The following is a 57,671-nucleotide window of genomic DNA, read 5'->3' as shown; positions in this document are numbered from 1 at the left end:
AACACAGTAGAAGACCTGCCAAAACTTCTAAAGTCAGATTGTATAATCCTCGCAATTGCGCCTCAATCGTTCAAAGCGCTTTCAAAAAAATATCGAAGCTTGAGAAAATTGACGGTGCAATAATATCAGTCATGGCCGGCATATCCACGCCCGAGCTCGCGGCCCAGCTCAATACAGTACAAGTCTGAAGAGCCATTCCGAACCTCCCATGCGCCATCAACCAAGGCTTGACCGCACTGACGTTCGCCCCTGAAGCAACAGAGAAAACCATCCGGATGGCCGAGGTGATTTTTTCAAGCCTAGGGAAAGTCATGATGATAAAGGACGAAGCACTCATTGACTCCGCGACGGCTTTGATTGGCGGAGGCCCTGCATATATTTCCTATTTTGCGGCGGCCCTTATTGAGTATGCTGTTTTTGCCGGATTCAATAAAGAACAAGGTACTTCCATGACAATTCAGTCACTGCGGGGAACTACATCTCTTCTTGAAGCCAATCAATCACCACCAATGACACTTTGTGAAAAAGTCACAACACCTGAAGGAACAACAATACAGGCGATAAATTTCTTTAACCATCAGAAACTTCGAGAAATTATTGTCTGCGGGTTAAAACAGGCTAGAGAGCGCTCAACAGCACTAGGCCGAGGAGACTGAAAATGCAAGGATTGATTGATCACGGAATAGCGAGCTACCACCTAACCCACGAACCCCCGAGCACATTGAAAAGCACATATAAATTATACTTCGGCCTAGGTCAAAGTTTGATACTGACTGATACCCCCGACGTTTTCAAAGTAAGTTTGGCAGGTGTCAGACTGGGCCATTACCTGGTGCAGTCATTGAGCTCTGGAGCACTCAATAGCAGTTTTTTGGATATGGGTACAGGGAGCGGTGTTCATGCGTTATTGGTACGCCAACTTGGCAATAAAGACATCACGGCCAGCGACATTTCCGCGAGATCAATTGAACAGGCAAAAATCAACGAACATTTAAACTTCAAGGACAGTAAAATATCTTTTTTTGCAAGCGACCTTTTCGCCAACCTCCCTGAAAGACAATACCAAACGATCGTATTCAACCCCCCCGGTTGGCGAACGCCCTCCCGCTCACTCGTTCAACGGTTGGAAACAAAAAATCAGACCGCACAATTGCCGATCCACGCGATGTTCTACGGTGACGCGGTCATCATGCGTTTCCTTGAAGATCTCCCGAGACATCTAGAGCCTACGGGAACAGCGATCGTCGGTCTCAACTCGCTGATGGGGATACGTGATGTATTAGAACGATACAACCGCAGACATAACAACAACCCGCCTCTACTGCACAAACTTGTTGAGCGCCACACACTCCCACTTAACCACTACTCGAATCAGTGGCAAACACTAAGTGAACACTTGAAAAAAGAATTCGAAAACTGGGAAAGGCAAAACAAGGCCGCGTATTCCATTGACAACAACGGAAATATCTTTTGGTCATATGAAATCATTCAATTTACTCATAACCCGAAACACCCATCATGAACTCGCCACAAGAAAACATTAATCGTCAAGTACTACCGATCACTCTATCGGTGCTCGCAAACCTCATCCTAGGATCATCATCACTTTACTGGCGAGCGCTTGGCGACGTAACCCCCACAACTTTAGTCGCTTACAGAATAATACTCTCCGCATTTATCCTCAGTATTTGTATTTTAGTTTTTCGCCCCCCTCACCCGCTAAAGATCTTGAGGCCAAGAACAGTTCTTCGACATTTCTTTGCGTCACTCTTCATTGCCGCAAACTGGGCCACATTTATCTGGTCATCTATCAATGGATATATTCTGGAAACGGGGCTTGGCTATTTACTGGCTCCTTTCATTTCAATCGCACTAGGCATCGTAATTTATCGAGAGCCGATCAGCATACAAAAAACAGCATCCCTCCTGACCACACTTGGCTGCATCGCACTGTTTATTTCACTAACAGAAAATATAAACCACTCGACCTACCTATTGATAGCCATAACATGGGGACTTTATACATACATAAAAAAATCCACCCCACTAACCGCTGCAAATGGATTATTTATTGAAACCGTGCTTTTAACACTCTGCTTACCGCCAGCTTTTTTACTTTTCAATCTTACTATTCCATACCCCCACGAACTCCCCCCACAGTCATCAAATATAATCTGGCTGGCTGGCGCTGTTTCCACAGTTCCCCTATTCATGTTTTCTTACGCCACTGGAAAAATACCACTTTCACTCACTGGCGCTCTGCAACTCACACTACCACTTACACTCATAACGATATCACTCACTTCCGAAAAACAAAACATGCCGACAACCTCCCTGATTACTCTAATCACGACAATAATTATTCTCGGGGCACTTATCACATACGACACAATAGCCTCCCGACAACCAAAAAAGAGGAGCCGCACGTGAAACACATGCTTGATTTAATCGTTGTGGGACTTGGAACAATGGGCGCAGCCACTCTGTGGAGAGCCGCGCCAAAATGCACTAGCGTTCTAGGCATTGACGCTTCTGGCCCCACACATCGTTACGGTTCCTCACAAGGGGGGTCAAGAATCTTCCGACGCGCTTACTGGGAGGGCGAAAAATACCTCCCGCTACTTAATCATGCCAACTTGCTTTGGCACGAACTAGAAAAGCAGATAGGGCACCAAATTCTATTTGATACAGGAGGAGTTTTCATTGGCCCGACCTCTAGCAGCGTCGTGGCCGGAAGTATAAAAACTGAAATTCAAGGAAATATTGAGCACGAGATTTGGACATCATCAACAGCTAGGGCGCGCTTACCTGCATTTGATTTTCAGAACAACATCCGCGTGGTATACGAACCGGGTGCGTATGCGATTTCAGCTAGCGACGCTAGACTGGGGATGTTGAACGAAGCCGTAAGACAGGGCGCGATGATTGAATTTGGTGACAGCGTCGTAAAAATCGAAAATCATGATGCCGGCATACGAGTAACAACAAAAAACGGACGCACACATCATGCAAAATCGATAGTTTTAACTACGGGACCATGGATCAACAACAACTTTCTGCCGGAGCTCAACAATCGCATTGAACCACGTCGAATTCCGGTTTATTGGTTCAAGCCAAACATGGGCTTTGAGAAGCTATTCTCTAAAGAACACTTCCCTGTCTTCCTCTATGAACGTAACGACGGAGCTATTCTCTACGGTGTCCCTTCTATCATCAGTAATGAGCCCGGTGTAAAAATCGGCTTTCACAATCGACAACAAGACCCAGCCATTCTTGACTGGAAGAATGTTCCAGTCCAGCAGCAGTATATAGCCGAGATCTCCGATGTTGTTAAAACCCTATTCCCGAAACTTGAGCATTTGCCAGCACAAGCAAAGAACTGCTTCTATACAATGAGCCAGGATGAGTCTTTTCTGATCGGAAACTCTAAAACACTGACGGCAACTTATTTCGCGTCTGCCTGCTCAGGACATGGATATAAATTCGCACCATCAATCGGCGATGCGTTGGCCAACATGGCTGTCGGCCAACAACCCTGTCTTTCTCTATCAGAGTTCTCATCCGATCGTTTCAACATCGCATAACTTTTGAACGCTGATTAAGGGGCTGCCCTTTTAGCATGGACTTGCCCACAACAGTTATGCGATAGGTTATCAGCCCTACATCCGCCCAAACCGACCCGAGTGGAAATCCTCAAACGCCTGATGAATTTCCTGCTCAGTATTCATCACAAACGGGCCATGCCCCACGATCGGTTCGTCAATCGGTTCTCCACTGAGCAGTAACACCTTGGCATCGTCATTGGCCTCCAGGCTGATTTGGCGGCCATCGCGCTCAAACAATACCAACTGCCCCTGGCGTGCGACGTTTTCGCCGTTGACCAGCACCGTACCGCGCAGGATCACCAGCGCGCTGTTACGCCCGACGTGCAGGTCCAGGGTCACTGGTTTACCTGCATTGAGGCGCAAGTCCCACACATCAATCGGCGTAAAGGTCCGCGCCGGGCCTTTGGCCCCGGCGAATTCCCCGGCGATCAAGCGCAGTTGCCCGGCGTCATCCGCCAATGGCAGTAGCGGAATATCCGTGTCGACGATGGTCTGGTAACCCGCGTCGGCCATTTTGTCCTTGGCGGGCAAGTTGACCCACAGTTGCACCATCTCCAGCGCGCCGCCTTTACGGGCGAAGGCTTCGGAGTGGAATTCTTCGTGGATGATGCCTTTGGCGGCCGTCATCCATTGCACATCGCCCGGGCCGATGATGCCGCCAGCGCCGGTGGAGTCGCGGTGTTCGACTTCGCCGTCGTAGACGATGGTCACGGTTTCGAAGCCGCGATGGGGGTGTTGGCCTACGCCGCGACGCTCAGTGGTCGGGGTGAAATCCGCCGGGCCAGCGTGGTCCAGCAACAGGAATGGGCTGATGTGTTTGCCCAGGTTGTCGTAGGAAAACAGCGTGCGCACCGGAAAACCGTCGCCGACCCAATGGCCGCGTGGACTGGTGTAGATGCCGATGAGTTTTTTCATGGTGTTCCTCCAAAGTGGATACACCTTAAATCCGGTAGCAATTGAGCGCTAGACGGCAAAAACAACCTTTACTGTCCTACTGGCGGAACGATAACCCCACTCTCACAGAGGACTGGACCAATTAATATTTCGAGCATAATATTTATCGAAATATTACGCCCGTAATTTACAGCGATAATCCCCCGGAGCCCGCCATGAACTCTCCTCCCCTGCGCCCTCTCACCGCCCTGGCCCTGCTGATCGTTCTCAGCGGCTGCAACAGCCAGGCCGACACTGCCGCCCAAGTTCCCCAGCCCCGTCCGGTGCTCGCGGCCCAAGTCGAAGCCGCCAGCACTCAGCAAAGCGCCTACACCGGCGTGGTCGCCGCGCGGACGGAAAGCGATCTGGGCTTCCGGGTCAGCGGCAAGGTCATCGAGCGCAAAGTCGATCCCGGCCAACACGTGTCCCGTGGCGACACCCTGCTGGTGCTGGACATCGGCGACTTCGAACTGGCCCTGCGCTCGGCCAGGAACCGCGTCAACGCCGCCCAGGCCCAACTGCGCCAACGCCGTGACGATGCCAACCGCTACCAGCGCCTGGCCACCACTGGCGCGGTGTCGCGGCAGATCTTCGACCAAGCGGCAACCAACCTGCGCGTCGCCGAAGCCGAGTTGGCGTCGGCCCAATCCGACGCCAGCCAGATCGAGAACCGCCGCACCTACTCCGTGCTCAAGGCCGATGGCGACGGCATCCTCACCGACGTGCGGGTCGACCGCGGCCAAGTGGTCGCCGAAGGTCAGATCGTCGCACGCCTGGCCCATGACGGCGCCCGTGAAGCCATCGTCAACCTGCCGGAAAACAGGCGTGACCAAGCCTCCCAGCACGCCCTGGCGTTCCCCTTCGGCGCGCCGGACCAGGCGGTCACCGCCACCCTGCGCGAGCTGTCCGCGAGTGCCGACCCGGCCACCCGCACCTACCGCGCCCGCTACGTGCTGCATGGCACCGTCGATCGTTTCGCCCTCGGCTCGACGATCACCCTGCGCCTGCAAGGCAACGACCAGGCCGTGCAAACCCGCGTGCCCATCGGCGCCTTGCACGACGCCGGGCAAGGCACCGGCGTGTGGCTGATCGGCGCGGACGACAGCGTCAGCTTCGCCCCGGTCAACGTTGTCAGTCTCGGCCAGGAAGACGCCCTGCTCGACAGTGGCGTGGCCCCCGGCCAACTCATCGTCGCCCTCGGCGCCCACCTGCTGCACAGCGGTGATGCGGTGCGCCTGCTACCCGCCCAGGCACTGGCCCTCAACCGCAAAAGGGACCACTGAGCATGCGCGGCATCAACCTCTCCGAACTGGCGGTCAAACACCGGGCCGTCACGCTGTTCCTGATCCTGGCGATTCTGGCCGCGGGGATCTTCTCGTTCGGCAAACTGGGTCGCGCCGAAGACCCATCGTTTACCGTCAAGGTCATGACCATCACCGCCGCCTGGCCGGGCGCCACTGCCGCGGAAATGCAGGAACAAGTCGCCGACCGCCTGGAAAAACGCCTGCAGGAACTCGACTACTACGACCGCGTCGAGACCATCGCCCAGCCGGGCTTTGTGTCAATGCGCATGACCTTCAAAGAGTCCACCCGCCCCGGCGAGATCCAGGACCTCTTCTACCAAACCCGCAAAAAGCTCAGCGACGAAGCCGCGAAGCTGCCCAAGGGCGTGATCGGCCCGTTGTTCAACGACGAATATTCCGACGTGTACTTCGCTTTGTACGCACTGGAAGCCGAACACCTGCCTCACCGGCAACAGGTGCAAATGGCTGAAGAACTGCGCCAGGGTTTGCTCAATCTGCCGGGGGTGAAGAAGGTCAATATTCTCGGCGAACAAGCGCAGCGGGTATTTGTCGAGTTTTCCTACGAGCGCCTGGCAACCCTGGGCATCAAACCGGATCAGATTTTTACCGCACTGGCCGCGCAAAACGCCGTGGCGCCGTCGGGGTTTGTCGAGACCGCCGGTGCGCGGGCCTACATCCGTATCGACGGCGCCTTCGACAGCCTGGCGCTGATCGAAAACGTGCCGCTGGAAGTCAACGGCCGCGTGCTGCGCATCGCCGATGTGGCCACCGTCAGCCGCGGCTACGAAGACCCGCCCAGCTACCGCATCCGCCACCAGGGCGACCCAGCGCTGATGCTCGGCGTGATCATGGAAAAACACTGGAACGGCCTGGAACTGGACAAGAGCCTCAAGGCCCAGGAAGCCAGAATCCAGGCAGACCTGCCCTTGGGCGTCAACTTCGCGAAAGTCTCCGACCAGGCAAAAAACATCAGCCTGGCGGTCAACGAATTCATGCTGAAATTCTTCGTCGCCCTGGCCGTGGTGATGCTGATCAGCCTGCTGGCGCTGGGCTTTCGCGTGGGTCTGGTGGTGGCCGCCGCGGTGCCGCTGACCCTGTCGGTGGTGTTTGTGATCATGCTGCTCACCGGCCGCGAATTTGATCGCATCACCCTTGGCGCGCTGATCATTTCCCTGGGCCTGCTGGTGGACGACGCGATCATCGCCATCGAAATGATGGTGGTGAAACTCGAAGAGGGCTTCGACCGGATCCACGCCGCAACCTTTGCCTGGAGCTCCACCGCCGCGCCGATGTTGACCGGTACATTGGTGACGATCATCGGCTTTCTGCCCGTGGGTTTTGCCCGCTCCGGCGCCGGGGAATACGCCGGCAACATCTTCTGGATCGTCGGTTTTGCATTGATTTCATCCTGGCTGGTGGCGGTGGTGTTCACCCCCTATCTGGGCGTGAAACTGCTGCCGAACATCACACCGGTACCCGGCGGGCACGACGCCATTTATGCCGGACGTTATTACCAGCGGCTGCGCGATTTGGTCGAGCGCTGCGTACGACATCGCTGGCTGGTCACTGGTCTGGTGGTGACGGCCTTTGTGTTGTGCGGGCTGGGCATGGGCGCGGTGAAAAAACAGTTCTTCCCCAACTCCGACCGCTCCGAACTGATCCTGGAGGTGTACATGCCGCCCGGCAGCGCATTCAAAAGCACCGAAGCGGTGGCCGCACAGCTGGAAAAAGCCCTGTTGCAAGAACCGCAAACCCGCCTGGTTGACACTTACGTGGGCGGCGGTGCGCCAAGGTTCTTTCTGTCACTGAACCCGGAATTGCCTGACGCGGCATTTGCCAAGTTGATCGTACAGACGGCGGATTCCCATGCGCGTGATGCTTTGAAGCTACGCATGCGCGAGCGAATTGCGGCGGGCGAATTCCCTTCCGCCCGCGTTCGCGTGACGCAATTGCTGTTTGGCCCGCCGGTGCCGTTCCCGGTGGTGTTTCGTGTTTCCGGTCCCAACGTGGAGGTACTGCGCAGCGTGTCCGAAGACGTGCGCAAAGTCGTCGCGACCAACAAACTGACTAAAGACGCCTTCCTCGATTGGGGCGAGCGCAGCAGTGGCTACCGCCTGGTGCTCGATCAAGACCGTCTGCGCCTGCTGGGTTTCACCCCGAACGAGGTCAAGTCCCAGCTCAACGCCCTGCTCAGCGGCAACCCGATCACCGAAGTGCGCGAAGGCAACCGCACCGTGTCCGTGGTTGCCCGCGCCCAAGGCAGCCAGCGCGAAAACCTTGGCAACCTCAGCAACATGACGCTCACCAACAGCGCCGGCACCGCCGTGCCGCTGGCCCAGGTCGGGCATTTCCAGGCGGTGATGGAAGAGCCGATCCTCAAACGCCGCAACCGCATCACCACTGTCGAAGTTCGCGCCGACATCATTGACGGCGTACAACCGCCCGACGTGGAAATGGCCGTTTACAAAGACCTGCAACCGTTGATCGCCCAACTGCCCGCCGGTTACCACATCGACATCGGTGGCCCGGTGGAAGAAAGCGCCAAGGCCAACGTCGCCCTGGCCGCACTGTTCCCGATCATGATCCTGCTGACCCTCACCGTGATCATGTTCCAGGTGCGCTCGTTCGGCGTGATGTTCATGGTCTTCGCCACCGCACCGCTGGGCTTGATTGGCGCGGTGCCGACCTTGTTGCTGTTCAACCAGCCGTTCGGGTTCAACGCGATTCTGGGGCTGATCGGGATTGGCGGGATCTTGATGCGTAACACGTTGATCTTCACCGACCAGATTCGCCAGAACCAGCAACACGGTATGGCGATCCGCGAGGCGATTGTCGAAGCCACGGTACGCCGTGCACGGCCGGTGATCCTCACCGCGCTGGCGGCGGCATTGGCGTTTATCCCGCTGACGTTGTCGGTGTTCTGGTCGTCCCTGGCCTACGTGCTGATCGGCGGGGTGCTGGTGGGTACCCTGTTGACGCTGTTGTTCCTGCCAGCGCTGTGCAGCCTGGTGCTGGGACGACAGAAGACGCCAGTTGTCGAAACGTCCCACGCTAGCGCCGGATAAGCTCTACTCCCCCGCCCTGAAATCCTCTGCAAAGTCCCTCGCCTGATTTCACAGTGCGAGGGATTGCAGATGGAGTTTCATGTTGTAAGGGCCGTTTCGTGAACCCGGCCATTGGCAGGCTGGCCCTGACCCCAATGGATGCGAAGACGGTCGATGTCGAGGCCGTCCTACACGATTTTCGCAAATGCCTGAACACCTTTGACGACTGGGCTGAAAGCTTCTGGAGCTTTTCGGCGCTGGAGGTCGAGCAGGTGTTCAAGGTCGGTGATGAAGTGGCGCTGGTTGCGCCGGCCAACCGCTCCATCATTCCCAGCAGCACCCTCGCCACATGCCAGGCCAACGGCACGTTGACCCTGGTGCACCTGTTCCAGAGCACACGGTTCGTGCCCATCGGCAATACGCCGGTGATGCTGCAACGCGTTGATCCCAATGGCGGCCCACTGGGCGAGCCGATTCACAAGACCATCGGCCCCAGCGGCATCCTCGAAATCACCGAGTGTGAGCGCAACCAGCAGTATCGGCTCAGTTTCTATCCCAATATTTCCAAGGATCACCTCAAGGCGCTGTATGCGTCCTACCAGGACGTGATCCACGACCTGGAAGCGCGCCTGCGCGAAGCGTGGACCAACACATTCGAAGCCCAGTGGAAGAACTACACGGATGCCAGCCCGCTTGCACGCCGCCGGCTGGAAGAAACGGCGTTTCTGACTGGCATGGGCAAGGCGCTTTACAACCTGTGGGACAACATCCCACAGCTGTACGAGCTATTGGCCGACCTCAAGCCCAACAGCGAAAAACTGCTGCAATACCTCTCCCAAACTGAACTCGACGACCTGCTGGCACTGGGCCAAGACCGCATTGCCAAGGGTTTGCTGGTGCTCAGCGATGAACCACTGCTGTTCATCTACCTGTCGGCGATGGTCAGTTGGATGCGCCTGCTGCCGCCGCAAGAGATGAGCGAACTGATGGGCGAAATCACCAGCGAGGTGCTCATCGCCCTGCTGCTGATCCGGGTCGCCGGTGTGATGGGCGTTGTGGTGCGCCTGGGTGTTCAGGTACTCGGGCATGTCAAGTCTGGCCGGGCGCGCCAGTGGCTGGAGTTTTTGGCCAAGCAATTGGCAGGATCGAAGCTGGATACGCATGTCGAGGCAGCCAAGCCGGTGTTGCTGGGCAGTCCTGCGACGCCGATTTCGGGGGTGCCGAGTGCGCAGTTGAAGGCCGGGACCGAGCTGGTCTCCAACCCGGTGACGGCGGTGCGGAGCAAGTCCAGGCAGCACACGACGTTGGTGCGACAGGAACCTGTCGATGATGTGCCCGCTGCGGGCAAGAACCCCAACGGCGATGCCGCTGCGGCTGCGGATAAAACCGCGACCCATGGCTGCCCGGTGTCGATGGTCACCGGCGAAGAGTTGCTGACCCTCACAGACGGTGTGCTGGACGGGGTGTTGTCGTTCGAGTGGACGCGGCTGTATCGCACCAGTGCCGTGGAAATGGACTGCGGGCTGGGGTTTGGCTGGAGTCATGCGCTGGCCCACCGGCTGGTGGTTTCCGGTGATTCGGTGGTGTGGACCGATCATGAAAACCGCTCGACGCTGTTGCCCTTGCCGACGGCCTCTCGGCCCGCGATCACCAATAGCCTGGCCGAAGCGGCCATTTATTTGGGTGATTTGCCCGGTGAATTGGTACTGGCCCAGGCCTCACGTTTCTACCACTTTCAAGACGGTTTGCTGACAGCCATCAGCGATGCGTATGACAACCGGCTGCGCATTTGCCGGGATGTGCTGGGGCGCATCGAGCGGCTGGACAACGGTGTCGGGCGTTCGCTGCTTTTGCGCTACGCCTCGCACCGCATTGTTGCGGTGGACTACCAGATTCAGCGCGCCGAGGGGGCTGGCCCCTACGTTTGGGTGACAGAGTACAGCGTTGTCTCCTACGCCTATGACGACATCGGCCGATTGGTTTCGGCGACCAACGCCGTAGGCGAAAGCGAGGCTTATCGCTACGACGACAACCACGTCATTCTTGAACGTGGCCTGGCCGGTGGGGCGAGTTTCTTCTGGGCGTGGGAACGTTCCGGCAAGGCGGCGCGCTGTGTCCGGCATTGGGCGAGCTTTTCCCAGATGGACACGCGCTATGCCTGGGACGACGACGGCCGCGTCACGCTGTTCAACGCCGATGGCAGCCAGGAGGTTTACGTCCACGACGGGCGTGCACGGCTGGTGCAGCGGGTCGATCCGGAGGGCGCAACGCACTACAAATCCTACGACGACAAGGGCCGCCTGACGGTCGAGCAGGACCCGCTCGGCGCGGTGACGGCCTATCAATATGACGACGCCGGACGCCTGGTCGCGGTGTTTCCCGGGGATGATCAACCGACTTCCTACGAGCATGACAACGGCTTCGTACGGGTAGTCCGGCGTGGCGAAGCGGTCTGGAAGTACGAGCGTAACGATCAGGGCGACGTCACCCGCCGGACTGATCCTGACGGCCATGTCACGGACTACAGCTACAACAAACATGGGCAACTGACGGGGGTTTGGTATCCCGATAACAGCTGCCATCGGCTGGTGTGGAACGAGCGTGGGCAGCGGGTTGAGGAACAGTTGCCGAACGGCGGCATCAAGCGCTATCGCTATGACGACGTAGGCCGCCTGGTCTCCCGCGAGGATGAACATGGCGCGCTGACCGGGTATCAGTGGGACAGCGTGGGTCGGATGATTCGCGTGGTACTGCCGGACGGCGCCACCCGCGAATACAGCTACAACGCCTACGGAAAAGTCACCGCCGAGTGCGATGAACTGGGGCACGTCACCCGCTATGAATATGCGGATGGCCTGCACCTGATCAGCCGGCGGATCAACGCCGATGGCAGCCAGGTCAAGTACCGCTACGACAACACCCGGTTGCTGCTGACCGCGATCGAAAACGAAGCCGGTGAAACCTATGGGTTGCAGTACTACCCCAACGGCCTGATCCAGCAGGAAATCGGCTTTGACGGCCAGCGCACGACGTATGCCTACGACCTCAACGGCAACCTGCAAGAAAAGACCGAACACGGCGATGACGGTAGTCAGCTGATCACCCGTTACGAGCGCGACTTCGCCGGACGCCTCGTACGAAAAACCCTGCCCGACGGCGGTGTTGTGGATTACGCCTACGACCCCCAAGGCAACCTGCTTAGCGTCGACGACGGGCACTGGGCGCTGGCCTACGAATACGACGCACAAAACCGACTCACTGCCGAACACCAAGGCTGGGGCACCTTGCGCTATGCCTACGATGCCTGCGGCCACTTGCACCACCTGCGCCTGCCGGACAACAACCGGGTGGTGTTCAACCGTGCCAAGGGGGGACACCTCGCCACCGTCGATTTGAATGGTGAAACGCTGACCTCACACCTGTTCAAATCCGGCCAGGAACGTCAACGCCAGCAAGGCCAACTGCTAAGTCACTACCACTACGACGACCAGCAACGGCTGCATGCCCACACCGTCACCCAACAGCAGAACCACCTCTACCGGCGGCAGTACGACTACGACAAATCCGGCAACCTGAACCGCGTTCTCGACACCCGCAAAGGCGAACACCACTACAGCTACGACCCACTCAATCGCCTCACCCGCGCCGACCATTCCCAGGACCACCAGGAACGTTTCGTACACGACCCGGCCGGCAACCTGCTCATGCAAAACCGCACCGGCCCGGACGTGGTGGCAGGCAATCGCTTGATGATCCAGGGGGATCGGCATTACGACTATGACGCGTTTGGCAATTTGATCCGTGAGCGTCGGGGCAAGGGGCAGCAGCTTGTCACCGAGTATCGCTACGACTGTCAGCATCGATTAATCAGCGTCACAGCCCCCAACGGGCAAAGCGCCAGTTACCGCTACGACCCGTTTGGCCGACGCATCAGCAAAACCGTTGAAGGCGTGACAACGGAGTTCTTCTGGCAAGGCGACAAACTGATCGCCGAACACCATGCGGAGCGGCATCGCAGCTACCTCTACGAACCGGACAGTTTTCGCCCGCTGGCCCTGCTGGAAGGTTTCGGTCCTACAAAAACCAAGCCTTACCACTACCAACTGGACCACCTTGGAACACCCCAAGAACTGACAAGCGCCGACGGCGAAATCGTCTGGTCTGCGCACTACCGTGCCTACGGGGAAATAGCCCGTCTCGATGTGGGAATAATCGATAATCCGCTGCGTTTCCAGGGCCAATATTTCGACGCGGAAAGCGGGCTGCACTACAACCGGCATCGCTACTACAATCCGGATATTGGGCGTTATCTGACGCCGGACCCGGTGAAGCTGGCAGGTGGGATCAATGGGTATCGGTATGTGCCCAATCCTACGGGGTGGGTGGATCCGTTAGGGTTGAGCACATGCCCTGGAGGAGATGGCTGCGAGCCAAGCACTACAACTCATCCCCCTACAGAAAGGGTCGATCACGGTGAACCTGCATTACCGCAATTGACACGGGAACAACGACAGGCACGAATAGAAGATCTAACAGAAGCTAACGCAAAACGTCGTGTGTTGGAGTTAGAAAAAAAATATGACATGCACACTGTCGCCAAACACGGTAAAGAGATACCGAGTGCATCAATGAAAAAACGGTCGATAGATGGAACGAACCCAGCCACTGGAAAAAAAGGGAAAATCAGTTCCAGCTCTCAGTTCAAGAGTTGGAAAATACAACTCCACACACTCAACAAAGCCATTAATAGAATGCAAGGTAGCAACCCTTCATATACAGGATATGACTCTTTCGGCAATCCGACGATAAGAATGGAAGTACCAGGCGCAGGACACGGATATAAGCCAAACAAGAAAGACAAATACAACCCCAAATACATCGAACACATGGATCACGTCGAAGTAAGATTTGATAAAGATGATATAACTCGCCCATTCACTGCTTTCCCATATTGAGTCTAACATGTTGAAATCGCCATTCAGAGATACACCTTTTACGCCAAAGCTCTCTTACATCCTGGCTGCACTATCAATATATGACCTTGAAGAAACCAAAGGTGAAGCACTATGGAAACATGACCCAAACAACACTGAAGACAGGGAAAAAATAATAACCGACTTTATTCTCAAGGAGCTTATGTACCTGTCGTACAGACACCGCTATGTATTAATTTCGATGTTAAAAAGCGCCTTAACCACTCAAGACTTCGACTTCGCCAAAGAGTTCGAAAGTGATCACGACAAGTACGAAACAATGGCCTGGGACGAAACCGAAATAGACGACCCCCGAGGCTTCTTCGCCGACATCTACCGAATCGCCAACGAAGTCTGGAAAGACGACCTCCAAAAAGCCAGCCAAGAAGACCCATCAACTTGGTAACACCACCAAACCTGTAGTGAGCGAGCTTGCTCGCGCCGGGCCGCGCAGCGGCCCCCACCCAGGCAACGCGTTTACTCAACCCGGTCCGGACTGTCCTTGTTGGGGCTGCTTCGCAGCCCAGCGTGAGCAAGCTCGCTCACTACCATTACTCGTTAGCCGGTCCCGAGTGGGTGTTCCTCAATGAGATATTTAGAAACAGAAACTGATGCAGCCTTAGAAACTTATCCATTGAGAAAAAAAGCTCAACACCAGTGAGTTGAAGGTGCTGACTTCCGCCCTTTGCTAAGTTTTCTTTGAGGCTGAAAACCGCTTCCTCTAAAAGGAACCTAGACTTCGCAAACATTGTATGCCGTTGAAGAGTAGAACTCCCGCGGCTCGAGCAATGTAGTAGCCCTCCCAGGCAAGACGGCTGTACTTGGTGTATCGCCATTGTCTGCCTGGGCCTACTGGAAACTACTTCAGGGCCAATACTACGACGCGGAAAGCGGGCTGCACTACAACCGGCATCGCTACTACAATCCGGATATTGGGCGTTATTTGACGCCGGACCCGGTGAAGCTGGCGGGTGGGATTAATGGGTATCGGTATGTGCCCAATCCTACGGGGTGGGTGGATCCGTTAGGGTTGAGCACGTGTCCGGGGGCTGACGACTGCAAGCCCACTACGAAAGAACAAGATTCTCTTCATGCCACAAAAGTTGATCTGGGTGAACCAGCAGTCCCACAACCCAGTGTTACACCACGACAAGCCCGAATTGAAGAATTAACCGAGGCAAATGCAAAGCGTAGAATATTGGAACACGAGAAAAAGTACGACATGCACATGGCAGGTAAACACGGTCCAGAAGTGAGTGAAGCTAAGCTGAGACAACGGTCAATAGACGGAGAAGACCCAATCACAGGTAGAGTTCCGATGAGAAGAGGGGGGGGGTCCGAGTTCGCAATTTAAAAGTTGGAAGCTTCAACTACAGGCATGGACGAAGGCAACATCAAGGGAAGAAAGAGGACTGCCTCGCTACACAGGCATTGACAACAACACAAACGATATTGTCCGCATAGAACTTCCGGGCGCCGGCCGCGGCTATAGGCCGAACAGAAGAGACGAAAGCAATCCACTTTTTGATCCATCAATGAATGGTGCAGAAATGAAGTTCCGAGAGGATGGCACGCCCTTCACCCTATTCCCAATTAAGGAGTAAAAAATGTTATTCCACCCACATTCCAAACACATTCCTTTCGATGCAAACTTATATTACTTCGTAGGAATATTTGACATTTACGACCGAGAAGAAACCAAGGGCGTAGAGCTGCACCAATATGATCCTAACGATAAAAAAGATAGAGAAACCCTCATCGTAAAATACTGCCTGGACCCCTACAACAAGCTTTCTTATCGGCACAGATATAAGCTAGTAGAAAATTTATCGTTAGCTCTAAACACCGACAATTTCGATTTCCATTCTTTCTTTGAAAATGACCCAGAAGAACATTCAACTATGGCCTGGGACGAAACCGAAATAGCCGACCCCCGAGGCTTCTTCGCCGACATCTACCGACTCGCCAACGAAGTCTGGAAAGACGACCTCCAAAAAGCCAGCCAAGAAGACCCATCAACCTGGTAACACCACCAAACCCTGTAGTGAGCGAGCTTGCTCGCGCCGGGCCGCGCAGCGGCCCCACCCCAGGCAACGCGTTTATTCAACCCGGTCCGGACTGTCCTTGTTGGGGCTGCTTCGCAGCCCAGTGCGAGCAAGCTCGCTCACTACCATTACCCGTTAGCCGGTCCCGAGTGGGTGTTCCTCAATGAGATATTTAGAAACAGAAACTGATGCAGCCTTAGAAAACTTATCCATTGAGAAAAAAGCTCAACACCAGTGAGTTGAAGGTGCTGACTTCCGCCCTTTGCTAAGTTTTCTTTGAGGCTGAAAACTGCTTCCTCTAAAGGGAACCTAAACTTCGCAAACATTGTATGCAGTTGAAGAGTAGAACTCCCGCGGATCGAGCAATGTAGTAGCCCTCCCAGGCGAGACGGCTGTACTTGGTGTATCGCCATTGTCTGCCTGGGCCTACTGGAAACTACGACGACCAGCAGCGGCTGCGTGCCCACACCGTCACCCAACTGCAAAACCACCTCTATCAGCGCCAATACGATTACGACAAATCCGGCAACCTGAACCGCGTCCTCGACACCCGCAAAGGCGAACACTACTACAGCTACGACCCACTCAATCGCCCACCCGAGCCGACCATTCCCAGGACCGCCAGGAACGTTTCGTACACGAGCCGGCCGGCAACCTGATCCGTGAGCGTCGCGGCAAGGGTCAGCAGCTTGTCACCGAGTACCGCTACGACTGTCAGCATCGGTTAATCAGCGTCATCACCGCCAACGGGCCAAGCGCCAGCTGCCGCTATGACCCGTTTGGCCGACGCATCAGCAAAACCGTTGAAGGCGTGACAACGGAGTTCTTCTGGCAAGGCGACAAACTGATCGCCGAGCACCAGGCGGAGCGCCATCGCAGCTACCTCTACGAGCCGGACAGTTTTCGCCCGCTGGCCCTGCTGGAAGGCTTCGGTCCTACAAAAACCAAGTCCTACCACTACCAACTGGACCACCTCGGCACACCCCAGGAACTGACAAACCCCGACGGTGGAATCGTCTGGTCCGCGCACTACCGCGCCTACGGCGAAATCACCCGTCTCGATGTGGGAATAATCGACAACCCGCTGCATTTTTAAGGCAAATATTTCGACGCGGAAAGCGGGATGCACTACAACCGGCATCGCTACTACAATCCGGATATTGGGCGTTATCTGACGCCGGACCCGGTGAAGCTGGCGGGTGGGATCAATGGGTATCGGTATGTGCCCAATCCTATGGGGTGGGTGGATCCGTTAGGGTTGAGCTGTAAAAGCACAAACTGCCCTGAGGGCCCTTACAGCGCAATAGTTCCAGGTGGAGGTCTAGCAGCACACGAGGCAGCGGGAGGGCACCTGATGAAAAAGCACGTTGGAAGAACTGACCAACAACTTGAGGATCGTTTGAAGCATGAACCAAATGTACCCACAGCCTCGACCTTTTCAGATCGAGCAACAGCAGAGTCCGCAATATCAAAAGTACTCGACAATAACCAATCCAAAATAAATAGCTTCCTTAAGAGCAAAGATAACCAAGTAGTGATTATTGAAAAGACCGCAGAACCGATAGGGACCAGTTGGAAACGAGGAGCGAGTTCAACAGTTCCTGGTACAGAAATTTATCTTATTATCCGAAGAGACAAAAAAATGCCTACCAGTTACAGAATTCATACTGGATACCCGAACCCATGAATCAAGACTACCCCGAATTGCAGCAGCTCCTGGCCGGTTACTTTAACCAAGACTGGGTTGAAGAGCACAAAAATGCTGACGACGTGATTTATTTTTTTATTTCTGAAGTATCGACAGCAACGCTCACAAAGGTACAGTTAGAACTCACCAAACTCATATTGACCGTCCAAACAGAACAAGAACTCCAAAATCTGCTATTTACAAAGATAGGGTGCGGATACTATTACCCTAATGAATGGAGCAACGGGAAAAAATGGCTGAGGCATTTATCTTCAATACTAAAAAAATCAATAACCAATCAAAACCATATTTAAGGTAAGTCGGCATCGTTTGTTGTGGGGCTGCTACGCAGCCTATCCGAGTCCCACAGGTCGAACTGCCTAAGCAGAACAATCCCAGGGAGCCAAAACTCACCACTACAATCCGGATATTGAGCGTTATTTGACGCCGGACCCGGTGAAGTTGGCGGGTGGGATCAATGGGTATCGGTATGTGCCCAATCCTACGGGGTGGGTGGATCCGTTAGGGTTGAGCACGTGTCCGGGCGGCGATGGATGCAAACCAAAAGATCACGTCGAGGCTCCGGAGCAAAACGCTAGGATTAATGAGGGTGATGTAGCGCCGCCTAAAGGCTCTGACACCACACTGTCAAGAAACGGGGCGTTTAGAAGAGCGAAAGAGATTGGAGGCATACCGCAAAACACTCAGCCGATAAAAGTGTATCGGGAGCCAATTCGTGATCAGGATCGTCATATCATGGGCCGGGTATACGTGTTCAGCTTGAAAAAAATCACTTCACCAAAATTTATGAGCATTCACTAGGTCACGCACAGGGTAATCATGGGCCACATTTCAACACTAAAAACACAGCTGATGAAATCAAGGTACCTTTGAAAACTGGTGACGACTCACACACATACTTCAAGAGATAGAAAATGAGCACCGTATATATAAACGAAATCGGAGTAAGACCTTGGGAAAGCATACAGCCAACCCAAGACACCCGATTCACCACTACGACATTAATAGACCATGACTTTCAAAGCGTCTGGACGTCATGGTGCAACATAATGGAAAACCTTTCATCAGAATGGCCCATCAAAAGAGAGTGGCGTTCATCAACGACTGCCACCTTCAACTCAAGAACCGAAGAATATCTATTCATAAAAAACGCAACAAAAACACTTCAAGCCGGAGACCTGTGCAAGAAAAACGAAAAAACCAACATTTATTCCACAATCAAAAACCGACCAAGCAACCCAAGAGAGATAGAAAACCTAGCATTTGAAGGTTCCCACGACGTACTTCTGCTAATTCAAAAAAACACTCATGAAATACATGAACTCTGGTCTCAAATGACAATATTTGAAAGTCACATCACACCCGACAACATAAGCACATTCCTAGCGTCGTCGACTGACAACTTGCTATGTAGATTTTACGATTCAGAAACACATGCCGCCGCCCAGTTCATATACCAGGCAACGAAAAAAAATATAGTTATACTAGACACAATAGAAAGCTTATTTAAAAAAATAAACATCAAAGACGTTCACCACTACATAAACAGAACCCAAAAAATATAAATACTGTAAATACAATGCTGATCTTGCTATCCCAACCCAAAAAGCAACACTGCCAGCAAGACCGAAAAAATCCACTATCGAAAAACAAAATGAAAATACGTGTCACCGAAGTCCGCTCTATCAAGAACACTATCCATGTGAACTTCCTCTCATCCGCTGGAAGTGGCACTGGCGCATGGATCGGCATTCAGCCCATAGCGGGCAAGGAATTGGATGTCGAGTTCGATCTGGATGAGCTTTTTTCCTGGGGGGGGGAAAACCTCACAGCATCACCTCGCAAATCACCACATATCGTCATCATCAATGGCGCGACCCATATAACGGCTGAAATGGCCCAAAACACCGACGAAGAATGGGTGGCACTCAAACTAGAGGACTCATTAATCTTCATTGAACTAAGCGAACCAATCACTCAAAAATCGGGTTTTATTGAAATAAGAGTTACCCGTGCAAACCTATATCCAACAAATATCTGAGTACTATAACCTTCACCAACAAGCCCCCCCCCCCCACAGCTTGAACTCACCAAAAAGCGCAATCGGTGGGGCAAGAAATCACCGATTCAAAGTCCGCCCATTCATCCGACTCACCACCCCTCCTTCAACACCCGCAACTCCAGATGCTGCAACAACATAATCGTCTTCCCATCCACAATATCCCCACTCTGCACCATCCCCAGCGCCTGCTCAAACCCCAACTCCAGCACCTCAATATCCTCGCCCTCCTCCTCCAATCCACCACCTGCCCCCACTTGATCGGCCGGTTGATACTTACCGAAAAAGAAGTGAATCCGCTCCGTCACAGACCCCGGGGTCATGAACGCCGCATAGATCTTCTCCATATGGCCGACGCGATACCCCGTCTCTTCCTCCGCCTCCAGGCGAATACGCTCTTCCGGGCTGGCGTTGTCCAGTAAACCGGCGGCGGCTTCGATCAGGTAGCCGTGGTAATCATTGACGAAGGTGGGCATGCGGAACTGGCGGATCAGCAACGGCTGCATGCCCACACTGTCACCCAACAGCAAAATCACCTTTACCGGCGGCAGTACGACTACGACAAATCCGGCAACCTGAACCGCGTCCTCGACACCCGCAAAGGCGAACACCTCTACAGCTACGACCCACTCAATCGCCTCACCCGCGCCGACCATTCCCAGGACCACCAGAAAGGTTTCGTACACGACCCGGCGGGCAATCGCTTGATGATCCAGGGGGACCAGCACTACGACTAGGACGCGTTTGGCCGACGCATCAGCAAAACCGTTGAAGGCGTGACGACGGAGTTCTTCTGGCAAGGCGACAAACTGATCGCCGAACACCACGCGGAGCACCATCGCAGCTACCTCTACGAACCCGACAGCTTCCGCCCATTGGCACTGCTGGAAGGCTTCGGCCCTACAAAAACCAAGTCCTACCACTACCAACTGGACCACCTCGGCACACCCCAGGAACTGACAAACCCCGACGGCGAAATCGTCCGGTCTGCGCAATACCGGGCCTATGGCGAAATCACCCGTCTCGACGTCGGAACAATCGATAATCCGCTGCGTTTTCAGGGCCAATATTTCGACGCAGAAAGCGGGCTGCACTACAACCGGCATCGCTACTACAATCCGGATATTGGGCGTTATCTGACGCCGGACCCGGTGAAGCTGGCGGGTGGATTAATGGGTATCGGTATTTGCCCAATCCTACGGGGTGGGTGGATCCGCTAGGGTTGAATAACTGTCCGGGCACGGGAGGTTGTGAATCTACCGTAAGCCATAACGCCCCTGAAAGAAAGGCAAGCGCTGACGACAGAAGCCCTTCTCTTCCACAGCCGACACGAGCTGAAAGACAAGTTCGAATCACTGAACTAGCAGAAGAAAATGCAAAAAAACGAGTCGAATCTATTCAAAATCAATATGACATGCACACTATCGACAGGCACAGCCCCGAAATTACTGACATTGCATTGAAACAGAGGGCAATCGACGGAACAGATCCAAGCACAGGATTACGTAGGCCGCATGACAGAGGGAATGTAAGCTCTCAATTTTACAGTTGGCGACTGCAACTGAGCGCCTTGAACAAAGCCTTAACTCGCGAGCCACTTGGGTTAGATCCGTTTAATGGGAAAGACCACAACAACAATCCCATACTCAAACTGGAGTTGCCAGGAGCAGGCCGAGGCTACAGACCCAATAGAAAAACCCCACAGGCTCCGCACCTCAATGAAAACCTAAATTGGTTCGAGGTGAAGTTTGATATAGACGATAACACCAGGCCATTCACTGCTTTTCCTGCCGAGAAAAAATAATGTTGAGAGATCCATTTTTAAACGAACCGTTTGACCCCAACCTGAAATGGTTCATTGGAGTATTTGATGTTTACGACCGCGAGCAGAGCCTTGGCAAGGTGTTAGAGAAATACAATCCGAATAAAAAAGTGGACAGAGAGGTCCTCATAAAAAACTACGCGCTGAACTTGAATCACCTTACTTACAGGCATAGATACGTTTTGCTAAAAGCACTGGAAAGCAATCTTAGCGATGAAAGTTACGATTTTCAGAGTCTGTTTGAGATCAGTGAAGAAGATGCTTCTTCATGGCCGAGAGCTGAATGGTATGAACTGGAGAGTCCTAGGGATTTCTTGCTGGATATTTATGTGCTCGCTCAAATCTTGTGGAAAGACGACCTCCAAAAAGCCAGCCAAGAAGACCCATCAACCTGGTAACACCACCAAACCTGTAGTGAGCGAGCTTGCTCGCGCCGGGCCGCGCAGCGGCCCCACCCCAGGCAACGCGTTTTTTTCAGTCGGGTCCGGGTCGTCCGTGTTGGGGCCGCTGCGCAGCCCTGCGCGAGCAAGCTCGCTCACTACAGGGACCGCAACCAACTTACTTGTACTGAGCTGACGCGATTACGCCCGCTGCTCTTGGCTTCGTACAACGCCAGGTCAGCATCACTCAGCCAACTGATCGAATCCGCGTGCGTCGATTGGTACGGCGCCAAGCCGATGCTCAAGCTGGCCCGCAATGTCGGGTCCTGCGCATAGGCCAGCGCGTTGAACCGATCACGCAAGGCGTCCATCACTTCCGTCGCACGGTTGAGGGGCATGCCTGGCAGGATCACGCAGAATTCGTCGCCGCCGTAGCGCCCCGCCAGGTCGGTGGCGCGCAGGTTCTGGCGCAGGACTTTGCTCAGTTGGCGCAGGACGATGTCGCCGGTGACGTGGCCGTAGGTGTCGTTGATGATCTTGAAGTGGTCGATGTCGATCAGCGCAATGGCGGCGCCGGTCTGGCTGCGGCGGCAGCGTTGGAATTCGATTTCCAGCTGGTCTTTCCAGGCGCCGTGGTTGAGCAGGCCGGACAGGCTGTCGGTACGGCTCAGGGCCAGCAGTTCGCGTTTGTGCCGGGCCAGGGTGACGGCCTGGCGGTAGCAGATCCAGCCCAGTGCCAAGGGGTAGAGCATCAGCAGCGGCAAGCAAGCGTAGAGTTGGGCCTGGGTCGTCACGCCGATGAACGCCGGGGCGAATAGCAGCAGCGCTGTGCCGATGCCGAGGCCTTGGGCGGCCCAGCCAGCCAGCATGAAGCGTGCGCCGCCGATGGCGACATTGTTCATGGTCATCATTGACAGGCTGGTCACCGCTGGCAGCGGGTTGAAATGCATGGCACCGACCCAGAATCCGCCGCAAAAGGAGTCGATAAGCAAGTTGCGTCGTTCGCTGCCCAGGGCATGCTCGGCACGTCGCGAGATCAGGAACGCCAGGTGCGGCCAGACGAAGGCGTTTACCAGCATCAGCGCCCATACCCACGGGTGCGGGTCCAGGGGGTACATTGCAAACGCCACGCACACAAACCCGAGCATCAGCCCCAGGGTGCGGGATTTATACAAGCGCGAAGCGAGCGGAAGTCCCTTTCCTCCGACGGCTGCCATGGTGAGGTGCAATCCTGAGGTATTGCTCGGAGTCTAACAGGGTAACAGCAAATCGCCACTACCCCTTATAAACTCGCCGCATTCAGTGGGAAAAGCCCCGCGCCAGCATCAATGCGACGCCCAGCAGCACCACGGCGGTGACCCGTTGCAGCAACACACGCCGCTTGGGGTTTTCGAGGACATGCTTGATGCGCTGCCCGAAGTAGCAATACAGGCAGCCACTGGCAAATTGCAGCAGCAGGAAGGTCAGCCCGAGGATGGCGATGTCCGACGCCGAACTGTGCTCCCCTGCCCCGGCAAACTGTGGGAATACGGCGCTGAACATGATGATCGCCTTGGGGTTGGAAAACCCGGTCAGCAGTCCCTTGCCGAACAGACTGCGGGCACCTTCCACGGCCCCGGCCTTATCCAGCGACACGCCACTGCTGGTCCACTGTTTGTACGCCAGGTACAGGATGTAGGCCACGCCGACCAACTGGATGCCCTGGGTAATCGCCACGTTGCCCTTGATCAGTTCCGAAAAGCCCACGGCAAAGATCAGGATCGAAATCAGGTACGACACGCTGGCGCCAAGCTGCGCCGGGAGTGATCGACGCAGGCCGTCGCGCAGGCCCAGGCTCAACAGCAGCAGGGTCATGGGGCCGGGACTGAAGGTCAGGGTCGCGCAAAACAGCAGGAAGTAGACAAACGAAGAAAGCGTCAATGCGCTGGTCATGGCGGTCAGCCCTGGGGGAGAAGGCTTGCAGTCTAGGCAAGCGGCGTTGCGCAGGGCAGGTAAAGTCAGGCCTAATCCGCCCGGACTTTACCGGTAAAATCACCAGCAAAGATAAGGAAGCTGCATGTTGGTATCCGCCATCGCTTTTGTGCCGGGCACGCCCAAGGTGCAACAGATCGTCGAGACGTTCAGCCAGGCTATCGCGAACGGTGAATGGGCACCGGGCAGCCCGTTGCCGTCGGTGCGCGAGCTGAGCCAGACCCTGGGCGTCAGCAAGTTCACCCTCAATGAAGCGCTCGACCGCCTGCGCGGACGCAACCTGCTGACCTCCCGTCAAGGCCGTGGCTATTTCGTCGCGGTGGACAGCACCCGCCCCGCCTCGTCGACCTGGGTCGAGTTGCTGCCCCAGGACCTACTCAGCGTGCTGCGCCGTCCCCTGGCTACGGTCTATGGCGAACTGCGCCCCGGCGGCGGCCACTTGCCAGAAGCCTGGCTGGACACCGAGGCTATCCGCCAGACCCTGCGCAGCGTGGTGCGTGCACCGGCGTTGCGCATCGCCGGGATGGGCACCCCGGCCGGGCTGTTACCGTTGCGCCAGGCCTTGCAGCAAAAGCTCCACGGTGAAGGCGTGTCGGTGCCGGTGGAGCAAATCATCACCACGCCCAACACTGTGCAAGGCCTGGACATGCTCATGCGCCTGCTCGCACGCCCTGGCGACACGGTGCTGCTGGACGCGCCGTGCTACTTCAACTTCCACGCCAACCTGGCCCTGCATGGGGTCAAGGTGCTGACAATCGAACGGCGCACCGACGGCTTCGACTTCAGCGCCCTCGAACAGCTGCTGGCCGAACATCGCCCCAGCCTGTACCTGACCACCAGCGTGCTGCACAACCCCACCGGCCACTCCTTCAGCCCGAGCCAGGCGTTCCGGCTGTTGCAACTGACCCGGCAGTACCACTGCCATATCGTCGAGGATGATCTCTACGGCGACCTGCATCCCAACCCGCCACCGCGCCTGGCCGCACTGGCCGGGCTGGAGCAGGTCACCTACCTGTCGGGGTTTTCCAAGATCCTCAGCGCCAACGCGCGGGTCAGCTATGTGGTGGCGGCGCCGCAACTGGCGGCCAACCTGACCAATATGAAGTTGATGAGCGGCGGCGTAACGTCCGAACTGTTCGAGCAGGTGGTGTACCGCATGCTCAGCGAAGGCAGTTACGCCAAGCATCGCAAGCGCATGCAACAACGCTTGATCGAGGCCGGTGCGCGGGTCGAGCAATGGCTCAAGCGCTGCGGTTGCGAACTGCCGACGCCGTATGAAGGCGGGATGTTTATCTGGGCGCACCTGCCACCGGGCGTCAACGGCGAACTGCTGGCCCAGGACGCGTTGAAACAGGGCATGGTGCTGGCGCCGGGCACCTTGTTCGGTTACGACCCCACGCGCCGCGACTCGATGCGCTTCAACGTGGCCCACAGCGATGAACCCCAGGCGCAGCAGGTATTCGAGGCCTTGCTGCTCAAGGCTTCACCGGCGCATCAGTGACGGCTCAGCGACGATGGGCCAGTGAGCGCACGCAGCGGTCCCCCAGGCTTTGCACGCCCTGTACCAGCAGCACCAGCACAACCACCGTGACCACCATGATCTGATTGTTGAAGCGCTGATAACCGTAGCGAATCGCCAAGTCCCCCAGCCCGCCGCCGCCGATCACCCCGGCCATCGACGAAAAACCGATCAGCATCACCAGGGTCAACGTCACGCCGGCCACCAGCGCCGGCAAGGCTTCGGGCAATAACACCTTGAAAATCACATGGCGGATGTCACCGCCCATGGCCACGATGGCTTCGATGCGGCCCTTGTCCACTTCGTCCAACGCGGTTTCGACGATGCGTGCAAAAAACGGAAAGGCCCCAATGGTGATCGGCACCACCGCCGCCGTGCTGCCCAAGGTCGTGCCGACGATCAGCCGTGTCAGCGGGATCAACGCAATCAGCATCACCACGAACGGCAACGAGCGCCCGAGGTTGATCACCGCGCCCAGCGCACGATTGAGGCGCGGCAACGGCAGCAGGCCATCGCGACGGCTGATAAACAGCACTACGCCCAGGGGCAGGCCGATCAACAAGGTAAACAACCCGGCCAATAGCACCATGTACAGGGTTTCGCCGGTGGCATTGAGCAGCAATTGCAGGATGTCATTCCAATCGGTCTTCATACCGCCCTCGCCACTTGCAGGCTCGGCGCCAGCGAACGACCAAGGCGCGACGCGGGGTCGGCCTGCAGTTGCAGCAGCGTGCCGCTTTCCACGACGCGGCCATCGGCCAGGGACACTGCGCTGTCGCAGATCGCCTTGACCACCTCCAGTTCATGGGTAATGAGCACGATGGTCACGCCAAGTTGCCGATTGATGTCACGCAGCAACTCAAGGATCGATGCGGTGGTTTCCGGGTCCAGGGCGCTGGTGGCCTCGTCCGACAACAGATACGCCGGGCGCGCCGCCAATGCGCGGGCAATGCCGACGCGCTGTTTCTGCCCGCCGGAGAGCTGCGAAGGAAACGCCTGGGCCTTGTCGCTCAAACCCACCAACGCCAACAACTCGGCGACCCGCGCCGCGCGCTCGGGCTTGGGCACATTGCCGATCTCCAGCGGCACCGCGACGTTATCCGCGACGTTGCGCGAATGCAGCAGGTTGAAGCCCTGGAAGATCATGCCGATGCGCTGGCGTTGCGCACGCAGCGCCTTGCCCGTGAGTTGGGTGAGGTCCTGGCCATCCATCAGGATGCGCCCGGCGCTCGGCCGTTCCAGCAGGTTCAGGCAACGCAGCAAGGTGCTCTTGCCCGCGCCGCTGCGCCCGACGATGCCGAAGATCGAACCGTCGGCAATCTGCAACGACACATTATCCAGCGCCGCCGGCTGGCCGTCGGCGTAGGTTTTGCTGACGCCGTCGACAACGATCATTCGGCCGCCACCGGGATCACCGAACCGGCGTATTTCTCGGTAATGAACTTGGCCACCTGGGGCGAACGCAAGTCCTTGGCCAACTGCTCGATGCGCGGGTCTTTGGCCAGTTTCGGCGTAGTCACCAGGATGTTGGCGTAGGGGTTGCCCTTGGCCGCTTCCAGGCCCAGCGCGTCCTTGGCCGGTTCCAGGCCGGCTTCAAGGGCGAAGTTGCCGTTGATCACCGCCAGGTCCACATCGTCCAGCGCACGGGGGATTTGCGGTGATTCGATCTCCAGGATCTTCAGGTGCTTGGGGTTCTCGGCGATGTCTTTCGGCGTGGCCTGGTCCTTGGCCGCATCGTTGAAACCCGGTTTGAGCTTGATCAGGCCATTGGCTTGCAGCAGGTACAGCGCGCGGCTGAGGTTGGTGACGTTGTTCGGCACGGCGACGGTGCCCTTGTCCGGCACTTGGGCGAAGCTGTTGTGACGCCGCGAATAGATGCCCAACGGCTCGATATGCACAGTGGCCGCGACGCTGAATTTCTGGCCGAGCGCCTGCTCCTGGGAATTGAGGTACGGCAGGTGCTGGAAGTAATTGGCGTCCACATCGCCGTGGGCGAGCAGCTCGTTGGAGTTCACGCCGCTGGGGATCTCGATGATCTTGAGGTTCAGGCCCGGGTCGAGTTTCTGCACATATTCGAGGATCTGCGCATGGGGAATCGGGTCGGCGGCAACACGCAAGGCATCGGCGGCCGACACGCTGAATGAAGCGAGCAACACTGCCAGGGAAAGCGCGGTTTTTTTCAACACGGGGTGATCTCCTGATCAGGCGGACAGTGCTTGGGGCAGCGTGGCATCGGTATAAAAACGTTGGGCGACATCGGGGTGCGAGCGCAGGCGGCCTTTGAGGTAGTTCCAACCGACGTCGCGCAGCAACGGGTTACGCGGGTCGCTTTCGGGGCCATGGGCGTCGCGCAGCAGTTCGGGCGCCAACTGGTACACCGGCACCACCGCGTCCAGTTGCGCGCCGAGGAAAAACGCCAGGGACAAACGCTCGCTGCCCAGCGGCGGCGAGACCACCCGGTGCACGGTGGCACGCAGGTAGCCGTTGCTTGCCAGTTCGAGCAATTCGCCGATGTTCACCACCAGGGTGTCGGGGCGCGGCGACGCGTCGATCCAACGGCCCTCTTCCACTTCCACCTGCAAGCCGGCTTGCTGGTCTTGCAGCAGGAAGCTGAGGAACCCCGAGTCTTTGTGCGCGCCGACGCCTTGGCGACTTTGCTGTGCATGGCGGCCGGGGTAGCGGATCAGCTTGATGTGTTCGTTGGGTTTGTCGCCGTACAGCGCGTCAAAGGCGTTTTCCGGCAGGGACAGGGCCTGGGCGAAGGCACGCAACAGGCGCAAGGCCATCTGGGTCATCGCCTGCTGCCAGCCGAGCACCAGTGGTTTGAGCTCAGGCAACGCCGCCGGCCATTGATTGGGGCCTTGCAGCCGGGCCCAGGCGGCCGGGTGTTGCGCCACGCTCAAGGGCTCGCGCTCGGCACCGACATCGAACTGTTCGCGCAGGTCCGGCTGGCCACGGGTGATCTCCGAGGCGGCGCGGTTGTAGCCGCGAAAATGTGGCGAGTTGAGCATGCCGACGGCGAGTTTGTCGGCCTCGGGCAAGGCAAAAAATGCCCGCGCCTGCTGCTGCACCTCGGCCAGCAGCGCCGCGTCGATGCCATGGCCGGTGAGGTAGAAAAAGCCGATATGCCGCGCGGCAAACCGCAGCTCATCGAGGAACTGCTGACGCTGCTGCGGGCCTGCGTCGAGCTGCGACAAGTCGAGCAACGGCAAGGTGGTGATTGACTGAAGCTGGGACATCGGCGGCTCACTCCATGAACGTCTATGGTGGGAGCAACCAATCTAAATGATCTTAAAAAACCTCAATAAATAACTTTTTAGAATTAGCTTAGGCTGCCCCGCCCTATCGCCTCGATACGGGGTTGGTATGTGCGTTATTGGGGCAAGGGAATCACCCGCAACGGCCGCACCGACTTGTAGGAAAAGCTCGAATAGATCTCTTTGACACACGGCAGCGTCTGCAACACTTCCCGTGCAAATTCGCCAAACGACTCGAGGTCCTTGGCCACCACTTCCAGCAAAAAGTCATAGCGCCCCGAGACGTTATGACACGCGACGATCTCCGGGATCGCCAGCAGCCGCTGCTCGAATGCACGGGCGATTTCCTGGGTATGGCTCTCCATCATGATGCTCACGAACGCCGTCACCCCATAGCCCAGCGCTTTGGGCGAGAGGATCGCCTGGTAGCCGCTGATCACCCCGCTCTCCTCCAGGTTGCGCACCCGCCGCCAGCACGGCGAAGTGGTCAGGGAAACACGCTCGGCCAACTCGGCCACGGTGAGGCGGGCGTTACCTTGCAGCGCGTTTAACAGGGCTTTGTCGGTGCGATCCAGACTCACAGGCATAACGTGCCCCTATTCTTTGTTTTTATCGGTTTTTCATGCCTTGAGGCGGCGTTTTGGCAGCAAACTTTGCAACGTTCATCTGCGGTTATGAGCATAGCATTGTAGGAAATAAGGAGCGCCCGACATGAACAATAAACACAATGCATTCGGCTTTTCGACCCGCGCCATCCACCACGGTTATGACCCCAAGGACCACCACGGCGCACTCGTGCCGCCGATCTACCTGTCCGCCACCTTCGCCTTTCCCACCGCCGAATACGGGGCTGCGTGTTTTGCCGGTGAAGCCAACGGCCACTTCTATACGCGCATTTCCAACCCCACACTGGCGTTGCTCGAAGCGCGCATGGCCACCCTGGAAAACGGCGAGGCCGCCGTGGCGTTCAGTTCCGGCATGGGCGCGATTGCCGCCACGTTCTGGACCCTGCTGCGCCCCGGCGATGAAGTGCTCGTCAGCCAGACCCTGTACGGTTGCACCTTTGCGCTGTTGCACCACGGCATCGGCGAATTCGGCATCAAGGTGCGCCATGTCGACCTCACCGATCTCGCCGCCGTGCGCGCCGCAATCACCCCCGCCACGCGCATGATTTATTGCGAAACCCCGGCCAACCCCACCCTGCAACTGGTGGACATCGCCGCCGTGGCCGCCCTCGCCCATACGCAACCGAATATCACCGTGGTGGTCGATAACACCTATTGCACGCCCTATCTGCAAAGGCCGCTGGAACTGGGCGCGGATGTGGTGGTGCATTCGGCCACCAAGTACCTCAGCGGGCACGGCGACATCACCGCCGGTATCGCCGTAAGCAGCCTCGCCCTGGCGCAACGCATCCGCTTGCAAGGGCTCAAGGACCTGACCGGCGCAGTGATGTCACCACAGGATGCGGCGCTGCTGATGCGTGGCCTCAAGACCCTGGCCCTGCGCATGGACCGTCATTGCGCCAACGCCCAGGCCGTCGCCGAAGCCCTGGACGCCCACCCGGCCGTGCAGTGGGTGACTTACCCAGGGCTGCGATCCTTCCCACAGTACGAGTTGGCGCAGCGCCAGATGAAACTGTCCGGCGGCATGATCGCCTTCGAACTCAAGGGCGGCATCGACAGCGGTCGGCGCTTCATGAATGCACTCAAACTGTTCACCCGTGCGGTCAGCCTGGGCGACGCCGAATCACTGGCCCAGCACCCGGCCAGCATGACCCATTCCACCTACACCCCAGAACAGCGTGCACATCACGGCATCAGCGAGGGCCTGGTGCGTTTATCGGTGGGCCTGGAAGACATCGCCGACCTACTGGCGGATGTGCAGCAGGCCCTGGCCAAATGCACGCGGGCTGCGCCGCGTCATCCGGCAACGGTTGAGCATGCGCTGAAATAAACCGTAGCTCGTTTCCTTAACGGTGGTCGGAAGGGTCCGACTACCGTTATGCGGTTTTAATCTAGATTAATCCGGATTGGGTCCCCTTCCCGACGTCAGGCTGTACTAGCATACGTCTCGGCGGGAAACGCTCTCACTGTGGGGTATTCGCACTAGCATTCGTTGATTCCCGCGGCGTCATGGCTGAATACCTGCACTCGAAACTCATGGACGAAGCAGATGAACTCACACCTGTTCCCACATATAGGCAAGGTCATCGCCAGCACCGGCAGTCGCCATTTCCCACGCATGCTGCATGATCTGATCCTCACCCAACTGGCAGTGGACGCCACCCATATCAGCCAATTGCGAGCGAGCTCCGACGGCCACACCCGTCGCACCATCAGCCCGGTCTACACCGATTCGGTGGCGACCATGGGCGAAGAACAACCGGCCGCGCAACTGCACCTCACCCGTCACAAGGACGACGTGCGCTACGTGCTCTCGGTGTACCGCTCGCACCAGTCGGCCAACTTCTCCGCCCAGGAGCGCAGCATGCTGCAGGACTTTTCCACCCTGCTGCTGCCCATGGTGGAAAAGCACATCGCCGCGATCCAGCCGTGCCGCCTGGACAACGATGGCACGGCGCCGCAAAACCAAGGCCTCGAAACCCTGCGCCGACGCATCGAAGAGCGCCTGGTGCAATCGGGGCTGACCCTGTCCAAACGTGAACTGGAAGTGTGCGTTGGCCTGCTGGCCGGGCGTACCGCACCGGAGTTGGCCGAGCAGTTGGCGTTGAAGGTCAACACGATTGAGAGCTACCTCAAGCGCGCGTCGATCAAGCTGGGGATCAGTGGACGACATTCGTTGTTGCGGTGGATGTACTCAACAGAGCAAACCGCGGATGTCTGAGCCAACACAGTTCTAAATATGAGAGCCCGCTCCCACAGTTGATCTTTATCATCCAAAAGAGGTGCCGGTTAAAAAATGCGGACGCCGCCGCACGCCTGGAGGGGCATCCGGTAGGGCTGGAAAATTAAGGGATTTGGCCGATGGGGGGGTACATGGGAAGCGGGAACAACTCGTATTCAGGCTGCGGCGCGGGTTATTCCTGCGCCCGTGCGGGCTCCTCACACGCGCCCACCTGTGGCACCAGTTGAATGTCCACACGCCGATTGGCGCTACGCCCGGCCTCGGTTTGGTTGCTGGCAATCGGTTGGCTGGCGGCCAGCCCCTGCACGGCAAAGCAGCTGTCGGCGAGGTCGCCCATGCGTTGCATCCAATCGCGTACGGCGCTGGCGCGGGCGTGGGACAGGGCCAGGTTGTGCTCGACGGTGCCACTCGCATCGGTGTGCCCGGCGATGACGATCAGCCAGCCCGGCTGGGCCTTGATGCCCACCAAAGCGTTGATCAGGACTTTGGTCGAACCGGGCTTGAGGGTTGAACTGCCGGGGTCGAACAGCGCCAGGCTGTCCAGCCGGATCGGCTCGGGCAGGGACGGCTTGTCACTGTCTGCCCCGCTGAGCCACAGCCCGGTGACCATGGCCGTCGCCAGCACCCCGGCGCCCAGCCACAACCCCCGGCGCGGCTTGCGCATTGGCAGGGCTGGCGGCGGCAGGATCACCACGGGGGCTGGCCACGCCGGGGCCGTTGCGCTTGGCAGCCGTTGCGGCTCCAAGCGCTGGCTCAACTGGCTGACCTGCTGGCGTAGCGACTCCAACGTCAATAACGGCCCGCCAAGCAGCGGCAGCAGACGTGCCTGCAAACGCGCCAATTCAACGTCCAACTGCAGCAGCACGCTCACGCTTGGCGACATCCCCGCGAGGCTGCGCACCAACCGTTGCAGTTGCTCGCACAACCACTCCAGCAAGGTCTGGCGCACCGTCACCATCGGCGGCCACAAGCGCGACCACTCGCCCACCAACGCCGTGAGCAGCACCACGCCCTGGACGATGCCCTCCAGCCCGTGGCGCTGGCCGCGAGCCAAGGTGTAGAAACACGCGCTGTTGAGCTCCACGCCATTGCTCTGGAACAGCGCCAGACAGCCCTGCTCCACCCTCGCCCAGTCCACATCCGGGCGGGCAGGATGGCCGAGCTTGGCCATCTCGGCGTGCACGGCGGTGAATTCGGCCAGGTGCCGCGGGTCGCCACCGACCTGGATATGCATTTCAAACACTGCGCTCATGGGGTGCTCCTTATGGCTCTGGGGCGGCGCCCGGTTTCAACGCCCGCAGCGTGACGTCGCCCGTGGGTGCCAGGGTGGTGCCTACGTTCACGCGCTGCCCATCCTTCAATTGCAGCTCCAGGGCGTACTCAAGGTGCCCGGGCAGCGCCTGGGGCAACAGCTCGATGGCGATTGCCGCCAGGCGCGGTTCGTAAGTGAGCAAGGTGTCGCCCATGATCCCGATCAGGCTGTGGGCCGTGGCGGGCAGGCCTTGCAGGATCAGGCCCATGTCCGGCAGGCCGTAGTCGGGCAAATGGCTGAGGGCACCGGCGCGGCTGTTGAGGATGCGCTGCAGGTTGTCCAGGACTGACAGGGTGTGCTGATGTGCTTCGCTGACCTGATGCAGCGGCAACTCACCGGCAAAGTTCTGCAGCAGCAATTCATACAACGACGGGTTGGATTCGCCCATGGTTCAGTCCTTTGCCAACGGACGCAGGCGCAAGCGGTTGTCTCCCAACTCGATGACACGCACCCGGTCGGGGTCCAGTTCATCGCGAGCCAAGGTCAGGCGCCAGCTGTTGGCGCGGGTATCCGGGCTGCGGAACAAGGCCGCCACGCTGACGAACCGCGCGTCCTTGTGCAGGGGCACACTCAGCGGTGCGCCCTCCTCGGGTTTCACCACCAGGGTGTGTTTGTCCAGCAATGCGCCGGCCAGCAGTTGCTCGTCATCGCCCAGCAAGCCTTCGTAGGTCGCCCGCGCTACAGCGGTGTCGTCACGCAACTGGTACACGCGCACCAGGGTCGGCAGCGACAGCGCATTCATGTCGGCGGTGTCGGTATTCAGGGCTGCGCGCGCGCTGAAATCCAGATGCAGGGTTTTCACCTGCTTGTAGAAAATCGCCTGGGCGGTGGACGCCGTGCCGTCCGCCACGGTCTGGGCCAGGCCACACCCGGCGAGGGGCAGCGCCAGCATCACAAGGCTAAAAAGGGTACGCGACATGCTGTGTCTCCCGGTTGCAAGGGTTTATCGACAGGCCTTGATAGCGGCCCAGGTTGATCGTCAGGCGTTGCTGCGGTTGGGCGTCGCCGCCGGGCACCAACACAGCGGTCATGCCCAAGCGCAGCGGCGCGCGACCCAGTACTGGCGTCGGCAGGCTGCGCAGCGGCAGGGTCAATTGCAGCTTCGCGGTGCAGCGCCACCCCAGGTAGACGCGCAGGAGCACCAGCAGATCGCTGTGCAACTGCCCGCCGGGCAGCCAGTCGCGGGCTTGCTGTGGGTCTTCGGTATACAGCGCCAGGCGCAGCTGGCTGCTGGCATCACGGGCGACCGGCCCCAACGGCGCCTGTTGTGCCAGGCGCATCGGGCGCCGCGTGCACAGGCGCGCTGGCTGCGCGAGCACGATGTACTGCGGCCAATGCGCGGTGACTTGCGCCAGGGTGTTGGGGGCCAGCAACTTGACCAATGCGCCGATGCCTTCGGCATTGCGCGTGGGCAGACGCATCACGCTGAGCAAGGCCAGAAAACGCGAAATCGGCGTACCGATCTGCGCAGCGGTGCCCGGAATGCCCAGGCCGACCAAGCCCAGCAGGCACTGCGAAGTGGCATCGGCGCCGCCCGCTTCAAACGTGGCCGGGTAGGAATACTTGCGCCAGATCCGATAGAACTGGGTGAAGATCCGGTGATTGAAAATATCCAGGAAGGCTTGCAGCGCTTCATGCCCTTCACGGCGTTGCGCGATGTCATCCAGGTAGGCGCTGGGCAGGGGCGAATCCACCCCGTATAACCCGAGCAAACGGGTGCGTACCGTGGCCGGGCGCTCGGGGTGCTCGCCCGCGCTTTCAATCGCCCGCAGTTCGCCCCCCGGAAACCCCATGCCGGGGTCGGGCCGAAAGCGCACGACGTCATCGCCCGGGTGCGCAGTGCTGCCCAAGGGCGGGTGGCCGGGCAACACCTGTTCCAGCAGTTGGCAGAAGCGATACAGGTTGGCCTCGGCCACCGGCCCGGCCATGGCCTCCAGTAAACCGCTGGCGGTCAGCCGGGAATACGCTGATTGTGGTTCTCGTTCCATCGCAGGCACTTTCCAGTCGGTTGCAGGACCAGCGTGAGCTGGGTGTACAGATGCACATCGGCGTAGAGGGCAAAAAAACGGTTGAGCATCTCGCCAAACAGGCTGATGTCGCCCTCCCCTGAAAAGCCTTGGGCATCCAGGACGATTTCGATGTCCACGCCACGCAGCAGCAAGCCCTTGTCGAAACGCTGGACCAGGTGATGGCTGACTTCGACAATCGCGGCCAGGCGCCGGCGGTTCAGCTCGCTGCCCGTCCAGTCATACAGCGCCAGGGTGCCGCGCAGCACTTCGGCGTTATCGAGCATTGGCAGGAAATTCGAGCCCAGGTGACTGAGCACCCGCCAGTGAAAGCGGTCGCGGCTCGGCGGGTAGCAGGGCAAGGTCGGCGCGCACAGGTTGCGCACACGCAAGCCGACTTGGGTGGACTGCACCACACTGTCGAGAGAGGTGCTTTGCAGGGCCTTGCGCGGCAACTGGCCGTGAGTGCCGGTCAGGCGCAGCGACAGGCTTTTGTGTTCGAGCAGGCGGTCCTTGTCGAAGCCCTCGCCGCCAAGGATCAGCCAGGTGTCGTGCAGGCCATTGGGCGCGCGCTTGAGCCGTGTATGGAAATACCGCTCCGGCGCATCGGCGCGCAGCATGCCGCCCTTGTGACGAAAGCTGGTGAACGGCACGTAATCCTGGCGCTCGGCGTTTTCCGAGACAGTGACCTGGTCCACCGAGTAGATCTCCATATGCCCGTCCTGCAAGCGCATCGGCCGCAGCAGGTAGTCGGTTTGCAGGGGCGCCAGGGTCAACGGGTCGGCTTCCAGCGCAAACAGATTGATCACCGGCACGGCGTGCAGCCGGATGTGTTCGCTGTTCAAGTCGAACGTGTGCGGCCAAGGCTCGCGCAGTACCACATCAAGTTCGAACCAGGCGGTGCCGGGTGTGATCTGCAATTGCTCCAGGCCACACAGGGTCACGAACATGAATTTCTCGCGAAAGGCGAAATACTCCAGCAGCAACTGGTAGCCGCTGAAGGCGCTATCGCCTTTGGGCCATAGCCGGTCCTCATCGGCAAAGCCCTTGGCACTGAAATGCGCTGCCAGCGGCTGGCGTTCGGCCTGGCCCGGCCAGCGCAGGTACAGGGCCTGGACGTTGAGGGTCAGCGCCTGATGCAATGCACTGGCCAGGGGTGCATCGGCATTCAGGTACAACGGCAGGCGGCTCAGGTCGATCTGGCTCCAGTCGGCCTGCGGCCCGCAGGCGAAACGCAGGCGCAGGCGCGAGCGACCGTCGGTTTCGTAGCCGCGCCCCAGCGCTGTCAGGGCCAGCGGCCGCAGGGTCAGGTCCTGGGTGGTGGTGAAACGACACCGGGTGCGTTGTGGCCCGATCGGTTGCGACAACACTTCGAAGCCTTGGGCGATCCGCTCGCTGCGTTTCATCTGTTCGAGTTCAGGCGCCAGTTCGACCACCGACAACGATGGAATCGTACGCAAGTAATGCGGCCACAACAGGCTGACCAGCCCTTCGGTCAGCTCCGGCAAATCGTCGTCGAGTTTTTCCCGCAGGCGTCCCATCAAGAACGCGAAGCCTTCGAACAGGCGCTCCACATAAGGGTCCTGCGCGCCTGGCTTGTCCAGGTTGAGTTGGGCAGCGCGGTCGGGAAACGCGTCGGCGAACTCCTTGCCGGCTTCGCGCAAGTAGCGCATTTCGGCGTCGAAGTAGCGCAATGTCAGATTGTCCATGTCCATCACTATCATCCTGATTGTTGAGGTTCAGCCACACAGCACGGCGGCGCGTACCGGATCGATGGCTACCAGCGCCGCCTGCAAGGCCTCCATCCTGCGGGCCAGGGTGGGTTTGTCGGCGTCGTTGCGCTGGGCTTTGGTTCGCAGCAATTTGAGCAGGCGCGCCTTGACCTCGAAATGCAGGTCGGGCTCCCACTCGGCCAGGGCCTGACGTTGCGCGGTGGCGTCCAGTTCGCCCAGCAGGTGGATGGCCAGCTCGCCCTTGCCATGCTGTTCGGCGACACGCGCCATCAACAGGCGCAGCAGCCAGCGCTGGCGCCCGGTATGGATGCCTGGGCGCGCCGCCAGCCAGGCCAGGGCCTGGTCCACGCCGTCGCTGTCGGCCTGGGCCAGTGCTTCGCTTTCCAGGGGCAGGATGTCGTCGGGGTCCGTCGTGGGCGCGGCGGACGCAACCGGAAGCCAGGTCTGGGGGCGATTGCCACTGACGTGCTGGGCGATCCACTCGCGGGTGGTCTCATCGGCGAACGGGCTGCCGTCGTTCCAACGCAGTTCTTCCAGCCCCGGCAGGCGCTCAAGGAACATGCCCAGGTCGCGCTTGGCAATATCAGCCCAACCATCCTGCGGCGCCGGTTGCCGACTCAAGGCCTGGTACAGGTACCACTGCAGGTCGAGCCAGAAATGGTTCACGCCCTCGGCGTAAATCCGCTCGACCTGATCGAGCAGCTCGGTCCAGCCCTGTTGCAGGTACAGGCGCTTGAGCTGGGCGCGGTAGTCCGCACGCGGCGGCGCCAGGCGCGTGTTGCCATTGATCTCTTGCGGCGGCGCCTGATGCACCGTGTCCCAGCGCAGACTTTTCATCAGGCGGTGGGCGGCCAGCCAGCCCTGGGGTTGCTCGCGCAGGTAAATGGCCAGTGCACGGCCGCTGTCCAGCAGGTCGCGCCCGGATCTGATGACTGGCGCGGGCAGTGCAGGCGACGCCGGGCTGGCGCTGTTCTGCGGCACCAGTGCATCCATGCCGCCGGACTGCGCGAGCCTGGCGCTCAACGCGTCATACAACGGGCCCAGCAGCGGCCGCTGCGCCTGCGGCCACGCAGTCACGCCCCGCTCCAGCCAGGCCAATGCCGCGGCGGTACGGCTGGCTTCGGCCCTGACCACTTCCGGGTACAGCAACAGCAGGTCCAGCACCTTGCCACTGGCCAACCATTCCAATGCCAGCTTGCGGCTGGTGGGCCTGGCGGGCAGCAGCGTGTCGCCGAAGCGTTCCACCAGGGCCGCGAGCAAACACAGGCCGTCGGCCAGGCCGGCTTCGCCGTCTTTGTGCAGGCGTGCCCATAAGTAGTAGGTGGCCACGCGCAGGTCCTTGCAGCGATGGAGCAATAGGTTCTGCGCCAGCTCGGCGACCTGTTCGGCATCGGCCCCCGACAGTTTGTTGACCTCTTCGCGCATGCGTTGGAAGTCGTCGTGATAGGCCGGGTCTTCGCCGACGCTGGATGCAGTGCTGATGGGCAACAGCCAGGCTTGCCAGTGGCTCATCTGGGCACTGGCGAAGGAAGGTGCATCACGTCCTCCCAGGCAGCGATCGATCAGGGTTCGCAGGCTCATGGCAAGCTCCCGTTTTGCGCATACGGCGTGTCGATCCCGCGCTCGCTGAGAAAAATCTGCCGGGGCAATTTGAACCCCCTCAGCTTGAGCAACGCCAACGGTCCGGCCTCCAGTTCGGTGCGCAGATGCCAAACCAGATTCAAGCCATCCGGCGCCTTGAGCACCACGCGGTAGCGGCTGTCGGCATCGTCCAGCGGCGTGACCTGGGCCTTCTCCAGCAGGCGCAGCAGGCCCCAGGTCCCGGGGAAGTCACCGAACAAGCGTTCGCCGCTGTGCACGCTGGTCCAGCTCAGGCTCGCACCGGGATAGTCGCTACGCCCCGGCCAGTTGAAGCGCTGCCAGCTCTCCTTCTGGTTGAAGTAATCATGGCGTTCGCCATCGAGAATGAAGCGGGTTTGCACCACATCGCGCACCGGTTTGCCTTGCAGCTCAAAGCGCAGGCCCATGCCGCCGTCGGTGTAGAGCACGTCGGCCAGATCGCTGAGTTGGTTGATTGCGCTGAGGAACTGCGGGTTGAAGCGCAAGCCCTGACTGTGGCGTGGGTCCGCCAGCCAGCGATTGCCCTCCTTGCGCAACACGCCACTCAATTGCTGCTGCAAGAACCGTTCGATACGTCCGGAGTCGGCGCGGATCATCTGTCCGAGCATGGGCAAGGAGGCGTCGCTGGCGCTGGCCGCAAACGGGTAACGACTGGCGAAGGCACTGTCCCAATGGTTGACGATCGAACGCTGCCACTGGCTGTTGAGCCCGGCTGCCGAGGGTTGCAGCACGCGCTGCCAGGCGTGCTCCAGCGGCTGCACAAATAACGTCTGCGCCACGCCGCCCCATTCTGCGCCAAGACTGGCGGCCAGCAGGCTGCCGTAGGACTGAGTGTCGGTGAGGTCGATACTGCGGCCTTGAAACACACTCTGCGCCAAGGTCTGGGTCATTTCCAGCGGGTCGGGCGCAGTGCTGACTTGCTGCAATGTCAGGCGCACCCGGGTCACGCGGGTGAGGAATGTTTGCAGGCTCAGGCCATCATCGTTGCGTTTGTCGAGCAGCGCCAGGAGCGGCCCGAAGGTCGTGTCCAGCGGGCTGCCGGGCACATCGGCCAACTGATCGATCAGCGGCGCCTTGTCCTGCCCGATCAGCTTTTGCGCAGACTTCACCAATGAGTCCGCCAGGGCCGGCGTCCGCGCCCCCGCCTGCCCCTGGTAAGCGAGGGTGTTCATCAACGCAATCAGCGGCGATTGGCGTACATCGCTGATCAGCGTCAACTGGTCGATCACCTCATCCAGGCTGCCCGCAGCCTGCCAGCGCAGACTGTTGAGCATGCCCAGCCAGGCGCTGGCGTAGTCCTGGAAGTAACGCTCGGTGAGGCGCTCGCGCAGTTGATCCGGGCTCAGCCGGGAATCGAGGTCCGTCGGTTTGTCGCTGAGCACCCAGTCGATTTCCTCACGCCGTGCCTCGGCAATCCGCTCGATGGCTTGGCGCACCTGCCCCTCCCAGGCCTGCCGGGTGAAGACCCCGGGCACGCTGGCGTCGGTGGCAAACAGCGCGAAGGCATCGGTGTCGCCAACCAGTTGGTGCAGGCCCAGATCGGGATAGTGATTGCCGGCATCATCAAGGACTTGCTGATAGAGGCTCGCCTCGGCGTTGCGCTGGCCCAGTTGCAGCAGCAGAAGCTGGCGGACTTGCGCCACCAGGCGGGGGTCGAGCGGAATGCGCCAGGAGGGGTTGGCGGATAAGTGTTCAGCGTAGAACTGACGCAGGTTGGGGGGGATGCCTGCGCGAGCGGGTTCCAGTTCGTTGAGGGTTTTGAGCAGGAGGGCGGCATCGGCTTTTTCCGGACGCGCCATCATCAGGTAAGCCTTGAGTTGGGCGTAAGCCCCGGCTGTCCGCTGCGGGTTGTCCGGAGCCAGTTTGAGCAACGCCGAGAGCTGCTGGTGCAGGATGGCGGCTGCGGGGTCGCGGATCAGACGGTTGTTGGCTTCGACGTAGTGGGGCCAGAGGGTTGCCAGCAGTGATTGATTTTGATTGAGGCCGAAACGTTGATACCAAGGCGTGCCGTGAACGGCGCGGTAATCCAGGCGGGCCAGCTCGTCGACCAGCTCGTTGAGGGCCAGCAGTTGGGCGTCGCCTTGGGACGTGGTTTGCAGGGTGTGGAGAACGGTTTGGACGCGGCTGATCTGGGTGCGGTTTTGGCTGAAGGACAGGAGCAGGCCTGCGGTCCACAGTAGGGTCATGGATAGCGCCAGGGTGTAGGCGATTCGGGGCGCGCTCCAGCCAAGGCGACGCGGCGCGGGTTTGTCGTTGACGATGCCTTGCCAGGCTGGGGGGACGGGCCAGATGTGTTTGGGGCAGTTTTCGACGGGTTGGATGGGTGGGCTGAACCATAGGCCGCGCAGTGGTGTGCCGTGGGGACGCCTGCCTAGTAGCGGTGCAAGTGTTTGGCGCCAACGGGTAATCCCTTCCGAGTGCAGGTCGCGGGAGAGGCGTAGTAGGAAGTCGTGGTTTAGATCAGCGTGTATGTTGGATAGGCCGAGGTGACGCAGGGGCACCAGCAAAGTCTCCAAACAGCCCTGTATCACGTGGCCATCAAGTCGTGTCGGCAACAGACAACCCACGGGTTGCAAGTTGCGCGCTCCCTGAGGCCAGTGGCTGTTGCAAACCTGCCAAAAATGCAACGGTAACTGCCAACTCAGGCTATGAGCCAATTGCTGCAATTGGCTTGTACCTGTGCTCATCAAGGCGCCATCAACACAACGCACCTGGTCCAGTGCCCAGATGACCCCGTCCAATGCGCGCCAGCGGCTCAGCCCTACCCATTGCAAAGCGAACGACTTGCTCAGTTCTGCTTGAGCACGGCCGCCCCATAACAGGACGGTATCCCGGCCTTCCAGCCAACGTTGCGCGCCAAGATTGGGAGCAACAGCCTCAATGTGCTCAGGCTCACCCACCACCAACATCAGGCGCACCTTTCGACGCCAGAAAAAACCATAACGAGCATGCAAATGCTTTTTCAACGAATCGACACACTGCGCCTGCTGAATATCACGAGGCTCAGTGACAACACCTTCGGACACGTCGTCTGGCGCCTGTCGCTGGTAAGCCGAACGCCCCAGCTGATGACCCAGAAAATGGTAGGCCACCAAGAACGCCATCAAGAGTAAAGTCGTAGCCGATATCAACCACAAACCGATGATTTGCCCAACACTGCCGGGCGTTATCCCGACTAATTCGGGATAACGCCAAATCAATATGCCCAGTACCGCACCGACCAATAGCAGCGCGGACGATAGAACGACTAACCAAACAATCCGTCGAAATTGCATCCGAAATTCCTACTTCGAAAATGATTCCATGGGTGTCAAAACCATGCACCAGAGCCCATGCGCTCCATTGCCGTCACCACTAAAGATGAACTGCGATCCGACACCGCACTCGATAGCCTGGGTGGCTACGGCAATCGCCAGCCAAGGTGATGCTCTGCCTGGGTTACCCTGTGAGGTATCCAAGTCGTTAAATCTTTTCTTGTGCATTGCCGGAATCGGCACTTTGTCCAATACCGCAAGCAACTGCGCCCCCCCCTCGGTGTCAACTCCCACTCGCCAGATCTGCTCGACGGGTTGCGCATCCAACGGCGCCCATTCCAGTGCCTGGCGTGCGGCATAAAGCAAAGCATCGTCATTTGCCTCACGCGCCTGTTCCGGGCGATGCAGACAGGCTTTGTAAGGCAACGCCTGATGCGCCCTGCTATTAGCGAACAATGTCCCGGTCGCCACTTCAGCCTTGCCTTCCGGCTGTGCCGGCATGAACCGAATCGTTACCACCAGGAGCAACGCTTGATCAGCAATGCGATGGTCCAGCCAATAGTCCAAGGCATCCAGCCCGCCACTCTGAACAGGAACCACCGACTGCCGAATTCCGCAGAGGCTCCATGCTTGTCGCCATGCTTGTCGCGACACAGCCTCCGGCAGAGCACTCTCTGTTTCGAACAATACGGCCAATGGCGTATTTCCAGGCACCTGTTCCAGCACCTGTACAAGGTCAGCAAGTACTTGCGTCAGTACTCTCTGTAGCCTCAGCCCAGGGGCTTCTTCGGTACTACCCGCGATCCAGTGATGGTTCGCCGCCAACACCCGTAGAACACGCCGACCGCGCCGGAGTTTGTGAACAAGATCCTCTTCGCGGGCCATATCCCAACCATCGGCAACTTGCTGTTGCCACAGGTACAGCAAGGCACGTCCAAACCCCAAAAGACACCAACCAAACAGTGGAATACCCACCGCCAGCCCCAGAAAACCAATCGGGTTCTGACGCAGTAGTTGAGCGCCGAATAAAAACACCCCACCCACACCCAGCAAGAGCAGAAACAGCGGTAAACCTGCAAACCACCACCCTTTCCCCGGCCGAACGGGTCTGGAAGCCTGGGCAGGCACTTGATCCAACCTGACAGGCATGACTAACGCGCACTCACGGCAGGCAGTGACGAAATCAACGCGCAGCCACAAGCACACCGATGCCCATCGAAGGCTACCGGAAGACCATGGTCACGGAATGCGGGATGCCCCTCGGCAATAACCGTTTGACCATGACCAGGAACTGGGCAACTTACGAGATCGCCTTGGCGTGCCGCGCCTATGCCCCTGAAAATCATCGTGGTAGAGCCTGATAGAACTGTGCCGCCGCTGGTTGTTTTGTCGCCGATGCGGATGATGTTTTTCATGGAAACTTCCGACCAGTAGAAATTAAAGACTTGACTAGACCAACAATGACCAGCAGCAATCGCGCTGGCAACTTAGCGTTTGCTGAAAGTCGCTGACTTGCATTGCATCCATCGCTTGATTTCCTTTCCTCCGCCCAAATACAAAATCTTGCACCAGCCGGCCGTTGAATCTTCAAGCATCACTTCATCGCCGCTTATCAAATACATGCCCTTCGGGTCTTGCTCGGAAGGCTCTACACCTCCTCTATATAGGAATGTTTTTTCTTTAACCACACCAACCACCGGGGAAGACGCATATAAAAAATCAAACAGTGGAGAGCGCACAACGTCAACCACTGCACTTCTTTCCTTATAGGGATATATATAACCACTTCTCCCATGCGCACCAAGCAAGTCCCCCCCCAGACTAAAAAACCGAGAAAGCTTTTCATCTTTAACAAGTCGACCGACTTGAACCCTCATCACAGCCACATCGTAAATATCACCGGCAACATCCCAGGAGTTTGGTGCTTCTACACTATGAATCACAAACAACACTTTCCCACCTGCATCGCCAACAGAAAGCGAAAACACATCGTTAATCCTGCCCTTTGTCCCTGCATACGGAAACTCATAAACAAGCATCGCCCCCTCAGATTTAGATACTGAGTAAGCCGCAATACCGTCAGGGTCACGCGACAGCTGCTCTTGTTTTTCCTTTGGTATTTCCACGTATACAAAGCACACAACAACTCCGTCAAGTTCGACTGGTCGATAACCCCGCCCACCGCCAACTTCATCACATGAGCGCTCATGCGCAAGTACCGGCAACATAAAAACATAGAAAAAAACAAAAACCAGATATTTAACCACTTTTTATGCTCACCTCTATACCAAACCCGACACTTTAATTTCACAGTATTAAATCAACCAAAATCACACCCACCAACATCGCTGCACCTCAACCACCCTTCAGGGTCGGAATCTTTTGAAAACCTAAACTCAACCCATTCCTCCCCGCCCACACGCTCAACATTCAAAAAAGTAACTTTATCTCCCGCCATCAGATATTTTTCGGTTGGCCCTGCAGCCTCTGGCGAGGAAAAAACCCATGCCCTTAGAGACTTCACTTCAGCGACAAATGGAGCTCTAGCCTCGAAACTCATATCATCGGACACTAAGAAGCTAGAAAATGAACCATCACGCCTGTGCGCTCTACGCGTCACCTCGCCACACCCTACACAGCTATCCGAGAGTTCAATCAAAAACCTCCCACCTCGAAAAAAGTAAACATCCTCAATCCACACCGCACCATTTTTATAAGAACTCACTACGCGACCACTTTCCATCCTGTAATTGCATAGATCCCCCCCAGAAAAAAGCAACTCATCTAGAGACCTATTACGTTCTATGTAAGTCAATACTTTGTAGCACGCATTAGCGCCTCGCCCTTCCAAACGAAAAAACACCTCTGCCACACCATCACCAGTTATATCTTCAACATACACATCCTCATACATCTCAAAAACGTCGCGCATAAATTGTTGTGATGGAGACACCGCGAACGTTTCTCCCTTCACGGAAACCGACAACAAGAGTGGCACACGACTAATTACGCTAATGACAGGCGACTCTGCCTGCCCATGGCTTACGCATGAAAAAACACAAAAAAATACGACCCCAAACACCCTCAACACATACGTCGTAACCTGCATCATGAAAGCCCCCATTCTTTCCGAATTTCCTCATATATTTTCATACGCTCATGCAGACCATTGTCACCGCCATTCACTGCGCGAGTTACTAGCTGAACGTTGCCAGGCTCATGATCTACCAAAACGTTAATATCGCCCCGCGCATCATATTTCCTAGTGACAGCTCCGCTAAACCGCCAATACCAGCACGAAACGTCTATCGCATTAAACATATTGGAAGCTAGCGCTTCCGGATCCACTACAAAGTCTACCTTCCGGTAGTTAGAGTAAGACGTGTAGTTATTTTTCCATGTCAGCTGAATCAAGCCCCTACCCTTATATTTCGGACCATCACCAACCTTTGTATTACCGTTAGCCACTGCACTCGAATGCCTTCCAGGGTCATACTGCACGCCGGAACCAAATTCAACTGTCGTCTCGAAGGCCGCAGACTCATGAAAACATTGCGAAACAAAGTGCGCCTGTTGATGTGGCGTTATGATCCCGTACCGCTCAAGTGCATCATTCAGCTCCCCAACAAACCGGGACTTATCATAGTTATATATTTGCGGATACTTCACTTTGAACATTTCAGCAAATGCGCTGCCTGCGCCTTTCCCGGAGAACCAGCCACCCGATTTACCAGTTATCTTCTCTAATAGTTCTACTGTGATTTTATGTTTGCTTGTATAGAACTTCCCCACCAACCCCACCGGATGCAAGTGATAAACCTGCCCATGCCCCGGCAACCCAACCCCTACCGCCACTTCATCCCACCAACTCATCGCGTTGATCCGCCCCTTCTCCGCCACCCAATTCAGCTGCGGTGTCGAGCCGTTATGACCCAATATCTCGTCCAACCCATCCCACTTACTCGGGGCATGACGCCACTCGCTTTCATAAAAGATGATCAGTTGCGCCAATGACTGCGCATGGGCCGGTAACGCCATCGCGGACTGCAGCTCGTCGGCGCTCATGCTCCCATCGCGGTTGCGGTCGATGAGGTCGTAGAGCCGCGTCTTGAGCGGGCCGGTATCTGCCATGTCCGCCAAGGCGCCGTGGCGTTCGATTTGCTCTGCACTTAAACGGTTGGCCGCACGCAAGAAGGAGGCAAGGGCCTGGCGCGGCGTGTCGTAGTTGAAGATCACCTCAAAGCCATCCCATGACCAGGGACTGACCCAAGGAGTGACGCCGACTTCTTCGCAAACCCAACCGTCGAGCAGGTTACCGTCTGCGTCGTGAAGCAGGCCTTCCAGCCGATACCAGTTGCACACCTTGCGACCCGGCATCGCCGCTACCTGGATTTTTTTCTCAGAGGGAAGCCCGTCGAGCAGGCTTTTGGGCACCCACAAATCAGCATCGCTGGGGGTGTTGGCCGCGTTCAGAGACGGTGGTTGTGTTGCACTGAAGTACGCTTGATGCGCCACCACGGCAGTGTCCTTGGCAAATTTCAGCCAGGTTTTGCTGCTCGCCGGCAGTCGCTCCGCCCAGGCGCGGCAATCCTCGATGAAGGTTTCCACGTCATCGCCACTGAACACTTCCAGATGCAGTTTTTCTTCCGGGTAATCAGCAGCGCAGTCTTGATATAGGCCGATGTGACCGATCAAGTCGGCGGCCTTGATCGCAAAGGGCGGTTCGAGGACAACGATGCGATCCGCTACCGGCTCGCGCTCGCCCTCCAGAGAGTCGGCGTGAACATACTGGTTTACGCGCTCCAATTTACGGAAGGCACCTTCACCGCTGACGCAGACTTCCGTGCCCTGGGGCAAGCGCATAAGGACGTCGCTATTGGCGCTCGCTGCGGCGCGGACATTCAGTGCACTGGCCCCGATCCGATACACGCCCTCGCCAAACGCGACCAGATACTCATAGGCCACATAACCTTGCAGGCGACCGTCGGCATCTTTCAACACCTCCGGGCCATCGGTGCCCTCCACCTTACGGTATTCCCCTTCCCCGCTGACCGTCACTTCCATGCCCCGAGGCAACAGGGCCAGGGCTTTGCCACGTCGCCTCTGGCCGAACACGCTCAGACCCTGCTGACCGGGATAATCGGGGTGGGTATCGCTTGCCGTGGCCTTGACCCGACGCGTTTGCGCCTCGGGCCAGAATCCCGGCCGTACGATGGCCGGATCCGTTTGGTACACCGCCCAGTCGCGCAAATGCATGTACAGGCTGTAGAACACCAGGCTTGGCGGGGCGTCTGGGCTGCCCTCGATTTTGGGCGCCTCAAGACGGTGGCGCACCAACACGAAGTTGCGTGAAAACGGCTTTTTCACCGTCAGTTTTTCAAAGAAGTAGGTCGTGCCGGGCGAGTGCTGATCGATGCGATAAGCCACCACTTCACCATCGGCCAGGCAATGCACGCCGGATTGATCCAGAGTCCCCGCAGTGCCACCGTCGAAATGCACGCCACCGTGCCACAGGCCATTGCGTCCCACGGGGTAGTAACCTGCTGCAGCCTTGGCCATTTGGGTCAGTTGCAGAAGCGGATGAGCTTTGTCCTTGAAGGGATGGCTCCAGTTCTTCAGTGGTAACGGTGTTGGCGCAGGCGCAGTTGAATGAGCAGAGCGGCTCTGCGCCGTGGGCGAGTCGGGCAAGTAGATCGGCGTGTGTCGAGCGGGACTGAAGAGCTCGAAAAACCGAGAAAACAAGTTGGTCATGGCGTAGTTCACTTCTGGTTTCGCAAGGTGATCAGCCAGAGAAACCCGTAAGCCCAGAGGGCACGGATTTATGCTCGGTCAGTTGAGGGGGCTGTGGCATTTCCAGCGACTGCCGGGAGGGCTCCAGGAATTGGAAATCTGCAGCCTTGATATTGAAGTCACCTTGGGTGCCAGCTTCGATCCCGCTTTGATTCAGGGTGATGTAACTACCACCTGCATTCAGGCTGATTTTCTTTTTCGCGACGATGCGGATTTCATCTTCAGCACTGATGATTTCCAAGCCATTGCGCGCCATCAGTTCCAACGTGTCGTTCTGTGCCTGAATACGTACAGGGCCGGCGTTGGCGATCAACTTGATCCCCAGCTTGCGCACAAACAGACTGACGCCCTGCCCCACACCGATAAACAAGCGCTTGACCACACTGACATCCGCCTCAGCCCCGGCGTTGATCATCACGTTGCCCTGCGCAGCCAGTTGCAGGTGCTCCCCGCTGCTCAGGGCAACGCCCCGGGGAGCGCTGAGTAGAAGCACGGACGACTTGAGTCGTTCCAGGTCTTGCTTGAGTAAATTCAACTGCGCCTGCACGTCCGCCGGATCGGCATTCGCCGCCAGAGCGTCAGTGGAGAGCGCGTCCAACTGCTCACTCGCTTGCTCCAAGCGGGCCATCGCCGCGCCCATTTCAAGCTGCTGCCCCTGCGCCCTGGCCTGCTCATCCGCACTGATAAACACCCCCTTCCCACCCCGGATCGCGCCCCACCCATCCGTGCGCAACTCGAACCCTTCACCACGCTGTTGCCTGTGCGCATCCACCAGATGCCCCAGGTTCAACTGGCTCTTGCCGCTGTGTTCCGTGCTCAGCTTGATGTGCTCCTGCCCCCGCGTGTCGTCCATGCGCAGTTTGTTATTGGCCGGAGTGCGCAGCACGTTGCGTTTGTAGTTGCGCAGGGTCACGTGGTCGACGTGCTGGCTGTCGTGCAGGGCGTGGGCGATGTAGGGGCGGTCCGGGTCGCCTTGTTCGAAGGCGATGGCCACTTCGGTGCCGGGGATCAGTGGCAGGTGCAGGCCGTGGGTGTCGCCTGCGTAGGGCCGGGCCAGGCGCAGCCACAGGCTTTCTTCGCCGGGTTTCCAGGTGTCGCGGTCGAACAGGAAGTTGACGCGGTAGCGGCCTTCCATGTCGATGTGGCCGTAAGGGTCGTGGGCCTGGGGGCTGGTGACGCGGGCCGGGACGGTGCCGGCGATTTGCGGTTTGGCGTGCGGGGCCGGGCGAAAGCACAGGGTTTCTGAATAGGGCATCGCCTCGAACGTGGCTTCGAAGCTGCGGTCGCGCGCGGCCTGGGTGGTCAGGCGGGTGATGACTGCACCGGCTTGGAACGCCTGGGGTGCGCCGCCGCTGATCCTGAGGACCTGGCCCGGCGCCAGGGTGGCGCTGCTGCTGAGGCCGCTCAGGCGGGTCTGCTGGTTCAGATACTGCTCGTGGCGCAGGCGTGCGAAGAAGTAGCCGCTTTCGCATGGCAGGTCTTCGTCTTGATCGAGGCGGTTGCCGAGGACGCTGTAGGGTTCAGCGTAGTGGTAGGCATCGCCGTAGGCCCCGCCGCGGCTCTGCTCAATCCCGCCGTTCAGGTGGGCGCAGGCGTCGCGGTGGTGGTAGGCGCGTACGCTGACCTGTTGCTCGACGACCTGGTGGCTCGATTGCAACGCCCATACGCCGTCCTGCCCGCTGCTGCCGAGCCCGGACTGCGGGCGGTATGGCAGTTCGACGTCGAACTGGTAACCGCGCTGGCTATCGAAAAACTCGACGACCTCTAGGCGCAGGCGTTCGTCGCTGGTGAAGCGATACCAGATGCCCACTTCGGCGAGCAGCCGGCTGATAAAGGCCAGGTCGCTTTCGCCGTATTGCATGACCTGTTCGCGCCGGGGGTAGTCGCGCTTGAGGGTGAACAGGAAGTCCTGGCCTTCGAAAGCGTGGCGGCTGCGCAGGATGTGTTCGACGATCTCGGGCACGGATTGGTGCTGGTAGATACGCAGCTGTCGGCCACGTTCAAGCAGGGCCAGACGCGGTTGCAGGGTGATTGCATAGGTGGCCTGGTCATTGGAGCCGGACCGGCGGGCGAAGGCGGTGACGACGCCGTGCAGGGTGCGCAGGGGTTTGATTTTGGGTGGCGACAGGCTCAGCAGCGGCAGTTTTTGTGGTGGGGCGTGCAGGCTGAAACTGGCTTGATGGCCGAGGATGGAGTCGGCGGCGAGGTCGAGGTCGGGGCTGGTGAATTCGATGCGGTACTTGAACGGCTGGCTTAGCCCCTCCTTGCCTTCAAAGGCCAGAACCTCAAGCGGCGCGGCAACATTGTTGACCCGCAATGTGTGTCGACTGTGATCGAAGAAGACACTCATCTCACGCCTCCATGATTGCGGTTTGCGGCGCAGCATCGTCGTCCGTGAAACTCAGGCAGATGCCCTGCTCTTCGCTGAACTCAAGGCTGACGCATTGGCAACGCTGTTGTGCTGCGCGCCGCTCCAATAGTTGCTGGCTGAGGACAGGCAGGATTTGTTCGTTGAGCAGGCTGTCGATGTTGCGCGCGCCCATGTCCGGTAACAGGCAGGCGGCAACCAGGGCGTCGTGGAGTGAGTCGCCCAACCGGCAGTCGAGGCCATAGTGGAAACGCAGCCGCTTGGCCACTTGGGCCAGCTTGAGCGCGACGATGCGCTTGAGTGCGTCGGCTTGCAGCGGTCGATAGATCAACGTCTGGAACCGTGCAAGCAACGCCGGCTGGAAGTGTTCGCGCAGGATGGGCCGCAGTTGTTCGTGCAGCAGGCTGTCGGGGGCGTCGGGCTGGGCCTGCAAGCAGTCGTACAGCAGGTCGCTGCCGAGATTGGAGGTCATGAGGATGACGGTGTTGCGAAAGTCGATCTCGCGCCCTTCGCCGTCTCGCATGAATCCACGATCAAACACTTGGTAAAACAGATTGAGCACGTCGCTGTGCGCCTTTTCGACCTCGTCCAACAGCACAACACTGTAGGGCCGCTGCCGCACGGCTTCGGTCAGCACACCGCCCTTGCCATAGCCGACGTAACCGGGCGGCGAGCCTTTGAGCTGGCTGACGGTGTGGGCTTCCTGGTACTCGGAAAAGTTCAGGGTGATCAGTGATTTTTCGCCGCCGAACAGGCTGTCTGCGAGGGCCAGGGCGGTCTCGGTCTTACCCACGCCGCTGGTGCCCACCAGCAGGAACACTCCCAGCGGTGCATGCTCGTTGGTCAGGCCGGTCTTGGCCGCGCGCAGCCGTTGTGCCAATGCGCTCAGCGCCGGAGCCTGGCCGATCACCCGCTGCCCCAACTGCTGCTCCAGCGCCAACAGGCTGCGGTGTTCGTCCTTGAGCAAGCTGCCCAGCGGAACGCCGGTCCAATCGGCAATCACGTGGGCCACGCTGCGTACGTCGACATCCAGTGACAGCAGCGGCTGCTCGCCTTGAATGGCATGGAGTTCCCGTTGTAGCCGTGCGCAGGTGCCCGGTTGTGGTGGCTGCATCCGGCGCGCACTCATCAGTTGTTCGGCCAACTGACGCTCTTGCCGGTATTGCTGCTCCAGTGCGCTTTGCTCGCGCTGCAAATCCACGGATTGCACGTCGATCAGCCCCAGGCGCTCGCCAACTTCGCCACCGCTGAGGGCCTGGTCTTGCTCCAATGCCTGACGCTCCAGTTCCAGCGCCGCTTGCCGCGCCTTCAGCCGGACCAGCGCTTGCGGCTCACAATCCAGGCTCATGCGCACGCGGGCACTGGCGGTGTCGAGCAGGTCGACCGCTTTGTCCGGCAGTTGGCGCCCGGTCAGGTAACGCCGTGACAGGCTGACTGCGGCCTGCACCGCCGCGTCCTGGATATGCACGCCATGGTGAGTGGCGTAGCGCGATTTCAGGCCGCGCAGCATCAGGCCGGCATTGGCGTCGTCCGGCTCGTCGACCTTGACCATTTGAAAACGTCTTTCGAGGGCCGCATCGCGCTCGAAGTACTGTTTGTACTCACTCCAGGTGGTCGCGGCGATGGTGCGCAACTCGCCACGGGCCAACGCGGGTTTAAGCAGGTTGGCGGCGTCGGCAGCGCCGGCCTGGTTGCCGGCGCCGATCAGGGTGTGGGCCTCGTCGATGAACAGCAGCACCGGGCTGTCGGCTTGTTGCACGGCATCGATCAGGCTTTTCAGGCGTTGCTCGAACTCGCCCTTGACGCCCGCACCCGCCTGCAACAACCCCAGGTCAAGAGTGCGTACGCAGACTGACTTGAGGCTGTCAGGCACCCGTCCCTGGGCAATGCTCAATGCCAGGCCTTCCACCAAGGCCGTTTTGCCGACGCCAGGCTCGCCCACCAGCAGCGGATTGTTTTTACGCCGACGGCTGAGGATGTCGATGACCTGACGGATTTCATCGTCACGGCCAAACACCGGGTCAATCTCTCCTTGTGCGGCCTTCGCGGTGAGGTCTCTGGTGAACCTGTCCAGCGTTGCCGACCGGGCATCATCACCCTTCGGTTCAATGGACTCCGGTTCGACAGTCTCTTGCAGCGCCGGACGCTCTTCGGAGACCTGGTCCAGCAGCCCCATCAACCGCTGCAACTGTGCCTCACCGAGACTGAGCAATGGCCAGGCGGCTTCGCAGGCCAACAGGCCGGGCGTCTCCATCAGCGCGCCCAACAGATGCACCGAGCGCAGGCTGTCGTTGTTGTCGTCGAGCGAGGCGCGTAACCAGGCCTGCCTGATCAATTGCTGCAAGGGCGCGGACAACTGCGGCTTGCCCTGCACGCTGCGTGGCAGGCCGTCGAGGTGTTCAAGCAGGCCGTACCACAGTGCCTCCAGATTCCACTCGTAACGCCGCGCGATGACCGTGAGGTCGCCCTCCCCCTGGCCCAGGAGCTTGAGCAGCCAGTGTTCAATGGTGATTTGCGCGTGGCCGCTGCCCTGGCACAGGGACGCGGCCGCACTCAACGCCTGCGCGCAGAAAGGGTTGAGTCGACGAAGCAAACGGGTGGAGTTCTGGGCCATACGCAATATATCCTCGCCAAAGGGGCTGGGTCGTCAGGTTGAAACGCGATGTGTTTGGCTGAGCGCCCGCGAGCGGACGCTCAACCCAGCACACCGGCAAATCGCCTGGTGGTGCAGGTACATCACGCGCTCTGGCGTTCGCTCCAGGCATCGGAGTGGATGATGTTGCCGTCCTTGTAGGTCCAGGTGACCTTCTCGTAGCGCAGCTCAATCTGCTCCAGATGGTTGTGTTTCTCTTTGCTGGGGTCTTTGACGTCGTGCATTTTTGGCGCGACCTTCACCACCTTGACGTTCTCCAGCTTGGTGATGAAATACTCGACTTCCTGCCCCGCATCGTCGATGCGATACCACTTGAACTCGGCGCTCTTGAGGGTTTGCCCGGTGGTGACGGCCTTATAGAGATACGGGCTGGAGGCATCGATTTCCTTGGAAAACAGGAATGGGGTGTGCACCCGCGTACCGGTCAACTTGCCGGTATTGTTGTCGGTCGGGATGTACAGGCTGTGGTCCTGGGCGACCACCTCGATGCTGCCTTCGCGCTTTTGCACGTCCACCGAGCCTTTGATCTCTGCGCCACCGTCGTCTTGAAGCCAGAGGTAAACGGGAATTGCCATGTGAAGCTCCTTTTCTTGGACATTAAACGTCGCGATGTGCGACGGGAGGTTGCCCGTCTGGTCCTGGAACAGCGCGTGAACACGCCCCTGCCTCAGGCACCAGACGGATGTCGACACGACGATTGGCTGCGCGCCCTTCTACCGTGTCGTTGCTTGCAATCGGTTGGCTGGCACCGAACCCCTGCACCGCGAAGCAGTTGTCGGGGATTGCGCTCATCTGCTGTATCCAGCCATGCACGGCAGCGGCCCGGGCGTAGGACAGCCGGCGGTTTTTCTCGGCGTCGCCGGTGGCATCGGTATGCCCCGCGATCACAATCAACTGGCCAGGCCGTGCCTGGATGCCGGCCAGCGCACGGATCAGCACCTTGGTCGAGCCCGGCTTGAGTCGGGCGCTGCCGCTGGCAAACAGCGAAAGACTGTCCAAGCGCACCACACCCGCCGGTCCCGTGGGCAAAACCGTCGGTGGCGGCTCGACATGGGCGGCCAACACGGCGAGTAACGGGGCACGCAGATGCTCGCCGCGATACAGGCCCAGTCCCAGGGCCAGCGGTGCACCCTGTCGGTAGTAGGTATCCAGCCGTTGGGCGGCCTGGCGCAGCGCAGTGACGGCGTCTTCGCGCAGCAGGAACGCACGCTGTTCTCGGTGCGTCGGCGGCGGAATCGAGGTATAGCGACGCAGGTCATCACTGACCTGGCGCAGCAACAAGGTGTTCTGCCAGGCTGAGCTGGCCAGCGCGACCGCGCTGGCAGCTACCCACAACCACAAGGCCACGACGCTTGCCCGTTGCCGCGGGGTACGCGACGGATGGCGCTTGAGCACGCCAAGCAATGCATCTGGAAAAGGTAATGTCGCCGTCGCATCAATGACGCGGCCATCGACCAACGCCACCTTGTGCGCAAGCCATTGCCCCCACAGGTTGCCCTCCACCGCCCGGGGCAGCACCGAGACCATTTTGACCGCGCACACGCTGGCGACATCCGTGTCGTGATGAACGAGACAAGGCAACACCTTGTCCTGCAGCCAACCGGCGACACTCCCCAACTGAACGCAAGCGTGCAACCGTGCGGACTGCTCAGGCAGGTCGGCGGCTTGGTGCTGCCACTCACTCAGCGTGGCGCACTGGTCTATATCGCGGACATATGCCTCGGCCTTGCCGCCTTCCCAACTGAACCACGGCTCGGCGCCCTGCACGGTTTGCAGATAACTCACCAGCAGCAATGGCAGCGCGATACCTCGCTTGCGTGCCAGGGTGGCCTGGTAACCGAGGGCTCGCACTCGACCGAGCAGCGCCGAGCTGTCGCTGTGTGCACCGGGATTCACGACAAACATCACGCACAGCTGGGCGCCCCAGCCGGGTCGCAGTGCCAGGATGCCGTCGCAGATCAGCGGCAGTTGCCCAAGGCTGGGTACCCGCACGTAACAACCCGAGGGAGTCTCCCGCAGGCTCAACTGCTCAACGCACACCAGGCCAAAAAGCGCATCAAGGCCATCACCACAGACCAGTACCACCGGATGCCGGAAGGACGCCGCCGGCAAGGCGACGTTGCCACCCAGCTTCACCGATTCGCGCAACACGCGTGCCCGGCGGTTCACGGCCACCCATGCCAACCCGATACCGCACAACCCGAGGACGAGCCCGGCCGCCCGCACCCAGACGGTGAGTGGAATGATCGCCAGCAACGCAAGGAGCAGCCCCCCTGCCCACAGCACCAGCAGTCGATGAGAGGAGATCGTCATCGGGCCCTCACGCTTGATCAGGCAGGAGCAACGCAACCGCATCGCTCAACAGTTGATCCAACCCCCACCACGTTGCGGCCAATACCACGGTGGCGGCCAGCACATGCATCAGCGGCGACTGCAACCAGCCCAAGCCCGGGATGGCGCCGCCACGTGCCTGGGTGACAAGGCTCTGGTTGAGCCTCAAGGGCGGCACATGGGCGTTGAGCGCGTGCAGCAAGCGTTGACGCTCAGGGTCGTTCAGGTCGCGGTAACGACCTTGAAAACCCAACATCAGCACGCGATGGAACACCGTCAGGACCTGCCGGTCCGGTGCCGGTTCGCGTAACACTGCCTGCATGTCCTCGTACAGGAACTCGCCAGCCTGATGGTGGTTGAAAAACTTGGCCTGAAGGGGTTTTGCCCACGCGGCCTGATCGTTCTTACTCCCATACGTCAGCACCGTCTCATCCAGCAACGCGCATTGCGCATGGGAGATGTGATCGACTGCGCGCTTCGTCATGCCCGCCGACGCGAGCCGCTGTCGAACCTGCTCGACCTGCGCGACACATACTCCCCACAACTCCGGCCGGCCCTCGGATGCAACGCCCTGACGCAACTCAACCACCAGCAGGTAGGTGTCCTGCAGCAGCTCATCAACGTCCCCAGGTGGGGTGTCGTGACCGTTTGAATTGATCTGGTTCATGCGCGCAGCACCGCAAACAGTTCGAGCCTGACGTCGACCAATGTGCTTGGGACGTAGAACGCACAGACTCCTGCGTCCAGTACCGCCTGGCCCTTGGGATGGCTGAAATCAAGCACGAAATACTGGTTTTCCAGGCGCAGCGGAATCGCTGCCGGCACATGGCTGAGGGCCTGCAATGGCACGCCGTCGAGCGCCGCGTTGATCAGGTAGTCGACCGCGTCCGGCGTACCCACCTTGCAGAGCTGCGCAAACTGATCCTGCAACTGCGCCGCGGACAGACGGCTGCGCACCGACAGATAGAAATCCGCACCGTCACGCTCACGCAGGCGGGGATCATGCAGTTGCACCTGCCAACGATTGGCGCCCTGTGCCTCCAACTCCAGGGCAACGACCCGCGACGGCAGACTGGCTTCCAGCAACAGCGAAATAGTGTTCATCAGCGGTGCGAACACCGCTTCCAGGTTGCCGTGTTGATACGCGGGCACTTTGTCGATGTCGTGCTCCAATGAGAACGTCAACAGGCTGCCGGCGAGTTTGATCAGTTCCTGGTAGACCTGTTCGGGATGACGCGCCGGAAAACTCCGCAGATCGGCCAGGACCGGTTGGTAGGTGTTCAACGCATTGAGCAACCAGAACAGCGAGACATCGGCCACGGCAAAATCGGCCATGCGCTGATTGCTCTCGCGCCGCATGCCCATGAGCCGTTGCCGCTTGGCCGCCAACTGGGTCAACAGATTATCCAACTGGCTCAACAAACCCGGATGCGCTGCAAAGCTGAGCAGCGGCGGCACGTAGACTGGGTCAAGGCTCCAGGCACCCTGCCCGTCACGGACCAGCCGCGCAACGGGACAGGTCACGTAGTCCGCGTTGTCGTCACTGTGCAAACGCAGGCTCAGCGCGTGCTCCAGCACTGCGATGGATTGCCGTTCATCGCTGTAGACATCCTGGACCTCGCGCCAGTCCTGGCGAAAACGGATCGGCCGGTCGCTGTTGCCGCCGTCAAACAGACAGTTGTTGCCATTGGCCTGCTCCAGCGGCAATGCCACATGCACCAGCGTATCTTGGACCTCATCGGCCAAGCCCAAGGCAGGTGGCAGGCGGTCAACGCAATCGGTGTCGATCCACGTCCCGTCGGGTAGGCACACACGCAACTGAGTGGCCTTGAGTTTGCCCAGGCGCAAGGCTTCCAAATCAAACCCGACGGCCTGGACGCCCCAAGGGTGCGCCAGGCTCAAATGAGCAAGCTGTGCGTTGGCCCAGGCCTCCCAACGCGTTTGTTGCTGGAATTGCTGCGCCGACAGCAATACGCCGCAAGCCCACAGAGGGCGATCGATCTTCATGGCATCGTTTCCCTACGATTGACTCAAGCCTTGGCCTTGGGCATTTGCGAAACCAGCGACAAGTTCACATCCATGCCCTCCACCTGGAAATGCGGCACGGCGTACAACTTGACGCGGAAGAAGCCCGGGTTGTCTTCGATGTCTTCCACCGTCACCTTCGCATCGCGCAGCGGGTGTGAAGCCTGCAAGTCATCGCCGGGGTCGGTCATTTCAGTCACGAGCCCGCCAATCCACTTGTTGAGCTCCAGTTCCAGCAAGCGCCGGTCTTTGGTAGTGCCGATGTTTTCGCGCTGGATCAACTTCAGGTAATGGGCGATGCGTGACAGTAGAAAGATGTAGGGCAGGCGCGCGTTGATACGACTGTTCGCCGTGGCATCCGGGGTGTCGTAGAGGGCAGGTTTCTGCGCGGAGTTGGCGGAGAAGAAACACGCATAGTCGCGATTCTTGTAGTAGGAAAGCGGGATGAAACCGAGGTTGGCAAATTCGAATTCGCGGGTTTCCGGGATCATGACTTCCGAGGGAATCTTCACCTGGTTGCCAGTGCCCAGGTCGTACAAGTGGATGGGTAACTCGGTCACCGCACCACCGGACTGTGGCCCTCGGATCTGCACGCACCAGCCATTGGCGATGAAGCTCTTGACCATATTGGCGGCGAACGCGAAGGAGGCGTTGGTCCACAGATACTTGTGGTGGTCCGGACCCTTCACGCTTTCGACGTAATTGAAACTGCGCACCGGAAGAGTGTCTGGGCCATAGGGCAGGCGCCCCAACACACGCGGCATGGTCAGGCCGATGTAGCGCGCATCGTCACTGTCCCGGAACGACTTCCACTTGATGTATTCGGCGCGATCGAAATAGTTGCCGATATCCTTGATCGCGGCCACTTCCTCCATGGACGCTTTGCCAAAGAATGCAGGCCCGACGGAACCCACGAACGGCATGTGGGCAGCCGCGGCCACTTTGGAAATGTTACGCAACAGGGCAATGTCCTGCGGGCTGCGGTCAAACTCGTAACTGGAGATGGCAGCAGCGATGGGCTCACCGCCGGGGGTGTCGTATTCCTGGGTGTAGGTATGCAGGTAGAGACCGCTCTGGGCGATTTCCGGCGC

At 58.7% G+C, this 57,671-nt stretch carries 47 protein-coding genes and 3 pseudogenes (2 of these 50 cut by a window edge); 22 read left to right on the top strand and 28 right to left on the bottom strand.

All coding sequences use genetic code 11. The features are described 5' to 3' along the window. From AC3ISR_RS11560 to solA, 5 genes are all read left to right on the top strand, one after another. Nucleotides 1–123, top strand: partial view of a pyrroline-5-carboxylate reductase family protein gene (locus tag AC3ISR_RS11560; protein WP_489324760.1) — the final stretch only. Its footprint begins 156 nt before the window's first position; only the last 123 of its 279 coding nucleotides appear in the window; its start codon lies off the left edge, out of view; the stop codon is at nucleotides 121–123. A 104-nt stretch (nucleotides 124–227) separates the two neighbouring features. Then, the gene (locus AC3ISR_RS11555) at nucleotides 228–656 is read left to right on the top strand and encodes a pyrroline-5-carboxylate reductase family protein (RefSeq protein ID WP_463983998.1); all 429 of its coding nucleotides are present in this window, start codon (nucleotides 228–230) and stop codon (nucleotides 654–656) included. 2 nt (nucleotides 657–658) lie between these two features. Beyond that, nucleotides 659–1,522, top strand: a complete 864-nt coding sequence (locus AC3ISR_RS11550) for a methyltransferase (RefSeq protein ID WP_489324759.1) — start codon at nucleotides 659–661, stop codon at nucleotides 1,520–1,522. Continuing rightward, nucleotides 1,519–2,430: an EamA family transporter gene (locus tag AC3ISR_RS11545; RefSeq protein ID WP_463984000.1), complete on the top strand. Its 912-nt coding sequence runs from the start codon at nucleotides 1,519–1,521 to the stop codon at nucleotides 2,428–2,430. Before AC3ISR_RS11550 ends, AC3ISR_RS11545 begins: the two co-directional genes overlap by 4 nt. A gap of 5 nt (nucleotides 2,431–2,435) precedes the next feature. Beyond that, the gene (gene solA / locus AC3ISR_RS11540; RefSeq protein ID WP_463984003.1) at nucleotides 2,436–3,584 is read left to right on the top strand and encodes an N-methyl-L-tryptophan oxidase; all 1,149 of its coding nucleotides are present in this window, start codon (nucleotides 2,436–2,438) and stop codon (nucleotides 3,582–3,584) included. 75 nt (nucleotides 3,585–3,659) lie between these two features. On the opposite strand, the gene AC3ISR_RS11535 is transcribed toward solA, so the two are convergent. Then, entirely contained in the window at nucleotides 3,660–4,520 is an 861-nt protein-coding gene (locus AC3ISR_RS11535) for a pirin family protein (RefSeq protein WP_463984001.1), read from the bottom strand. A gap of 194 nt (nucleotides 4,521–4,714) precedes the next feature. Between AC3ISR_RS11535 and AC3ISR_RS11530 the strand changes: the two genes are divergently transcribed. The 11 genes and pseudogenes from AC3ISR_RS11530 (at nucleotide 4,715) to AC3ISR_RS11480 (ending at nucleotide 19,653) form a co-directional block, all read left to right on the top strand. After that, the gene (locus tag AC3ISR_RS11530) at nucleotides 4,715–5,821 is read left to right on the top strand and encodes an efflux RND transporter periplasmic adaptor subunit (RefSeq protein ID WP_463984002.1); all 1,107 of its coding nucleotides are present in this window, start codon (nucleotides 4,715–4,717) and stop codon (nucleotides 5,819–5,821) included. A 2-nt stretch (nucleotides 5,822–5,823) separates the two neighbouring features. Continuing rightward, nucleotides 5,824–8,907 (top strand): efflux RND transporter permease subunit, encoded by a 3,084-nt coding sequence (locus tag AC3ISR_RS11525; protein WP_192299768.1) that lies wholly within the window; start codon nucleotides 5,824–5,826, stop codon nucleotides 8,905–8,907. A 134-nt stretch (nucleotides 8,908–9,041) separates the two neighbouring features. Beyond that, nucleotides 9,042–13,841: an RHS repeat-associated core domain-containing protein gene (locus tag AC3ISR_RS11520; RefSeq protein WP_489324841.1), complete on the top strand. Its 4,800-nt coding sequence runs from the start codon at nucleotides 9,042–9,044 to the stop codon at nucleotides 13,839–13,841. A 7-nt stretch (nucleotides 13,842–13,848) separates the two neighbouring features. Then, nucleotides 13,849–14,265: a hypothetical protein gene (locus tag AC3ISR_RS11515; RefSeq protein WP_463984967.1), complete on the top strand. Its 417-nt coding sequence runs from the start codon at nucleotides 13,849–13,851 to the stop codon at nucleotides 14,263–14,265. Between the two features lie 459 nt (nucleotides 14,266–14,724). Continuing rightward, nucleotides 14,725–15,213, top strand: a pseudogene (locus AC3ISR_RS11510) (RHS repeat-associated core domain-containing protein); the annotation flags it as partial. 253 nt (nucleotides 15,214–15,466) lie between these two features. Continuing rightward, nucleotides 15,467–15,886, top strand: coding sequence for a hypothetical protein (locus AC3ISR_RS11505; protein ID WP_463984966.1), 420 nt, complete (start codon nucleotides 15,467–15,469; stop codon nucleotides 15,884–15,886). Nucleotides 15,887–16,338: 452 nt separating this feature from the next. After that, nucleotides 16,339–17,591 (top strand): annotated as a pseudogene (locus tag AC3ISR_RS11500) (RNase A-like domain-containing protein); the annotation flags it as partial. Next, nucleotides 17,588–17,905 (top strand): contact-dependent growth inhibition system immunity protein, encoded by a 318-nt coding sequence (locus AC3ISR_RS11495; protein ID WP_463984965.1) that lies wholly within the window; start codon nucleotides 17,588–17,590, stop codon nucleotides 17,903–17,905. The pseudogene AC3ISR_RS11500 and the gene AC3ISR_RS11495, both read left to right, overlap by 4 nt. Before the next feature lie 100 nt (nucleotides 17,906–18,005). Further along, nucleotides 18,006–18,146, top strand: a pseudogene (locus tag AC3ISR_RS11490) (RHS repeat-associated core domain-containing protein); the annotation flags it as partial. Nucleotides 18,147–18,526: 380 nt separating this feature from the next. Continuing rightward, nucleotides 18,527–19,177, top strand: a complete 651-nt coding sequence (locus tag AC3ISR_RS11485) for a hypothetical protein (RefSeq protein WP_463984964.1) — start codon at nucleotides 18,527–18,529, stop codon at nucleotides 19,175–19,177. Nucleotides 19,178–19,266: 89 nt separating this feature from the next. Then, nucleotides 19,267–19,653, top strand: coding sequence for a hypothetical protein (locus tag AC3ISR_RS11480; RefSeq protein WP_463984963.1), 387 nt, complete (start codon nucleotides 19,267–19,269; stop codon nucleotides 19,651–19,653). 110 nt (nucleotides 19,654–19,763) lie between these two features. On the opposite strand, the gene AC3ISR_RS11475 is transcribed toward AC3ISR_RS11480, so the two are convergent. Beyond that, nucleotides 19,764–20,495, bottom strand: a complete 732-nt coding sequence (locus AC3ISR_RS11475; RefSeq protein ID WP_463984962.1) for an NUDIX hydrolase — start codon at nucleotides 20,493–20,495, stop codon at nucleotides 19,764–19,766. Between AC3ISR_RS11475 and AC3ISR_RS11470 the strand changes: the two genes are divergently transcribed. Genes AC3ISR_RS11470 through AC3ISR_RS11460 form a run of 3 tightly spaced genes read left to right on the top strand, consistent with a single transcriptional unit; the run spans nucleotide 20,448 to nucleotide 21,891 of the window. Then, the gene (locus tag AC3ISR_RS11470; protein WP_463984961.1) at nucleotides 20,448–20,891 is read left to right on the top strand and encodes an RHS repeat domain-containing protein; all 444 of its coding nucleotides are present in this window, start codon (nucleotides 20,448–20,450) and stop codon (nucleotides 20,889–20,891) included. The two genes, AC3ISR_RS11475 and AC3ISR_RS11470, sit on opposite strands and share 48 nt — an antisense overlap. Before the next feature lie 2 nt (nucleotides 20,892–20,893). Beyond that, nucleotides 20,894–21,475 (top strand): hypothetical protein, encoded by a 582-nt coding sequence (locus tag AC3ISR_RS11465; protein WP_463984960.1) that lies wholly within the window; start codon nucleotides 20,894–20,896, stop codon nucleotides 21,473–21,475. Next, nucleotides 21,475–21,891, top strand: coding sequence for a hypothetical protein (locus AC3ISR_RS11460; RefSeq protein WP_226457846.1), 417 nt, complete (start codon nucleotides 21,475–21,477; stop codon nucleotides 21,889–21,891). Before AC3ISR_RS11465 ends, AC3ISR_RS11460 begins: the two co-directional genes overlap by 1 nt. Before the next feature lie 140 nt (nucleotides 21,892–22,031). Here AC3ISR_RS11460 and AC3ISR_RS11455 read toward each other — a convergent pair whose 3' ends face one another. Next, nucleotides 22,032–23,090, bottom strand: a complete 1,059-nt coding sequence (locus AC3ISR_RS11455; protein ID WP_463984959.1) for a diguanylate cyclase — start codon at nucleotides 23,088–23,090, stop codon at nucleotides 22,032–22,034. A gap of 82 nt (nucleotides 23,091–23,172) precedes the next feature. Continuing rightward, nucleotides 23,173–23,805, bottom strand: coding sequence for a LysE family translocator (locus tag AC3ISR_RS11450; RefSeq protein ID WP_192301151.1), 633 nt, complete (start codon nucleotides 23,803–23,805; stop codon nucleotides 23,173–23,175). 124 nt (nucleotides 23,806–23,929) lie between these two features. Between AC3ISR_RS11450 and AC3ISR_RS11445 the strand changes: the two genes are divergently transcribed. After that, the gene (locus AC3ISR_RS11445; protein WP_463984958.1) at nucleotides 23,930–25,345 is read left to right on the top strand and encodes an aminotransferase-like domain-containing protein; all 1,416 of its coding nucleotides are present in this window, start codon (nucleotides 23,930–23,932) and stop codon (nucleotides 25,343–25,345) included. A gap of 4 nt (nucleotides 25,346–25,349) precedes the next feature. On the opposite strand, the gene AC3ISR_RS11440 is transcribed toward AC3ISR_RS11445, so the two are convergent. The 5 genes from AC3ISR_RS11440 to AC3ISR_RS11420 form a co-directional block, all read right to left on the bottom strand. Next, on the bottom strand, nucleotides 25,350–26,015 hold the full coding sequence (locus tag AC3ISR_RS11440) for a methionine ABC transporter permease (protein WP_192301149.1): 666 nt from the start codon (nucleotides 26,013–26,015) through the stop codon (nucleotides 25,350–25,352). Next, a complete protein-coding gene (locus AC3ISR_RS11435) occupies nucleotides 26,012–26,758 on the bottom strand; it encodes a methionine ABC transporter ATP-binding protein (protein WP_226457823.1) in 747 nt (248 codons plus the stop codon). Before AC3ISR_RS11435 ends, AC3ISR_RS11440 begins: the two co-directional genes overlap by 4 nt. After that, entirely contained in the window at nucleotides 26,755–27,549 is a 795-nt protein-coding gene (locus AC3ISR_RS11430) for a MetQ/NlpA family ABC transporter substrate-binding protein (protein ID WP_192301147.1), read from the bottom strand. Before AC3ISR_RS11430 ends, AC3ISR_RS11435 begins: the two co-directional genes overlap by 4 nt. Nucleotides 27,550–27,564: 15 nt before the next feature. Then, the gene (locus tag AC3ISR_RS11425) at nucleotides 27,565–28,602 is read right to left on the bottom strand and encodes an isopenicillin N synthase family dioxygenase (protein WP_192301146.1); all 1,038 of its coding nucleotides are present in this window, start codon (nucleotides 28,600–28,602) and stop codon (nucleotides 27,565–27,567) included. Nucleotides 28,603–28,736: 134 nt separating this feature from the next. Continuing rightward, complete coding sequence (locus AC3ISR_RS11420) at nucleotides 28,737–29,207, bottom strand: Lrp/AsnC family transcriptional regulator (RefSeq protein ID WP_192301145.1); 471 nt, start codon at nucleotides 29,205–29,207, stop codon at nucleotides 28,737–28,739. Between the two features lie 124 nt (nucleotides 29,208–29,331). Here AC3ISR_RS11420 and AC3ISR_RS11415 point away from each other — a divergent pair, with 124 nt between their 5' ends. Both AC3ISR_RS11415 and AC3ISR_RS11410 read left to right on the top strand, forming a co-directional pair. After that, nucleotides 29,332–30,576, top strand: coding sequence for a methionine gamma-lyase (locus AC3ISR_RS11415; protein WP_463984956.1), 1,245 nt, complete (start codon nucleotides 29,332–29,334; stop codon nucleotides 30,574–30,576). 219 nt (nucleotides 30,577–30,795) lie between these two features. After that, entirely contained in the window at nucleotides 30,796–31,467 is a 672-nt protein-coding gene (locus AC3ISR_RS11410) for a helix-turn-helix transcriptional regulator (RefSeq protein WP_192301143.1), read from the top strand. Nucleotides 31,468–31,660: 193 nt separating this feature from the next. Here the strand turns inward: AC3ISR_RS11410 and AC3ISR_RS11405 are convergent, their stop codons facing one another. The 19 genes from AC3ISR_RS11405 to tssC all read right to left on the bottom strand — a co-directional run. Then, entirely contained in the window at nucleotides 31,661–32,740 is a 1,080-nt protein-coding gene (locus tag AC3ISR_RS11405) for an OmpA family protein (protein WP_463984955.1), read from the bottom strand. A gap of 10 nt (nucleotides 32,741–32,750) precedes the next feature. Further along, on the bottom strand, nucleotides 32,751–33,188 hold the full coding sequence (tssE, locus tag AC3ISR_RS11400) for a type VI secretion system baseplate subunit TssE (protein WP_192301141.1): 438 nt from the start codon (nucleotides 33,186–33,188) through the stop codon (nucleotides 32,751–32,753). Nucleotides 33,189–33,191: 3 nt separating this feature from the next. Continuing rightward, the gene (gene tssJ / locus AC3ISR_RS11395; RefSeq protein ID WP_192301140.1) at nucleotides 33,192–33,719 is read right to left on the bottom strand and encodes a type VI secretion system lipoprotein TssJ; all 528 of its coding nucleotides are present in this window, start codon (nucleotides 33,717–33,719) and stop codon (nucleotides 33,192–33,194) included. After that, the gene (gene tssG / locus AC3ISR_RS11390; RefSeq protein ID WP_463984954.1) at nucleotides 33,700–34,788 is read right to left on the bottom strand and encodes a type VI secretion system baseplate subunit TssG; all 1,089 of its coding nucleotides are present in this window, start codon (nucleotides 34,786–34,788) and stop codon (nucleotides 33,700–33,702) included. Before tssG ends, tssJ begins: the two co-directional genes overlap by 20 nt. Then, a complete protein-coding gene (gene tssF, locus AC3ISR_RS11385; protein WP_192301138.1) occupies nucleotides 34,752–36,521 on the bottom strand; it encodes a type VI secretion system baseplate subunit TssF in 1,770 nt (589 codons plus the stop codon). Before tssF ends, tssG begins: the two co-directional genes overlap by 37 nt. A gap of 24 nt (nucleotides 36,522–36,545) precedes the next feature. Then, on the bottom strand, nucleotides 36,546–38,120 hold the full coding sequence (tssA, locus tag AC3ISR_RS11380) for a type VI secretion system protein TssA (protein ID WP_463984953.1): 1,575 nt from the start codon (nucleotides 38,118–38,120) through the stop codon (nucleotides 36,546–36,548). After that, nucleotides 38,117–41,434, bottom strand: coding sequence for an ImcF-related family protein (locus tag AC3ISR_RS11375; protein WP_463984952.1), 3,318 nt, complete (start codon nucleotides 41,432–41,434; stop codon nucleotides 38,117–38,119). The genes tssA and AC3ISR_RS11375 overlap by 4 nt, the downstream gene beginning before the upstream one ends. Before the next feature lie 9 nt (nucleotides 41,435–41,443). After that, nucleotides 41,444–42,541, bottom strand: a complete 1,098-nt coding sequence (locus AC3ISR_RS11370; protein WP_463984951.1) for a hypothetical protein — start codon at nucleotides 42,539–42,541, stop codon at nucleotides 41,444–41,446. A 23-nt stretch (nucleotides 42,542–42,564) separates the two neighbouring features. After that, nucleotides 42,565–42,828 carry a PAAR domain-containing protein gene (locus AC3ISR_RS11365; RefSeq protein WP_192301134.1) on the bottom strand — a complete coding sequence of 88 codons (264 nt, stop codon included), beginning with the start codon at nucleotides 42,826–42,828 and terminating at the stop codon, nucleotides 42,565–42,567. A 72-nt stretch (nucleotides 42,829–42,900) separates the two neighbouring features. Continuing rightward, a complete protein-coding gene (locus AC3ISR_RS11360; RefSeq protein ID WP_192301133.1) occupies nucleotides 42,901–43,680 on the bottom strand; it encodes a hypothetical protein in 780 nt (259 codons plus the stop codon). A gap of 53 nt (nucleotides 43,681–43,733) precedes the next feature. Then, nucleotides 43,734–44,525, bottom strand: coding sequence for a hypothetical protein (locus AC3ISR_RS11355; RefSeq protein WP_192301132.1), 792 nt, complete (start codon nucleotides 44,523–44,525; stop codon nucleotides 43,734–43,736). Next, nucleotides 44,522–47,164 (bottom strand): hypothetical protein, encoded by a 2,643-nt coding sequence (locus AC3ISR_RS11350; RefSeq protein WP_463984950.1) that lies wholly within the window; start codon nucleotides 47,162–47,164, stop codon nucleotides 44,522–44,524. The genes AC3ISR_RS11355 and AC3ISR_RS11350 overlap by 4 nt, the downstream gene beginning before the upstream one ends. Before the next feature lie 31 nt (nucleotides 47,165–47,195). After that, nucleotides 47,196–49,553, bottom strand: coding sequence for a type VI secretion system Vgr family protein (locus tag AC3ISR_RS11345; RefSeq protein ID WP_489324758.1), 2,358 nt, complete (start codon nucleotides 49,551–49,553; stop codon nucleotides 47,196–47,198). A 1-nt stretch (nucleotide 49,554) separates the two neighbouring features. Further along, nucleotides 49,555–52,185 carry a type VI secretion system ATPase TssH gene (tssH, locus tag AC3ISR_RS11340; RefSeq protein WP_463984803.1) on the bottom strand — a complete coding sequence of 877 codons (2,631 nt, stop codon included), beginning with the start codon at nucleotides 52,183–52,185 and terminating at the stop codon, nucleotides 49,555–49,557. A 122-nt stretch (nucleotides 52,186–52,307) separates the two neighbouring features. After that, entirely contained in the window at nucleotides 52,308–52,799 is a 492-nt protein-coding gene (locus AC3ISR_RS11335; RefSeq protein ID WP_192301128.1) for an Hcp family type VI secretion system effector, read from the bottom strand. A 22-nt stretch (nucleotides 52,800–52,821) separates the two neighbouring features. Further along, a complete protein-coding gene (locus AC3ISR_RS11330; protein WP_489324757.1) occupies nucleotides 52,822–54,537 on the bottom strand; it encodes an OmpA family protein in 1,716 nt (571 codons plus the stop codon). A gap of 7 nt (nucleotides 54,538–54,544) precedes the next feature. Further along, a complete protein-coding gene (gene tssL, locus AC3ISR_RS11325) occupies nucleotides 54,545–55,222 on the bottom strand; it encodes a type VI secretion system protein TssL, short form (protein ID WP_463984805.1) in 678 nt (225 codons plus the stop codon). Beyond that, nucleotides 55,219–56,562 carry a type VI secretion system baseplate subunit TssK gene (gene tssK / locus AC3ISR_RS11320; RefSeq protein ID WP_463984806.1) on the bottom strand — a complete coding sequence of 448 codons (1,344 nt, stop codon included), beginning with the start codon at nucleotides 56,560–56,562 and terminating at the stop codon, nucleotides 55,219–55,221. Before tssK ends, tssL begins: the two co-directional genes overlap by 4 nt. 23 nt (nucleotides 56,563–56,585) lie before the next feature. Next, on the bottom strand, nucleotides 56,586–57,671 hold the 3' portion of the coding sequence (gene tssC, locus AC3ISR_RS11315) for a type VI secretion system contractile sheath large subunit (protein WP_192301124.1). It continues 453 nt past the right edge of the window; the window shows 1,086 of its 1,539 coding nt (coding positions 454–1,539); its start codon lies off the right edge, out of view; it ends in the stop codon at nucleotides 56,586–56,588.

Source organism: Pseudomonas sp. GL_117 (assembly GCF_057835125.1).
This window is presented reverse-complemented; position numbering and strand designations above follow the sequence as displayed.

What these genes read in the sequence shown, in the direction of transcription:
- AC3ISR_RS11345 (WP_489324758.1), bottom strand. Translation starts at nt 49,553, where the DNA reads ATGAGTGTCTTCTTCGATCACAGTCGACACACATTGCGGGTCAACAAT.
- AC3ISR_RS11530 (WP_463984002.1), top strand. Translation starts at nt 4,715, where the DNA reads ATGAACTCTCCTCCCCTGCGCCCTCTCACCGCCCTGGCCCTGCTGATC.
- tssJ (WP_192301140.1), bottom strand. Translation starts at nt 33,719, where the DNA reads ATGTCGCGTACCCTTTTTAGCCTTGTGATGCTGGCGCTGCCCCTCGCC.
- tssG (WP_463984954.1), bottom strand. Translation starts at nt 34,788, where the DNA reads ATGGAACGAGAACCACAATCAGCGTATTCCCGGCTGACCGCCAGCGGT.
- AC3ISR_RS11515 (WP_463984967.1), top strand. Translation starts at nt 13,849, where the DNA reads ATGTTGAAATCGCCATTCAGAGATACACCTTTTACGCCAAAGCTCTCT.
- AC3ISR_RS11460 (WP_226457846.1), top strand. Translation starts at nt 21,475, where the DNA reads ATGTTGAGAGATCCATTTTTAAACGAACCGTTTGACCCCAACCTGAAA.
- AC3ISR_RS11520 (WP_489324841.1), top strand. Translation starts at nt 9,042, where the DNA reads ATGGATGCGAAGACGGTCGATGTCGAGGCCGTCCTACACGATTTTCGC.
- AC3ISR_RS11330 (WP_489324757.1), bottom strand. Translation starts at nt 54,537, where the DNA reads ATGACGATCTCCTCTCATCGACTGCTGGTGCTGTGGGCAGGGGGGCTG.
- tssK (WP_463984806.1), bottom strand. Translation starts at nt 56,562, where the DNA reads ATGAAGATCGATCGCCCTCTGTGGGCTTGCGGCGTATTGCTGTCGGCG.
- AC3ISR_RS11550 (WP_489324759.1), top strand. Translation starts at nt 659, where the DNA reads ATGCAAGGATTGATTGATCACGGAATAGCGAGCTACCACCTAACCCAC.
- AC3ISR_RS11350 (WP_463984950.1), bottom strand. Translation starts at nt 47,164, where the DNA reads ATGACCAACTTGTTTTCTCGGTTTTTCGAGCTCTTCAGTCCCGCTCGA.
- AC3ISR_RS11435 (WP_226457823.1), bottom strand. Translation starts at nt 26,758, where the DNA reads ATGATCGTTGTCGACGGCGTCAGCAAAACCTACGCCGACGGCCAGCCG.
- tssE (WP_192301141.1), bottom strand. Translation starts at nt 33,188, where the DNA reads ATGGGCGAATCCAACCCGTCGTTGTATGAATTGCTGCTGCAGAACTTT.
- AC3ISR_RS11415 (WP_463984956.1), top strand. Translation starts at nt 29,332, where the DNA reads ATGAACAATAAACACAATGCATTCGGCTTTTCGACCCGCGCCATCCAC.
- AC3ISR_RS11440 (WP_192301149.1), bottom strand. Translation starts at nt 26,015, where the DNA reads ATGAAGACCGATTGGAATGACATCCTGCAATTGCTGCTCAATGCCACC.
- AC3ISR_RS11480 (WP_463984963.1), top strand. Translation starts at nt 19,267, where the DNA reads ATGAAAATACGTGTCACCGAAGTCCGCTCTATCAAGAACACTATCCAT.
- AC3ISR_RS11355 (WP_192301132.1), bottom strand. Translation starts at nt 44,525, where the DNA reads ATGATGCAGGTTACGACGTATGTGTTGAGGGTGTTTGGGGTCGTATTT.
- AC3ISR_RS11450 (WP_192301151.1), bottom strand. Translation starts at nt 23,805, where the DNA reads ATGACCAGCGCATTGACGCTTTCTTCGTTTGTCTACTTCCTGCTGTTT.
- AC3ISR_RS11525 (WP_192299768.1), top strand. Translation starts at nt 5,824, where the DNA reads ATGCGCGGCATCAACCTCTCCGAACTGGCGGTCAAACACCGGGCCGTC.
- AC3ISR_RS11410 (WP_192301143.1), top strand. Translation starts at nt 30,796, where the DNA reads ATGAACTCACACCTGTTCCCACATATAGGCAAGGTCATCGCCAGCACC.
- AC3ISR_RS11505 (WP_463984966.1), top strand. Translation starts at nt 15,467, where the DNA reads ATGTTATTCCACCCACATTCCAAACACATTCCTTTCGATGCAAACTTA.
- AC3ISR_RS11535 (WP_463984001.1), bottom strand. Translation starts at nt 4,520, where the DNA reads ATGAAAAAACTCATCGGCATCTACACCAGTCCACGCGGCCATTGGGTC.
- tssA (WP_463984953.1), bottom strand. Translation starts at nt 38,120, where the DNA reads ATGAGCCTGCGAACCCTGATCGATCGCTGCCTGGGAGGACGTGATGCA.
- AC3ISR_RS11425 (WP_192301146.1), bottom strand. Translation starts at nt 28,602, where the DNA reads ATGTCCCAGCTTCAGTCAATCACCACCTTGCCGTTGCTCGACTTGTCG.
- tssH (WP_463984803.1), bottom strand. Translation starts at nt 52,185, where the DNA reads ATGGCCCAGAACTCCACCCGTTTGCTTCGTCGACTCAACCCTTTCTGC.
- AC3ISR_RS11485 (WP_463984964.1), top strand. Translation starts at nt 18,527, where the DNA reads ATGAGCACCGTATATATAAACGAAATCGGAGTAAGACCTTGGGAAAGC.
- AC3ISR_RS11445 (WP_463984958.1), top strand. Translation starts at nt 23,930, where the DNA reads ATGTTGGTATCCGCCATCGCTTTTGTGCCGGGCACGCCCAAGGTGCAA.
- AC3ISR_RS11495 (WP_463984965.1), top strand. Translation starts at nt 17,588, where the DNA reads ATGAATCAAGACTACCCCGAATTGCAGCAGCTCCTGGCCGGTTACTTT.
- solA (WP_463984003.1), top strand. Translation starts at nt 2,436, where the DNA reads ATGCTTGATTTAATCGTTGTGGGACTTGGAACAATGGGCGCAGCCACT.
- AC3ISR_RS11420 (WP_192301145.1), bottom strand. Translation starts at nt 29,207, where the DNA reads ATGCCTGTGAGTCTGGATCGCACCGACAAAGCCCTGTTAAACGCGCTG.
- AC3ISR_RS11405 (WP_463984955.1), bottom strand. Translation starts at nt 32,740, where the DNA reads ATGAGCGCAGTGTTTGAAATGCATATCCAGGTCGGTGGCGACCCGCGG.
- tssL (WP_463984805.1), bottom strand. Translation starts at nt 55,222, where the DNA reads ATGAACCAGATCAATTCAAACGGTCACGACACCCCACCTGGGGACGTT.
- tssF (WP_192301138.1), bottom strand. Translation starts at nt 36,521, where the DNA reads ATGGACATGGACAATCTGACATTGCGCTACTTCGACGCCGAAATGCGC.
- AC3ISR_RS11545 (WP_463984000.1), top strand. Translation starts at nt 1,519, where the DNA reads ATGAACTCGCCACAAGAAAACATTAATCGTCAAGTACTACCGATCACT.
- AC3ISR_RS11455 (WP_463984959.1), bottom strand. Translation starts at nt 23,090, where the DNA reads ATGGCAGCCGTCGGAGGAAAGGGACTTCCGCTCGCTTCGCGCTTGTAT.
- AC3ISR_RS11365 (WP_192301134.1), bottom strand. Translation starts at nt 42,828, where the DNA reads ATGAAAAACATCATCCGCATCGGCGACAAAACAACCAGCGGCGGCACA.
- AC3ISR_RS11375 (WP_463984952.1), bottom strand. Translation starts at nt 41,434, where the DNA reads ATGCAATTTCGACGGATTGTTTGGTTAGTCGTTCTATCGTCCGCGCTG.
- AC3ISR_RS11335 (WP_192301128.1), bottom strand. Translation starts at nt 52,799, where the DNA reads ATGGCAATTCCCGTTTACCTCTGGCTTCAAGACGACGGTGGCGCAGAG.